The following is a 57671-nucleotide window of genomic DNA, read 5'->3' on the forward strand; positions in this document are numbered from 1 at the left end:
CACCGGATAGACATCCACGCTCGCGAACGAGGTCTGGCGCCGCGCGTTCGAATCGAACGGCGAGATGCGCACGAGACGATGTACGCCCGCCTCGGTCTTCAGCCAGCCATAGGCATTATGGCCCTTCACCTGGATGGTGGCGGACTTCAGCCCGGCCTGCTCGCCCTGCGATTCATCCATCAGCTCCACCTTGAAGCCGTGCCGCTCGCACCAGCGCCGATACATGCGCAGCAGCATTTCCGCCCAGTCTTGGCTATCGGTGCCGCCGGCGCCCGCATGGACTTCCAGATAGCTGTCGTTGGAATCCGCTTCGCCCGAAAGCAGCGCGTCGAGCTCGCGGCGCGCGAGTTCTTTCTTCAGCCCGTCGAGGGCCGCGGCGGCTTCGGAAATCACGCCCTCGTCGCCCTCGGCCTCGCCGAGCTCGATCAGCTCGATATTGTCGGCAAGGTCGCGATTGACCCGGTCGATGGCGCCGAGCGCATCTTCCAGGCCCGTGCGCTCCTGCATGATCTTCTGGGCCCGCTCGGGATCGTTCCAGAGGTTCGGGTCCTCGGCGATGGCGTTCAATTCGGCGAGGCGCCGGCGCGAGCGGTCCACATTGAGATGCTGACGCAGCAGATCAACGGACTGATTGATCTCGTCGACTTTCGCGGCGAGCTCCGCACGCATGGCAAACCTTTCTGATCCGAGGGCCGCGGAAAATAGCGGCGGGGCGCCGGCCTGTAAACGGGCACCGGGCGACGCCGCGCCGCAGGGCCGTGGCGGCAGGAATGAAAAAGGCGGAGCCGGCTGGTTCAGGCCGGCTCCGCCCGATGGCGAAAGCAGAACGAGAAGGGTCAGTACAGCCCGCCGGTTCCGGCGCGCACCGCGCGGTCGGCCTCGGGCGTCACGGTGAGCGGGGCATCGCTCGCGCCGATCACCGAATAGCTATCCGGCGGCGCGGTGCCCGGCTTGAAGGCTTCCAGGATCGCGTTTTCGCCCGTGCCCGCGCGCAATCCGCTCTTGGGATTGATACGCACCAGCTTGATGCCCGGCGGCACGCGGAACGGAATGGCGGGCCGGTCGGCCAGGGCGGTCTTCATGAAATCGCGCACGATCGGCGCGGAAAGCACGCCGCCGGTGGATCCCTTGCCCATGGGCTTGGGCTTGTCGTAGCCAAGATAGACGCCCACCACCACTTCCGGCGTGAAGGCCACGAACCAGGCGTCCTTCTCGTCATTGGTGGTGCCGCTCTTGCCGGCCACCGGCCGTCCGAGATCCTTCAGCGCGGTGCCGGTGCCGCGCTGGACCACACCCTCCATCATGGAGGTGATCTGATAGGCGGTCATGGGGTCGAGCACCACCGGGCGGCGGTCGATCAGGGTCGGCTCAGGCTGGTTATGCCAACTGTCCGCGTCGCAACCACGGCACTCGCGCTCGTCGTGGCGATAGATGGTGTGGCCGTAGCGGTCTTGGATGCGGTCGATGAGCGAGGGGGTCACCTTGCGCCCGCCATTGGCCATGATGGCATAGGCGCCGACCATGCGCATGAGCGTGGTCTCGCCCGCGCCGAGGGCCATGGAGAGCACCGGCAGCATGTCGTCATAGACGCCGAACTTCTTGGCGTATTCCGCCACCAGCGGCATGCCGATGTCCTGGGCGAGGCGCACGGTCATCACGTTACGCGACTGTTCCAGGCCGAAGCGCAGGGTCTGCGGGCCATAGAATTTCTTGGCGTAGTTTTCCGGCGCCCACACCCCGAGGCCCGGCCCCTGGTCGATCTCGATAGGCGCATCCAGCACCACCGTGGAGGGCGTATAGCCATTGTCGAGCGCGGCGGAATAGACGATCGGCTTGAACGACGAGCCGGGCTGGCGCAGCGCCTGGGTTGCCCGGTTGAACTGGCTTTCGTCATAGGAGAAGCCGCCGGAGAGCGCGAGCACGCGACCGGTCAGCGGCTCCATCACCACCATGGCGCCTTCCACGTCCGGGATCTGGTGCAGGCGATATTGCCCGTCCTTCCCGGCGATCGGCTCCACATAGATCACGTCGCCGGGCTTGAGCACCTGCGCGACCGAGCTGACCGCCTTGTAGGCGTCCGGCCCCTTGGTCCAGCGGGCCCATTTCACGCCGTCGAGATTGATCAGGCCGAGGTCGCGCTGGGAGGAGATGCCGCCCGCCTTCTCGCGCGGCGGCTGCAAGCCGATGCGCGCCGTCTCCTTGCCCGAATCGAGCACCACCGCGAGCTTCCACGGGATGTCGTAATAGGCCTTCAGCTCGGAGAGCTTCTGTCCCCAGTCGCCGCTGATGTCGATATGATTGACCGGACCGCGCCATCCGCGCTGCTCGTCGAACCGCACCAGGCCGTCGGAGAGCGCCTTCTTGGCGATCATCTGCATCTTCGGATTGAGCGCCGTGCGCACCGAGAGGCCGCCCTCGTAGAGCTTGGTTTCGCCGTAGCGCTCATAGATCTGCCGGCGCACTTCCTCGGCATAATATTCCGCGGCGAAGATCTGCGCGCCGGTGGGACGCGGGGTCACGTCGATGGCGGACTTCTTCGCGGCCTCCGCCTGGGCGGCGGTGATGTAGCCGTTCTCCGCCATGCGGTCGATGACCCAGTTGCGGCGGTCGGTCGCGCGCTCACGCTCGCGGAAGGGATTGTAGGACGAGGGCGCCTTGGGCAAAGCGGCGAGATAGGCCGCTTCCTGGATGTTCAGGTCCTCGACCGATTTGTCGAAATACACCAAAGCGGCGGCGGCGATGCCGTAGGCGCCCATGCCGAGATAGATCTCGTTGAGATAGAGCTCGAGGATGCGGTCCTTGGAATAGGCGCGCTCGATGCGCAGCGCCAGGAGCGCTTCCTTGATCTTGCGGTCGAAGGACACCTCATTGGTCAGCAGGAAGTTCTTCGCCACTTGCTGGGTGATGGTGGAGGCGCCCTGCGGCCGGCGGTTCGAGCCGAAATTCTGAAGATAGAGCATGCCGGCACGGAAAATGCCGGACGGATCAATGCCGCCGTGCTCGTAGAAATTCTTGTCCTCGGCGGACAGGAACGCCTCGATCACCAGCTTGGGCACCGACTGGATGGGAATATAGAGGCGGCGCTGACGCGCCCATTCGGCCACCAGAGATCCGTCGTCCGCATGGACGCGCGTCATCACCGGCGGCTCGTAATTCTGCAATTGGGTGTAGTCGGGCAGGTCCTGGGAATATTTCCAGACGAAATAGGTCGCCCCCGCCGCTCCGGCGAGTAACACCAGCGTGCCGAAGGCGAACAGAAATCCGAAGAACCTCAACAGCAGCCGCATTTCGCCGGCTCTCCCTCCACGACACCCGCAACGGCGGCTTTCCTGCCCGATCGGGCAAGCCTGTTCAAAAGCCGCATTCGCCCCTTTTGTGCAAGGGTCGCGGCACGAGAAGATCGCAATTCGATGCCGCTGAGACGGCTATGTTGGCCAAAAGTGGCTGCTTCACGACGGAGCGTCAAAAAGGACGCCGCTGACCTTGCGGCAGGTCTCGCCGCCGCGAATGCCGTAACGGCACACGCCGACGCGGAGCCAAGGTCGCGCGAGACCGGGATCAGCGCGGCACGCTTCCCGTGGCGAGCGGCGCGGGGGCAGCGATGCCGCCGGCGACGCGAGTCGCGAAGAAGTCGGCGATGGCGCTCTGCATGGCGTCCGTGACCTTGTCGCGCCAAGCGTCCGAGGTCATCAGCTTGAGATCTTCGCGGCTCGACATATAGCCGAGCTCCACCAGCACCGACGGCACGTCGTGCGCCTTCAGCACGCGGAAGCCGGCGGATTTGAGCGGCTTCTTGTGGATTCGCCCCGCCCCCTTCATAGCGCCCACGAGGGTGCGAGCGAACAAAGCGGAAAAGTTCTTGGTCTCGCGCTGGGCGAGGTCGAACAGGATGCCGGCGACCTCGTTGCTCTCCTCGGAAAGATCGACGCCGGCGATCAGGTCGGCCTTGTTCTCCATTTCCGCCACCTGCGCCGCCTCGGCGTCGCTGGCGGTCTCGGACAGGGTATAGACGCTGGCGCCGCGCGCCTGCCCGTCATTGCGGGCGAGCGCATCGGCATGGATCGAGACGAACAGCGCGGCGCGATTGGCGCGGGCGATTCGCACCCGCTCACCTAGGGGAATGAAGGTGTCGGTGGAGCGCGTCATGACGACGCGATATTTCCCGCTCGCCTCCAGCTTGTCCCGGAGCGCCAGCGCCACGTCCAGCACGATGTTCTTTTCCGCGAAGGCGCTCGCCCCGGTGGTGCCCGAATCAATCCCGCCATGGCCGGGATCGAGGCAGATCACCGGCCGGGTATCGCCATCGGCAGGGGTCTCCACATGCGCGATGTCCGGCGGAGCGCCGCGCGCTTCGGCTGCGGTGGCCACGGTGGAGGTGAAATTGGCCGCATCGGTCTTGACGAGATCGAGCACGAGGCGCGCCGGCTGGTTGTCCACCGCTTCCAGCACGAACGCCTTGTCGATGGTGACCGGCTCCGCGAGATCGACCACCACGCGCGCCTTGCCGGGGGCGAAATCGCCATAGCGATAGGCATTCACCAAGCCGCGCTTGGTCTGCCCCTTGGAGGCATCGAAGGCGAAGCGCACTTCCGGCAGGTCGAGAATGACCCGGTAGGGATTGGCCAGGGTGAAGGCCCTGAACTCCACCGGCCGGCTGAGATCTATCACGAGGCGCGTGCGCTGGGCATCGCCGGCGAGGCGCGCGTCGGTAGCCACGGCAGGACCGGGCGCGACCGCACGGCCCGCGTCCTCGCTCGGAGCGGATGCCGACGGGGCGGCGGTGGGGGCGGCGTCGGGGCGGGCCGCGATCTGCACCGCCAACGGTTCACCGGCACGGGCCGGCGCGCCGCAGGCGAGCACGAGGCCCATGGCGCCCACAAGGGCAAGACCCAGCGCCTGCCCGAAGACACGCATCGCGCCACGCTGCGGCCGCGCGGCGGCAGCGCAGGACACGGGCGGACGGTCTGCGGTGCGCTCCGAGGACGCGGCACGACGCGGCTGGCGCGATGCCGGCGCCGCTTGTGTCCATCCGGCGCGCTGTGTGCGGGCCCACATGTCCAGGAACCTTCCCTGTCCGCCTCCGGAGACGGCAAGACTTGCCATTTGTACCGGATAGGGGCGCTTTCGTTAATCCAAGGTTGACGCCGCGCACACTTATCGCGGGCCTGTGGTCGGTCCGACACAGGCCAGGATGACATTGTTGCCGCTGGAACAGGCATGAACCTTGCCAAGAGGCGAGCGGGACGAGTAAGAAGGAGATGTATACGGTTCGCGTTCCGGAACAGGCTCTTCGGCCCCCGGCTGCCGCGGCTGCCGCTGATGGCGTCCTGCTTGGGAACTTCCACTTTCCTGAAGCTGGTCCGGCATCTCCCGTCGCAGGCTGCTCAAGGATTTGAGTGTGCCACCCTGCGGCGCGCGCGCCCAAAGCGCGCGACTGGACGGCCGCTCGCGTCGCTCATGCCGCCGAGGAAGCTGTCTGTCGGGGGGAATCGGGCTGCCGTATGCCGGGGCCGGGCACTCGCCTGGTCTGATGCTTCGCTGAGGAACGAGTAGCCGAGGGCATGACTTTCAACCGCACGAACAGCGCGCACCATGTGCGCCCGTGTGTCTCGATGCGGAGGGTGTCGAAATGACCCCCGCGCGCTACAGCTCCTCTGTCTCCTCCCGCTTCAATTTCAGGCGTATCGGCGGTTCGCAGGCTTTGCCGCGCCGACCGTCGCGGAGCTGTGTCTCCGACGCCGCGCAGAGAGATTTCCATGCCCAACAAAATGCTCATAGATGCGACCCACCCGGAGGAGACCCGGGTCGTGGTCGTGCGCGGCAACCGGGTCGAAGAATTCGACTATGAGTCCGCATCCCGCAAGCAATTGCGGGGCAATATCTATCTGGCCAAGGTGACGCGGGTCGAGCCCTCGCTTCAGGCCGCCTTCATCGAATATGGCGGCAATCGCCACGGCTTCCTCGCCTTCAGCGAGATCCATCCCGACTATTACCAGATCCCGGTCGCCGACCGCCTGGCGCTGATCGAGGAAGAAGAGCGCGCCGCGCGCGCCGCCGACGAGGAAGACGAGCGCCGCGAGCGCCGCCGCGAGCGGCCGAAGTCACGCCGCCCGTCGTCGGACGAAAGCGTCTCCAGCAATGTCGAGGAGATCGACGAGTCCGACGTGGTGGAAACCATCGAGGACGGTCAGATTTCCGGTGGTTCGGCCTCGGACGACGATGACGAAGCGCCCGCCGAGCGGCGCGTCGATTATGCCGAGACCGACACCGGCGAGGAAATCCCGGTCGATCCGCGCGACCTGCCCGCGTCCACCGACGTTGCCGACATCATCGCCCACGAGGCAGGCGCGAGCCACGAGCGCGACAGCGAGCTGCCCGCCCCCCAGGAGCAGGCCGGCCTTAACGCCCGCGCCGCCTTCGAGGACGAAGCGCGCGCGGAAGCCCCCCTCGCCGACCGCGAGGACAGCCCGATCCTGCCGCCCGAAGATGGCGCTTCCGCCGCCGAAGGCACGGGCGAGGCATCTGACGGCGAATCGGCTGAGCGCGACACGGGCGGCCGCGAGCCGCGCGAACGCGGCTCGCGCGGCCGCCGCGGTTCGGAGAAGTCCCGCCGCTCGGCCGAGGACGACGAGGACGAGGACGGCGAGGAAGAAGACGAAGGCGTGGAGCAGATGGGCTCCGACGACGCCATGGAAGAGGTGCCCGAGCGCTCGCACCAGCGCCGCGCCCGCTCCTACAAGATCCAGGAAGTCATCCGCCGCCGCCAGGTGATGCTGGTGCAGGTGGTCAAGGAGGAGCGCGGCAACAAGGGCGCGGCCCTTACCACCTATCTCTCGCTTGCCGGCCGCTATTCCGTGCTGATGCCCAATACCGCGCGGGGCGGCGGCATCTCGCGCAAGATCACCAATGCGGTGGACCGCAAGCGCCTGAAGGAAGTGGTGCAGGACCTGGAGGTGCCGGAAGGGATGGGCATCATCCTGCGCACCGCCGGCGCCAACCGCACCAAGGTCGAGATCAAGCGCGACTTCGAATATCTGCTGCGCCTGTGGGAGACGGTGCGCGAGCTGACCCTCACCTCCAGCGCCCCGAGCCTGGTGTATGAGGAAGGCTCGCTGATCAAGCGCGCCATCCGCGACCTGTTCAACAAGGACATCGACGACATCCACGTCGCCGGCGACGAGGGCTTCCGCGAGGCCCGCGACTTCATGCGCATGCTCATGCCGAGCCATGTGAAGAACGTTGTCGCCTATAACGACCACCAGCCGATCTTCGCCAAGCACGGCGTGGAACATCAGCTCGATGCGATGTTCTCCCCCGTGGTCCAGCTCAAGAGCGGCGGCTATATCGTCATCAACCCGACCGAGGCCCTGGTCTCCATCGACGTGAACTCGGGCCGCTCCACGCGTGAGCACCATATCGAGGACACCGCGCTCAAGACGAATCTGGAAGCCTCCGAGGAAATCGCGCGCCAGCTGCGTCTGCGCGATCTCGCCGGCCTGATCGTCATCGACTTCATCGACATGGAGGAGAAGCGCAACAACCGGGCGGTGGAGCGCAAGCTCAAGGATTGCCTGAAGAACGACCGCGCGCGCATCCAGGTCGGCCGCATCTCGCATTTCGGCCTGATGGAAATGTCGCGCCAGCGCATCCGCACCGGCGTGCTGGAAAGCTCCATCGAGGTGTGCCCCACCTGCGGCGGCACCGGCCATGTGCGCTCTGCGGCCTCGGTGGCGCTGCAATTGCTGCGCGCGTTCGAGGAACAATTGGTGCGCGGCGCCACCCACAATCTGATCGCCCGCACCCGCTCGGAAGTGGCGCTCTATGTGCTGAACCAGAAGCGCGCCCACTTGCGCGAGCTGGAAGAGCGCTTCTCCGTCACGCTGCTCATCACGGCGGACGAGAGCGTCACCGGCCACCAGCCGTTCCTGATCGAGAAGGGCGACCTTGCCGTGCCGCCGCCGGCAGCGCCGCGCCTCTCCAAGGCCGTGCATCCCGATTCGATCCTCCCCGAGGAGGATTATGAGGAGGAGGATGAGGACACCGGCGAGGAGGCAGAGGTCGGCGAGAGCGAAAGTGAAGCCGAGGCGGACGGCGAAGGCGGTGCCGAGCGCGTGGACGAGAACGGCAATCGCCGCCGCCGTCGGCGTCGGCGCCGGCGCGGCGAGCGCGACGGCGAGCCGCGCACCCTGCCTGCCGAAGGCGAAGGCGAAGCCGCCGAAGGTGACGACCTCGCCGCAGCCGCCGATGGCGAAAGCGAAGGCGAAGAGTCCGACGACGAAGACCGCGCGGAAGGCGAAGCCCGTGGCGAGACCGAGGGCGAGCGCCGCCGGCGCCGGCGCGGTCGCCGTGGCGGCCGCCGCAATCGCCGTGAAGGCGAAGAGGGCGCGCCGCGCTCCGGCGAGGACGAGGATGGCGCCGAAGGCCCGCTTGCCGAAGGCGCCCTTGCCGAAAGCGAAGGCGAAGGCGAGGCAGATGGCGCCGAGACGACGCTGAGCGCCGAGGTCCCGGTCGCCCTCACCGAAGCCGCCTTCGAGGCGGAGCCGGTGCGCGCGCCCGCCGACATCGAGGGGCCCGCCGCCCACGCGGTGGACGAAGCACCCACCACCCAGGCCGCGCCTGTGTCGGAAACGGCCCCGCGTGCGGAAGCCGCGCCCGTTGCCCCCGCACCGTCGCACGAGCCGGTCTCCCAAGCGGTCGCCGAGACGGCTGCGGAACCCGAACCCGAACCCGCCCCCGCCCCGCGCCGCCGCTCCACCGTGCGCGAGAAGGCGCCCGTCATCGTGACCGAGGACGGCACCCTCGCCCCGGCGGACTCCGCGCCAGCCAGCGATTCCGCGCCGGCTGCGGAATCTGCGGCATCCAACCAGGAAAGCGCCAGCGTTCCGATCGCCGACGCCGATATCGTCGCCGCCGAGCCGGGTGCGAGCGCCGAGGCGGAAGCCCCGCTCGCCCAGCCCGCGCCGGTTGAAGCCAGCGAGAGCCAGGAAGCCGCGCCCGCCGCCAAGCCGCGCTCGGGCTGGTGGCAGCGCAAGCTGTTCGGCGGCTCCTGAGGCGCGCCGAACCCAAATGCGAAAGGGCGGCCCCGTGCCGCCCTTTTTACGTCCGCCGCGCCCTTGGCCTGCGGAGCAAGTGTGGACAAAGACCGGAGCCTCTGATATGAGAGCGCTCCTTCCGGCAGAGACTGGTCCGGCGTGAAAGCGCCCCTCCTGCTTCCGGATATGTTTTTCAGACCAGTGCAAGTTCGCTCGGCGCAACAGCTCGAAGAGGCAACACGTGCAAGTTCTCGTCCGCGATAATAATGTCGATCAGGCCCTCAAGGCGCTCAAGAAGAAGATGCAGCGTGAGGGGATCTTCCGCGAGATGAAGCTGCGTGGTCACTACGAGAAGCCGTCCGAGAAGCGCGCCCGCGAAGAGGCGGAAGCCGTTCGTCGCGCCCGCAAGCTGGCCCGCAAGCGCGCCCAGCGCGAAGGCCTGATCCCCAGCAAGCCCCGCCCCACCCGCTGAGCGGGTCTCCAGCCGCAAAGCGGCTGGTGAGGCATTGAGCTGAAGCGACACCTGCGTGGCCCCTGCCGCGCGGGTTTTTTGCGTTGTGCCCGTCCGCTCGTGTCCGGCGCCGCGAGAGCGGCAAACGAAAACGCCGGCCACGAGGGCCGGCGTTCCTGCTGAAGGATCAGCGATTCGGGTCAGCGCGGCTCGGACAGGCCGATCAGACCGGCGATGACGGAGAACCCGGCGATCAGCGCGCAGACGCCGAGCCAGCCGCCGCTCGCATAGGCAACCCCGCTGAGGGATGCGCCGATGGCCCCGCCAATAAAGAAGATGCCGGAGAACAGGCCGTTCATGCGCCCGCGTGCCGCCGGGCGGATCATGTTGATCGCCCGCCGCCCCAGCGTCTGGTCGCCGACGCAGCCCATGTCGAGCACCAGCCCCGCCACCACCAACAAGGCCAGCGGCACGCCGAACGCACCATCCTGCGCCAGCCATCCGGCGAGCGCGGCAATCCCCACGCCGGCCAGCATGGCGATGTGGGCCACATGCGTGCCGCCCTTGGTCCAGCCCCGATCTCCCGCACGCCCAGCGAGCGGCGCGATCAGGATCGTGCCGCAGCCGGCGAGCGCGAACACCGCGATCTGGCTCGCCGACAAGGAGAACGGCGCTTCCGCGAGCCGCAGCGCGATCATGGTCCAAAACGAACTGAAGGCCGCCATGCCGAGCGCGGCGGTCAGGGACCGGCGGCGCAACACCGGCTCTTCCCGCACCAAGGTCGCGAGCGACGCCAGCAGGGCGCGATAGCTCTCCTGCGAGCGCGGGGGATGATCCGGCAGGCGAAGGGCCAGCACCACCGAAAGCAGCGTGGTTGCCCCTGCCGTCATGAGGAAGAAGGCGCGCCAGCCGGCGAAATCCGCAATCAACCCGGCGAGCGGACGGGAGAGCAGAATGCCCGCCATCACCCCGGCCATGATATTGCCCACCACCTTGCCGCGCTCATGCTCCGGCGCCATGGAGGCGGCGAGCGGCACCAGCACCTGGACGGCGCTGGACCCGATGCCGACGGCAAAAGCGGCGCCGAAGGCGGCGATGGAACTTGGCGCGCCGGCGAGCGCGAGCCGCGCAGCGATGCCGAGCGCCAGCATCAGCAGCGCCAGCTTTCGCGCCTCCATGCGGTCGGCCAGCGGCACGATGAACAGAAGGCCGGCGGCATAGCCAAGCAGGGCCAGCGTCGCCACCAGGCTGGCGAGCCCTTCCGATATGGCGAGGCTGTCCCGCATGGCGCCCACCAGCGGCTGGGTTGCCGTGATGTCCGAGATCAGAAGGCCCGCGGCGATCGCGAACAGCAAGGTGGGTGGGGCGCTCGACGCCGCTTCGAGAGGCACGAGAGGGGGCGTTGCGCAGAGGGGCGCGCGGTCTGCGGCCGGAACGTCGGTCATGGGAAATCCCGCGAATTGAGTTGGCGGGACTGTATGGGCGCTCGCCTTTATGCGACAATTGAATTATGATGATTTTCAATATGCGCAATTCGCATTAGGCAACATCTCCATGAACATCCGCGATCTGGAAGCCTTCCTGGCGGTGGTGGAAACCGGCTCCATCGTCGCCGCCTCGGGCCGGCTGAACCTGACCCAGCCCGGCGTCACCCGGCGCGTGCAGGCGCTGGAAGACGCGCTCGGCGCGGTGCTGCTGGATCGGCAGGCGAAGCCCCTGAAGCCGACGCGCGCCGGGCGCGACGCCTATGAGATGGGGCGCCACGTGGTGGGCGCCGTCGCCGATCTCAAGGCCCGCCTTGCCCCGACCGGCGTGGTGGAGGGCGAGTTCCGCTTCGGCGTCACCCCCTTCCTGTCGGAAATGGCCCTCGCCGAACCGTTGGATCAGCTGCGCGCCGCCTTCCCCCGCCTCATCCCCCGCGTCTCCAGCGACTGGAGCGCCAATCTGATCGAGCAGGTGCATTCCAGCGTCCTGGACGTCGCCTGCCTTTCGCTCGCCGCGCATGCGGCCCCACCGGACGCGTTGGCGGCCATTCCGCTCGGCAGCTTGCCGGTGGAGGTGGTGGCGAGCCGGCACTTCACCTTTTCCGCCTCCACGCGCCTGGTCGATCTTTCCGCCTATCCCTGGGTCCTGAGCCAGCAGGGATGCGATTTCCGCCGCACCCTCAAGCGCACGTTCGAGAATGCCCGCCTGCCGTTCGAGGTGGCGGCGGAGGCGGTGTCCTCAGAATTGCGGCTGTCGCTGGTGGCGCGTGGCGTCGGCATCGGCTTCGCCACGCAGGCCATGCTGGCGGAGAGCCGGCATCGCGACGAAGTGCAGAGCGTGCGGCTGGTGGATTTCGCGCCGCACATGGACGCGTGGCTGGTGCATGCGCCGCATCTGCGCCGGCTCGCGCCGGCCGTGGAGCATCTGGCGCAGCACCTCACAAAGGCGATATCAACATCAGCCCCTCGCAGTCGCAACACAGACGCGAAGGATTTGGTAGAAGACGATTATCGTCTCGCGTGACGGCGCCCCTGGCCCGTCGACTGGAGGTCCCCATGGTTGCTCGCGTCATCACGGTCGAACCGTTCGACATCGTCGTGTTCGGAGCGACCGGCGACCTCGCGAAACGCAAGCTTCTCCCCGCTTTGTATGAACGCGACCTAGCCGGCCAATTGCCAGACGACGCGCGCATCATCGGCGTCTCGCGCCGCCCCATGACCCGTGCGGCCTTCCAGGACTTCGCCCGCGATTCGGTGGAGGACCGCGACGGCATCGACCAGATCGAGCGCAAGCAGCTGGAGCGCTTCCTGGCGCGGGTCGATTATGTCGAGGTCGACGCGGTGTCCGACGAGGGCTGGGACGCGCTCGCCGCGCTGCTCGCCCCCGGCGCCGACAAGGTGCGCGTGTTCTATCTGGCGGTCGGGCCCGATCTGTTCGACGACATCTGCGCCCGCATCGGCGCGCACCATCTCGTCACGCCGCAGACGCGCGTGGTGGTGGAAAAGCCGGTGGGCAAGGATCTCGCCTCGGCCCATGCGGTGAATGAGGCGGTCGGCCGGGTGTTCCGCGAGGAAGCGGTGTTCCGCATCGACCATTATCTCGGCAAGGAGACGGTGCAGAACCTGATGGCGCTGCGCTTCGCCAACGCCCTGTTCGAGCCGGTGTGGAACCATGCCCATATCGACCATGTGCAGATCACGGTGGCCGAAAGCCTCGGGGTCGCTGGCCGGGCGGGCTATTACGACACCGCCGGCGCGCTGCGCGACATGGTGCAGAACCACATGCTCCAATTGCTCTGCCTGGTGGCCATGGAGCCGCCGGTCAACATGGACGCGGACGCGGTGCGCGACGAAAAGCTGAAGGTGCTCAAAGCCCTGGAGCCGATCGACGAGAGCAATGTGGCCGCCCTCACAGTGCGCGGCCAGTATCGCGCCGGCGCGTCCTCCGGCGGCGCGGTGCCGGGCTATCTGGACGAACTCGGATCCAACACCAGCCAGACCGAGACCTTCGTCGCCCTAAAGGCGGAAATCGGCAATTGGCGCTGGGCCGGCGTGCCGTTCTATCTGCGCACCGGCAAGCGGCTGGCGAGCCGGGTGTCGGAAATCGTGGTGGCCTTCCGGCCGATCCCGCATTCGGTGTTCGACGAGCAGGCCGGCCCGATCGTGGCGAACCATCTGGTGATCCGCCTTCAGCCCGACGAGGGCGTGAAGCTGTGGCTGATGATCAAGGATCCCGGCCCCGGCGGCATGCGCCTTCAGCATGTGCCGCTCGACATGAGCTTCGCCGAGGCGTTCGGCGTGCGGAACCCGGATGCCTATGAGCGGCTTCTCATGGATGTGGTGCGGGGCAACCAGACCCTGTTCATGCGCCGCGACGAAGTGGAAGCCGCATGGAAATGGATAGATCCCATCCTGGATGCCTGGCGCAACCTGCGCGAGGCGCCCAAGTCCTATACCTCCGGGACCTGGGGCCCCTCCGCCGCGATCGCCCTGATCGAGCGGGACGGCCGCACCTGGATGGACGATGCCTGAGGGACCATCGCCCCTCGACCGATATGCTTCGCCCGCCCCGTCCCGAAATCCGTGAGCGCCCATGAGTGCGAGCCCCACCCCGGTCGCCTTCACCGCCTATGACGGGCCGGATGCGCTGGCACGCGCGCTCGCGGCCCATGTGGCGGAAGCATTGCGCGCGCGCATCGCCGCGACGGGCGCGGCGAGCCTTGCGGTTTCCGGCGGGCGCACCCCCACGCGCTTTTTCGAGACGCTCGCCGGAGCGCCGCTCGACTGGGGCCGCGTCAGCGTCACCCTGGTCGACGAGCGCTGGGTGGACGAGGCCTCGCCCCGCTCCAATGCCGCTTTGGTGCGGGCGCATCTGTTGCGCGGACCCGCCGCCCAGGCGCGATTCCTGCCGCTCTACACCGGCGCGGCAACGCCCGAGGAGGGCCTCGCGGCGGCGCAGGCCAGCCTTGCCGGCCTGCCCCTGCCCTTCGCGGCGGTCGTCCTCGGCATGGGCGACGACGGGCACACCGCCTCTTTCTTCCCCGGAGCTTCCGCCTTGCCCGCGGCGCTCGACCCCCAAGGCACCGCCCCCCTGATCGCGATCCGCGCGGAGGCGGCGGGGGAGCCGCGCATCACCTTCACCTTGCCGCCGCTGCTGGCGGCACAGACCTTGCTGCTGCACATCGAGGGCGCCGGCAAGCGCGCGGTGCTGGAGGCGGCACGCGCGGAGGGCCCGGCCGAGGCCCTGCCGATCCGCGCCGTGCTGCGGGCCCGCGCCCCACTCGACGTGCTCTGGTGCCCCTGACGGAGATCCGACCATGACCGATGTCCACGCGCCGCAGCCCGGCGCCGAAGTCGACACCCTCTGGCAGGCGCTGAACGCGGCAAGGGACCGCGCCGCTGGCGCGCCCCTGGCCGATCTGTTCGCCGATCCAGACCGTTTCGCCCGCTTTTCCGCCAGCGCCGGCGACCTGCTTCTGGATATTTCCAAGACCGCACTGACCGGTGAGACCCTCGGCCTGCTGTTCCAGCTTGCCCGCGCCACCGGCGTCGAAGAGCGGCGCGCGGCCATGTTCGCCGGCGCGCGCATCAATTCCACGGAACAGCGCTCGGTGCTCCACGTGGCGCTGCGGGATACCGGCCCCGAACCGCTGGACATCGACGGCACGGATGTGAAGGCGCAGGTGCGCGAAACCCTCGACCGGCTGTTCACCTTCGCTGACGCGGTGCGCGCCGGCACCATTGCCGGGCATCGCGGGCAAACCTTCACCGATGTCGTGAACATCGGCATCGGCGGCTCGGACCTGGGGCCGGTGATGGCGACGCTCGCGCTCGCGCCTTATCACGACGGGCCGCGCCTGCATTTCGTCTCCAATGTGGACGGCGCGCATCTGAGCGACGTGCTGAAGCCGCTTATGCCCGCCACGACCTTGTTCATCATCGCCTCGAAGACCTTCACCACCATCGAGACCATGACCAATGCCGCCTCCGCCCGCGCCTGGATCGCGGCGGCCTTGGGCGAGGACGCGGTGGGGCACCATTTCGCGGCGGTCTCCACCGCCCTCGACAAAGTGGGCGCCTTCGGCATCGCGGCGGAGCGCACCTTCGGTTTCTGGGATTGGGTGGGCGGGCGCTATTCCCTGTGGTCGGCCATCGGCCTGCCGGTGATGATCGCCATCGGCTCGGCTGCGTTCGGCGACTTCCTCGCCGGCGGCGCCGCCATGGACGATCATTTCCGCCATGCGCCGCTGGAACAGAACCTGCCGGTGCTGCTCGCGCTCGTGGGCGTGTGGCATCGCGATGTCTGCGGCTATGCGAGCCGGGCGATCATTCCCTACGACCAGCGCCTCGCGCGCTTTCCGGCCTATCTCCAGCAATTGGACATGGAGAGCAACGGCAAGAGCGTGACACGCGACGGCGCCCCGGTCGCGCGGCCGACCGGGCCGATCGTGTGGGGCGAGCCCGGCACCAACGGCCAGCATGCCTTCTTCCAGCTTCTCCACCAAGGCACCGATGTGGTGCCGGTGGAATTCCTCATCGCCGCCCAGGGGCACGAACCGGCACTCCAGGCCCACCACGATCTGCTGATCGCCAACTGCCTTGCCCAATCGGAAGCCCTGCTGCGTGGCCGCTCGCTGGCGCAGGTGGAAGCGCAGTTGCGCGCCGGCGGCATGGACGAGGCCCGGGTGGCCGATCTTGCGCCGCACAAGGTGTTCCCCGGAAACCGGCCCTCGGCGACACTGGCTTATACGCTGCTCGACCCGTTCACGCTGGGCCGGCTGATCGCGCTTTATGAGCATCGCGTGTTCACGGAAGCCGCGATCTGGGGAATCAACGCGTTCGATCAATGGGGCGTGGAGCTCGGGAAGGAAATGGCCACCGCCTTGCTGCCGGCGGTGAAGGGGGGCGCCGCTCCGCAGGGAACCTCGGGGTCGACGGCCGGGTTGATCTCGCACTTGCGAAATCTTTCAGCCAGCTAAGGCAGATCAAGGGGGTGTCGATGCTGCTATGCAGCAATGAGAGGCACCCCTGCGTATTATGTATACCACAGACGCGATGAATTAGGTCAGTATGGCATCCGGAAATGAGGACAGGGGCCGTCAGCACGGCGACCCCGGTGCTCGCAACGGGTGGCGTGCAACGGCACGCCTGGAGGCTAAAATGACCGCATTCGATTTCGTCGCCCTCGCCATCCTCGGTGTCGCCCTGACCGGCGCCGTGATCGGCTTCAGCAATCCCAAGAGCTTCATGGCTGCGGCCGGTGGCGCCAGCATGCCTGCCGACCTCGCGCTGATGGGCCAGGACGAGACACGCTCTGCCGGCACCCTGTTCGGTGGCGACAAGGACAACCAGGGCAGCGAGCCCGCCGTCGCGTCCTTCCCCCGCGGCTTCTGATCGCCTGCATCGCAGGCAACGAAAAAGGCAGGCGCGAACGCCTGCCTTCGGATCCTTCGATCCATCTCCCCGCCCGACGCCCCGCGAGGGACGCCGGACATGGAAAGCGGTGGCTCAGTGAGCGGCCTGGGCGGCTTTGGCTTCGGCCGCCGTCGCCAGCTTGGCATCGGCAACGAAGCGGGCGCGCATGGGCTTGAGCACGAACAGCGCCATCAGCGCCGCCAGGGCATTCACGCCGGCGGTGATAAGGAACACCAGATCCCAATTGCCGAGCTGCGCCACGGCGACGCTCGCGATCGGGACCACCAGCGAGGCGGTGCCCTTGGCGGTGTAGAGGAAGCCGGCATTGGTGGTGGCGAACTTGGAGCCGAATGTATCGCCGCAGGTCGCCGGGAACAGCGAGTAGATCTCGCCCCAGGCGAAGAAGACGAGGCCGGTCAGCAGCACGAAGGCGAGCGGGTTCGAGCCGAAATGGCCGAGGGCGAGCACGCCGACCGCTTCAAGCGAGAACGCGATGAACATGGTGTTCTCGCGGCCGATATTGTCGGACACCCAGCCGAAGAACGGACGGGTGAGGCCGTTCAGCACGCGATCGATGGAGAGCGCGAAGGTCAACGCCGGAAGGGTGATGCCCATCAGGCTCACCGGAACGCCGGCGATGTTGAAGTCCTTGGCGATGGAGCCGAGCTGCGCCGTCGCCATCAAGCCGCCGGCGGCAACCAGCACGAACATCGCATACATGACCCAGAACACCGGGGCCTTGAGCATCTGGCCCGGGCCGTAATCGCGGCGGCTCTGCGTGGCGGCCTTATTGGTGACCGGCGGGAGCTGGCCGGGCTTGGGCGCCTGAAGGAAGATCGACAGCGCCATCACCACCGCGCCCTGGAACAGGCCGAACACGAGGAAGGTCTGCTGATAGCCCTGCGAGGCGATCATCGCGGCAATCGGGATGATGGTGATGGCCGAACCCGCGCCGAAGCCCGCAGCGGTGATGCCGGCGGCAAGGCCACGGCGATCAGGGAACCACTTCAGCGCCGAACCCACGCACGTGCCATAGACCGCGCCGGCGCCAATGCCGCCGATGGCCGCTGCCACATAGAGCACGGCCAGCGTATCGGCCATGGAATTGAGGACCCAGCCGAGGCCGCACAGGAAGCCGCCGATCAGCACGACGATGCGCGGGCCGTACTTGTCCACGAACCAACCTTCGATCGGGACCAGCCAGGTCTCGGTGAGAACGAAGATGGTGAAGGCGACCTGAATGGCCGCGCGGCCCCACTGGTGCTTGTCATTGATGGGCTCGACGAACAGCGTCCAGCCATATTGCAGGTTGGCGATCATCGACATGCAGATCACGCCGATAACCAGCTGCATCCAGCGCCCGCCGATGGGCCCCTTCTGCACAGACTCAACAGACGGCATTTCCTACCCTTCCCTATTGGGGTCATCGAATTCGAGTCGATGAACGGCCCGTGACAGTCGCCATTCTTGATGGTGGCGGGCTCGTTTCGAGCGGCCCGCTGCGAACCAGGCTCGAATGTTCGATGCAAAATACGGTATGCAACATGCAATTTGCGGTAATGTAACAGCTACCGCGCCCCTGAAATTACAGGTTTTTCAGCGTGCGACTGAGAAATGGGGCGAAGGGGGTTCAATATTTTCAACTTTAGATAAAGTGAAATATTCGTAAATACATTTGATTACGTGTTTTTCGACGACGCATCGCGTCGTTTTCACCTTCGCAATACCAGTATGCGCAAGGACATTACATTTACAATTAAAATCCATTCTGACAGTCGAGGACCGGCTCCGAGCGCCGAGAGCCAAAAAAAAGGCCCTGGCGGAGCCAGGGCCTCAAGGGGCCGCCCGAAGGCGGCAGAGGGCCGTTGGATCAGGCGCCGACCGGGGCCTGAAGCGTTGCGCGGGCGGCCGCATCCGCATTCATCTGGTGATGCTTTTTCAGCATCGGCCGCAGAACGAAGAGGGCCATGAAGGCGGCGGTCAGATCCATGATCGCAACGGTATAGAGCACCGTGGACCAGCTTCCCGTCGCTTCCATCAAAATATTTGCAAACGGCACGAGAAGGGCGGCCACACCTTTGGCGCAATAAAGAACGCCATAGATTTTGCCGACGTGTGCACTGCCGAATGTATCCGCGGCGGTCGCCGAGAACAGAGAGTAGACTTCACCCCAGGCGAGAAACACGACGCCCGAAAGGAAAATGAAGGCCCACGGATTGTGACCGAACGCGCCGAGCGCTACGATTCCGATGCCTTCCATCGCAAAAGCGAAAAACATCGTCTTTTCGCGGCCGATATGGTCCGAAACCCAGCCAAACAGCGGCCTGGACACGCCATTCAGGATCCGGTCGAGCATCAGGGCGAACGGCAAGGCCGCCATGGCAAAGAAGTAGAGATTGACCTCGACTTTCTTGACCCCGAGATCTTCCGCGATCACGCCCAGCTGCGCCACCGCCATCAAACCGCCGGTGACGGTGCAGATGAACATGGTGAGCATGACGTAAAACACCGGCGTGCGAAGCGCTTCGCCGAGCGTATAGTCGCGACGACTCTGCGCTACGCTGGACGAGAACGTCACTTCACCCTTCTTCGGCGCGCGCAGGAAGCCGGCCGCAAGCAGAATGATGGCGCCCTGGATCAGGCCGAACAGGAAGAAAGTCTCCGAATAGCCGGAGGTCTTCAGCATGTTGGCGATCGGGATGATGGTGAGCACCGTACCCGAGCCATAGCCCGCCGCCGTCAGGCCGACCGCGAGGCCGCGCTTGTCCGGGAACCATTTCAGCGCGCTGTTGATGCAGGTGGCATACACGCAGCCGACACCGATGCCGCCGATGGCCGCGCCGATATAAAAGCCGGTCAGCGAGGTGGCATAGGAATTCACGATCCAGGACAGACCGGTGAAGAAGCCGCCGACGAACACCACGGTCCGCGGGCCGTACTTGTCGATGAAATACCCTTCGATTGGGGTCAGCCAGGTCTGGACAACCACGAACACCGTGAAGGCAACCTGAATCGACGCCCGGCTCCAGCCGTGCGCGTTTTGAATTTCCGGGACGAACAATGTCCAAGAATACTGAATATTAGCCGCAGCAACCATGCAGACGACGCCGGCAATCAATTGCAGCCAGCGGTTTGTCGTCACAATGGCGGTGCCACCTGACTCCGACGATGCCATTTTCCTACCCTTTTCACGTCAAGCTCTTCTTGTTTTATGAGATGAACCGCCCCACCCTTGGGTCCCTCTTGGGGCGGCGTGTTGACGGATTACACGACGCCGGTGGCGCGCATAGTCGCGATATCTTCGGCACTGAAGCCGACCCAGGAGAGCACCTCTTCCGTGTGCTCGCCAAGCAGAGGCGCCCGCTCCACCGGCACGTCGTTTTCCGACAGGCGGATGGGGGAGGCGACAGTCACATAGGTCCCACGCTCAGGATGGGGGACCTCCACGAGAAAGCCGCGGTCGTAGAGCGCGCGGTCTTCCATGATGTCCTTGGTGGAGAGGATGGGGCCGCAGGGCACGTCGATGGCCTGCAGGGCCTTCATCACCTCGAATTTCGTGCGCTGGCGCGTCCAGGCCTCGATCAGCTCGAAGCACGCTTCGAGCCGCTGCGCCCGCGCCTCATGGCTGGCGAAGCGCTGGTCGTCGATCAGGTCCTTGCGGCCGATCAGGCGCATCAGCGGCGCCCAGCCCTGGGGCTGGATGATCACGTAGCAATAATCGTTCTCGCCGCCGGGCGCACAGCGCAGCGCCGCGCCGGGCTGGCCGCCGCCGGAGGCATTGCCGGCGCGCGGCACGCTCTCGGTCGCCGGGGCGCCGGGATATTCGCTGAGCGGGCCGCTGGCGAGACGCTGCTGATCGCGCAGCTTCACCCGCAGCAGGTTCATGACGCAATCCTGCATGGCGACATCCACCCGCTGGCCGCGCCCGGTGACGGTGCGCTGGAACAACGCGGCGAGAATACCGGCTACGCAATGGATGCCGGTGCCGGTATCGCCCACCTGGACGCTGGCAGCGGTCGGCGGGCCGGAGCGCCAGCCGGTGGTGCTCATGGCGCCGCCCATGGCCTGGGCGATGGTCTCATAGGCCTTCGCCTCCAGCCCGCTTTCTTCCGCGAAGCCCTTGATGGAGGCGTAGATGATGCGCGGGTTGATGGCTTCGATGCGCTCCCAGGAAAAACCCTGGCGCTCCAGCACGCCGGCGCCGAAATTCTCCACCATCACGTCGCACCGCTCGATCAGGCGGACCAGGGCGTCCTGCCCCTGTTGCGACTTGATGTTGAGGGTGACGCTGCGCTTATTGGCGTTGAGCATCGTGAAATAGAGGCTGTCGACGTTGGATTTGTCGCGCAGCTGGGTGCGGGTGATGTCGCCACGGCGCGGCATCTCGACCTTGATCACGTCCGCGCCAAGCCAAGCCAGCAACTGGGTTGCCGACGGACCGGACTGCACGTGCGTCATGTCGAGCACGCGCACACCATCAAGTGCCTTGCTCATGCCAAACCCCTGGAACCGTCCCCAACCACTTTGCGATGCCGATCTGTGCCGGCTTGCAACAGCACATCACCATGCGTCATGATTGATATGCCGTCTATTGAATTTCGTATGCCAAATACAGAAATATCATTGTCACCCTGACGTCGCAAACGGTTTGCGGCGGTCACATCGAAAAACTGTAGGAACGCCCGCCTACACCCACGGCCAATCTGCAGCGCGGAGCCTTACGCAAGCGGGAAACAGCGTCAGCGCAGCGCAGCGAGCCCCGCCGTCAGGCCCATATCGGCCTGCTCGGCATGGGTGTGCACTTCTTCTTCATGGAGATAGTGCCGCATCAAATCGGTGGCGCTGATCACGCCCACCAGGGCATGATCCACCATCACCGGCAGATGGCGCACCTGATGCTCGTTCATGAGGCGCAGCACGGTCGCGATGGAATCGCCAAGCTCGCACGAGATCACAGCGCGCTTCAGCAGCGTCGCCACCGTGATATTCGGCGTGTTGGCGCCATGCGCGACCAATGCGCGGGTCACATCGCGCTCGGAAAAGACGCCGACCACCGTATTGCCCTCGGTCCGGCAGACGTCCTTGACGACGACGCTGGAGATATTCTCCCGCTTCATCACCATGGCGGCGGTCGCGACGGTCTCGTTCATCCGCACGGTGACGATGCGGGTATCGCGCTTCTCGCGCAGGATGTCGTCCACGGTAATCATCAGCTGTTCCTCACCTTGTGCGCCCACGGTTTGCCCGTGGTTGTCGAAGGCTCCGGCCACCGCCCTTCCCCGAGGGAAAACTGCGGCCGCATCATTGATCCCATGCTGGTATGCAAAATACCCGGTGTCAATAAGCGATGCGGAATCACTCCAAACTGCGTGCGCTGCACTGCAACAGAACAGAGTGCGACTCTTGGCTTTGCCGGCATTACTTGCCGAAAGCTATATTCGATGCCATCACAGTATGATGTATTTCGCCCGCCGGGCGGGCGGGGCGTGGCGGGCCGCGCGCAGCGCAGTCGGGGCAAGGGGTGAGATGACGTACCAGGACATCAACGTGAAGCCGATCGAGACCGAATCGAGCTTCCGCATGAAGGCATACAAGGCGCTTAAGGCGGCCATCATGGAGATGGACATCTATAGCCACGCCGAGGAGATCCGGCTGGAGGAACGCCAGCTCTCCGAAAAGCTCGGCGTCTCGCGCACCCCCATCCGCGAAGCCATGACCCTGCTGGAGCAGGAAGGCTATGTGCGCTCGGTGCCCCGCCGCGGCATCTTCGTGGTGCGCAAGACCAAGCAGGAAATCCTGGAGATGATCACGGTGTGGGCCGCGCTCGAAGGCATGGCCGCCCGCCTCGCCTGCCAGCAGGCCTCGGACGCGGAAATCCGCATGCTGCGCGAGAATGTGCGCGCCTTCGCCGATCGCAATCCGGAAGAGTTCGTCTCCGAATATTCCGCCGCCAACCTCGCCTTCCACCGCCAGATCATCCGCATGTCCGGCTGCCAGCTGATCGCGGACACCACCGACAGCCTGTTCCCCCACATGCGCGGCGTGCGCAAGGTGACGATCGCGCAGGACCATCGCGCCCAGCGTTCCATCGTCGATCACACCCGCATCGTCGAGGCGATCGAGAAGCGCGACGGCGACCTGGCCGAACGCCTCGTGCGCGAGCACACGCTCGGCATCGCCAAGCATGTGGAAGCGCACGGGGACTTTCTGGACTGAGGTTTTGACGCACTGAGGGCATCAATGGCGCTCCCCCTCGGGAGGAGCGCCAGGAGGCTCAAGCCGCCTTGTTCTTCGCCATCAGCGCGACGAAGCGATCGAACAGATAATGGCTGTCCTGCGGGCCCGGGCTGGCCTCGGGGTGATACTGCACCGAGAACACCGGCTTGTCGGCGAGCGAGAGCCCGGCATTGGAGCCGTCGAACAGCGAGACGTGGGTTTCCACCGCGTTGTCGGGCAGGCTCTCGCGATCCACGGCGAAGCCGTGGTTCATGGAGGTGATTTCGACCTTGCCGGTGGTCAGGTCCTTCACCGGGTGGTTCGCCCCATGATGGCCCTGGTGCATTTTCACCGTGCGGCCGCCCACGGCGAGCCCGATCATCTGGTGGCCGAGGCAGATGCCGAAGGTCGGCACGTCGCGCGCAATCAGCTCGCGGATCACCGGCACCGCATATTCCCCGGTCGCCGCCGGATCACCCGGGCCGTTGGAAAGGAACACGCCGTCGGGCTTCAGCGCCATGACTTCGTCCGCCGAGGTGGTGGCCGGCACCACCGTCACCAGGCAGCCGGCGCGGGCGAGCAGGCGCAGGATGTTGCGCTTCACGCCATAATCAATGGCCACCACATGGAACTTGCCCTCGGTGCGGGTGCCGAAGCCGGCATTCCACTGCCAGGGCGTCTCGTCCCATTCGAAGCGCTGCACGGAGGTGACGCCGGGCACCAGGTCCATGCCTTCCAGGCCGGGCCATGCGCGCGCCTTCTCCTTCAGTGCCGGAATGTCGAACACGCCGTCGGGCGAATGGGCGATCACGCCGTTGGGCATGCCGGTGTCGCGGATCAGCGCGGTCAGCGCGCGGGTATCAATGCCGCTGATGCCGGCGATGCCGCGCGCCTTCAGCCACTGGTCGAGGCCGCGGGTGGCGCGGTAATTGGACGGATCGCTCACCGCCGTGCGCAGCACCACGCCGCGCACCCCGGAGGCCGAGGCCATGGACACCGTCTCGATGTCCTCCTCATTGGTCCCCACATTGCCGATATGCGGAAAGGTGAAGGTGATGATCTGGCCGGAATAGGAAGGGTCCGTGAGGATTTCCTCATAGCCGGTGATGGCGGTGTTGAAGCACACCTCGCCAACACCCTCTCCCACTGCGCCGAGGCCGAAGCCTTCGAGCACGGTGCCATCGGCGAGCACGAGAAGCGCGGTCGGCTTCGGCTCGGCCCAGCCTTCGGCCGGGACGTTTGCGTGATCTTGTTCCTGCGTCATGGCTCGCCTAGATAATGAGTCACGCGCCGCACTTCCAGTGCTTCGCGCACGATGCCCGCCATTCCGCTCGGGATTTTTCCAGTTTCGGGGTATATGCGGGGTCGAGGGTGCGCTTTTGGCCCGCTGGCCGCGTTCGGCCGGCATGAGCACCTCGGGTGTGGCGAATGCATCGCCGATCTGGGGACGCGGGCCTGGCGCCAGACGGCTCGAACTTTGGCCGCAACAGCTTCAAGAGGACAGACATTGCTTCGCGACGATATCAACACCGCCCTTAAGGATGCGATGAAGGCCCATGACAAGGTGCGCCTTTCCACGTTGCGCCTCGTCAACGCCGCGCTGAAGGATCGCGATATCGAAGCGCGCGGCCTCGGCAAGGACCCGCTGAGCGATGATGATCTGCGCGCCCTGCTGGCCAAGATGGTCAAGCAGCGCGAGGAAAGCGCGCGTATCTATACCGAGAACGCCCGTCCCGAGCTTGCCGAGCAAGAGCGCGCGGAAATCTCCGTGATCCAGGATTTCCTGCCGCGCCAGCTCGGCGAAGCGGAAACCCGCGCCATCATCGCCGCCGTGGTCGCCGAGATCGAGGCCAAGGGCATCAAGGACATGGGCCGCACCATGGCGGTGCTCAAGGAGCGCCACGCCGGCGCGATCGACTTCGGCAAGGCCTCCGCCTGGGTGAAGGATGCGCTGACGGCCGCGTGAGCGATCCCGCCCGCAGCGTTATCCACTGTGGATAGAGGGGATAGCGGGGGCGTTCCCGCTTTCCCGCGCCAGCTGCGCGCCGTCACCGGGGGCGACGGGCGCATCGCCACATTGGCGCTTTATTATACGGTCCCCGCGCTATGATGCGTGCCTCCTGCAAAGAGCAATCTGACGTCGCATGCGCTTTCCGCCCTCATTCCTCGATGAGATCCGCGCACGGCTTCCCGTGTCGGAGGTGGTGGGCCGGCGCGTCAAGCTGAAGAAGCAGGGGCGCGAGTTCGCCGGCCTCTCGCCCTTCAACGCCGAGAAGACGCCCTCCTTTTTCGTCAATGACCAGAAGGGCTTCTACCATTGCTTCTCATCCGGGAAGCATGGGGACGTGTTCGATTTCCTGATGGAGACCGAGGGACTGCCGTTCGCCGAGGCGGTCGAGCGCCTAGCCTCCATGGCCGGCCTCGCCCTGCCGCAGGTGACGCCGGAAGCCGCCGCAAAGGAAGAGCGCCGCCGCTCCCTGCACGAAGTGATGGCGCTCGCCGCCCGATATTTCGAGGAGAATCTCCAGGCCCGGGCCGGCGCGAAGGCGCGCGGCTATCTGGCGGACCGAGATCTCGGGCCCACCATCCAGAAGCGCTTCCACCTCGGCTATGCCGCGCCCGAGCGCTATGCGCTGAAGGAAGCGCTCGGCAAGGCGGGGGTAAGTGTCGCCGACATGGTGGAAACCGGCCTCTTGATCTCCGGCGACGACATTCCCGTGCCGTACGACCGGTTTCGCGACCGGGTGATGTTTCCCATCACCGATCTCAAGGGCCGGGTGGTGGCGTTCGGCGGGCGGGCGCTGGAAAAGGACGTGGCGGCGAAATATCTGAACTCGCCGGAAACCGTTCTCTTCCATAAGGGGTCTTTGCTTTACAACGGTTTTTCCGCGCGCGCCGCCGTCCATAAAGGGGCGCGGGTGATCGCCGTGGAAGGCTATGTGGACGTGATCGCCATGGTGGAGGCGGGGTTCGAGGGCGCCGTCGCGCCGCTCGGCACCGCGCTCACCGAGGAGCAGTTGCAATTGCTCTGGCGCATGGCCGAGGAACCGGTGCTGCTGTTCGACGGCGACAAGGCCGGTCGGCGCGCGGCCTTCCGCGCCATTGATCTTGCCCTGCCCCATCTCAAGCCCGGCCGCAGTCTCTCCTTCGGCATGCTGCCGGAAGGCCAGGATCCGGACGATCTGATCCGCCGCAGCGGCCGCGAAGCCATGGAAGCCGTGCTTGCCCGCGCCGAGCCGCTCGCCGCCATGCTTTGGGCGCGCGAGTTGGAAGGCGCCAATCTAGAAACGCCCGAGCGCCGCGCGGCGCTGGAGGCGCGGATCGGCGAAGTGGTCTCAACCATCGCCGACGACAATGTGCGCCGCCATTATCGCCAGGATTTGAACGAACGGCTCAAACGCCTGCTCTCCCCGCCGCGGGAAGCACGAGGCTTCGTGGCGGCAGGCCGTGCGCGCAACCCGGATATGCGCGGGGGGCGGTTCAAGCCGCGCGAAGAGCCGCTGGCGGTGCGCGGCGGGGGAGAATTGTCCCGCACCTCGCTCATTCGCGGACCCCTGTCGTCCCTGCCGCGCGGCGAGGCGCTGCTTTTGTTCTGCCTGCTCAACCATCCCTGGCTGATGGATGAGAATGGCGAGGAAATCGCCGAATTGCCGTTTGCCAACGCCGATGCCGACACCCTGCGGCGCGCGTTGCTGGATGCCCATATGGAAGGCAAGGCGAGTGATTCGCTCAGCTTGGCCCAGCAATTGGAAAAAATGGGCGTAGAGGCGCTTTCGCGGCGCGCGCGGGCGGTCGCAAACCCCAGAATGGACTGGCCAGCCTACCCTGATACCGGGCACGAGGATGTGAGACTCTGGTGGAGCCAGTGTACGGCCTTGCATCGCAAGGCTTACGCGTTATCTAGAGAATTGAGGGAGGCTGAACGCTCTCTGGGAGATGACCCGAGCGAAGCCAATTTCGCATGGCTGCGCGATGTGCGGGAACGCCTCTCGGCCGTGGAGGGGACCGAAGCCCTGGTTGAGGGGTTCGGCGCGTCGTCCGGACGCGGCTCTGCACGGTCGGTGTGAATCACCAAGCGTGGCCCTTTCTTGCCGCAGTGTGGTGCGCTGCGCAAATGGAACCTTCCGCTTTCACAGGCGGTCCGGTTCAGGCTGATTTAACGGGACGGCCCTAGGGTCGCCCACGCGATTAAGGGAAGGCGGCGAAATCCTGTGGGGTTGCGTCGCCATTTCGCCGTGGAACACACGCGGCGACTTGTCAGGAGATGTCCATGGCGAAGCAGGCGACCGAAGCGACCGAAGCGCCGGAGAAGGAGAACGACAGCCCCGACGGGCCGTTGCTCGACCTGTCGGACGCGGCCGTTCGGAAAATGATCAAGAATGCCAAGCGCCGCGGCTATGTGACCTATGAGCAGCTCAACGAAGTGATGCCCTCCGAGGAAGTGACCTCCGAGCAGATCGAGGACACCCTCGCCATGCTCAACGACATGGGCATCAATGTCGTTGAGGCCGAAGAGGCCGCCGAGGAAGAGCAGACCGAGGAAGCGGAAGCCGCCGACGAGCCGGAAGAGGTCGAGGGCGGCGAGCTGACCGAGGCCGCACCGCGCGCCGTCGCGCGCTCCGAGAGCAAGTCGGAGCCGGCCGAGCGCACCGACGATCCCGTGCGCATGTATCTGCGCGAAATGGGCACGGTGGAGCTGCTCTCCCGCGAGGGCGAAATCGCCATCGCCAAGCGCATCGAGGCCGGACGCGAGGCGATGATCGCCGGCCTGTGCGAGAGCCCGCTGACCTTCCAGGCCATCATCATCTGGCGCGATGAGCTGACCGAAGGCCGCGTGCTGCTGCGCGACATCATCGATCTCGAAGCCACCTATGCCGGCCCGGAAGGCAAGAACGTGCCGCCGGCGGTCATGGAAGGCGAGACCGCGCTGGCCCCGGAAGCCGGTGAAGACGGCCTGCTGGGCGACGGCGCCTCGCCCGGCGACGACGAGGACGACATGGAGAATTCCCTGTCGCTCGCCGCCATGGAAACCGAGATCAAGCCGAAGGTCGTGGAGACTTTCGACCGCATCGCCGACAGCTACAAGAAGCTGCGGCGCCTGCAGGACCAGAACGTCGAATCCCGGCTCAACAACGAGACCTTGTCCCCGGCGCAGGAGCGCAAGGCCAAGAAACTCAAGGAAGACCTGGTCCTCGACGTGAAGTCGCTGTCCCTCAACCAGGCGCGCATCGACGCCCTGGTGGAGCAGCTCTACGAGATCAACAAGCGCCTCGTGGGCCTGGAAGGCCGCCTGCTGCGCCTCGCCGAGAGCTATGGCGTGCAGCGCGAGGACTTCCTCAAGCAGTACCAGGGCTATGAGCTGGACCCGAAATGGGTGCTGCGGGTCTCCAAGCTCGGCTCCAAGGGCTGGAAGGGCTTCGTCGCCCACGAGAAGGACGGCATCAAGGACCTGCGCGGGGAAATCCACGCGCTCGCCACTGAGACGGCGCTCGAGATCGCGGAATTCCGCAAGATCGTCCAGATGGTCCAGAAGGGCGAGAAGGAAGCCCGTCAGGCCAAGAAGGAAATGGTCGAGGCCAATCTGCGTCTCGTTATCTCCATCGCCAAGAAATACACGAACCGCGGCCTCCAGTTCCTGGACCTGATCCAGGAAGGCAACATCGGCCTCATGAAGGCGGTCGATAAGTTCGAGTATCGGCGCGGCTATAAGTTCTCGACCTATGCCACTTGGTGGATTCGCCAGGCGATCACCCGCTCGATCGCCGACCAGGCCCGCACCATCCGCATCCCGGTGCACATGATCGAGACGATCAACAAGATCGTGCGCACCTCGCGCCAGATGCTGCATGAGATCGGCCGCGAGCCGACCCCGGAAGAGCTGGCCGAGAAGCTCGGCATGCCGCTGGAAAAGGTGCGCAAGGTCTTGAAGATCGCCAAGGAGCCGATCTCCCTCGAAACGCCCATCGGCGACGAGGAAGACAGCCATCTCGGCGACTTCATCGAGGACAAGAACGCGATCCTGCCGATCGACGCGGCGATCCAGTCGAACCTGCGGGAAACCACCACCCGCGTGCTCGCTTCGCTCACCCCGCGCGAGGAGCGCGTGCTGCGCATGCGCTTCGGCATCGGCATGAACACCGATCACACCTTGGAAGAGGTGGGCCAGCAGTTCAGCGTCACGCGCGAACGCATCCGGCAGATCGAGGCCAAGGCCCTGCGCAAGCTCAAGCACCCGAGCCGCTCGCGCAAGCTGCGCTCGTTCTTGGACAATTGAGCCCGGGCGCGTCTGCATCCCAAATGAAAAAGGCCCGGCATGCGCCGGGCCTTTTTCATGTCCGCCATCCGGTGTCTCAGCGCTTCGCCGAGCCGGTGTAATGATCGGTCCAGGCGAGAACCGCGGCAAAGGCGACGAAAGCCAGAACGATTGCGGTGATGGTGATTGCGACGTCTGCAGGCATGGCACGTTTCCCTTCCTGCAACGGAAGCTAAGCCGTCCCCTTCCCCGCGCTTTGATCTGCCGCAAACAAAATCACCCTGCGCCCACGCGTCGCGTCCCGCCTCGAAGAACGGGAACGGCGAGGCTAGAAGCGCCAGGTGAAGTTCCCCTTCACCGCATTTTCCGTGATGTTCGAGCCGAGTTGGCCGTTGTAGAAGATGCCGAGGTCCACCGCCTCGCCCAGCTTGGCGCTGAGACCGGCGCCGACCACCAGGGCATCTTCCGCGAGCGGCGCGCCTGTCACGGTGAAGGGTATGGGCGCTCCGGCGAACGCCATGGTGGTGGTGGGCGCCAGATCGCCGAACGCATGCTGCCAGCCGAGCGTCCCCGACAAGGTCAGGGGCGGCGCGGCTCCGAGCCGCAGCTCGCTCGACCCACGCAGGCCGAGGACCGTGCTCAGCGTATCGAAATCGCTCGCCCGGCCGGACAGCATGGCCGCGCCCAGGCTTTCCGTGAAACCGTCGGTCGACTGGGCGACGTAGGAGAAGCCGGCAAACGGCTCCAGCACCGACGCCTTCCCCAGGGACGGCAGTGCAAAGTCGTAGCCAAGTTCGCCGAACAGCTGGCCCGTACGCCCGGCATAGCCGGCGCCGTAGCCCTGGGCGAAGCCCGGCAGCACCACCGAGCGGCTGGTGGAAATGTCATGCCAGGAATAGGCGGCGCCGAGGCGCACCGCCCATGCCCCCATCGCGCTCGCCCCGAAGCTGCGGCCGGCATAGAGCGCGAGGTCGTAAGTGTCGCTGGACCCGTTGGACGGCACGGTGTCGAGGTCGAACGTGCTCTGTCCGAAGCCCGCCGCGAGGCCGACGCGCCAGTCCGCCCAGGCGGTATCGAGCCCGATCAGGAAGCCGCCGATGGAACTGGAATAGCCTGAGGCGTTGGCATTGCCGTTATTATCGCCCCAGCCGCCATAGGCCTGGACCCATAAGGTGGCGCCGAGCGAACCGAGCGTGGCCGTGGTGGGCGCATCGCCGACAATAGTGCCGGATGTCGCCTGCCGCAGGCGGCCGGAAATCGCATCCCGCACATAGGTCGACTGGGTCTGGAGCACGCTCTGGGCCGTGGCGTGCACTTCGCCGGAAAGCGCGTCGAAGGCGGCGGGCGCTGCCCCGGCGGTCAGAATGGCCAGTGCGGGAATGAGGGAAGAGGAGACCGGCAGGCTGTCGGCCGCGAAAGCGGTGGCCGCCTGGTTGGGCGTCTGCGCCAACGCGGCAAAGGGCACCGCGCTGCGCCCGAGGGTTGCCACGAGATCGCCGTTCGATACCGAGAAGCCCGAACCGAGGAAGGGATAGAGCGCGCCCGCCGTTCCGATCTCGGAATCTGCGGCGAAGACGAAACTGCCGGAAATGCTCGCGGCACTGATGAGCGTATAGCTGGCGCCATATTGCGGCACGAAACCGGCGCCCGGCTTGAGGTGGATCTGCGCACCATCCGAAATCACGGCCCCGCCCACCAGGATCTGGTCGGAGGTGCCGTTGGCGCCGAGTTCCATCAGCAGCGTGGAGCCGGACGCGAATGCGGCGTTGTTGGCTACCAGGATCTTGCCGATGGAATTGCCGGGCGAGACGGTGGACCCACTCTGGGCGAGCAGGTTCGTCACCGTTCCGCTGCCGGACTGGGTTCCAGTCACAATCACGGTGCCATTCAGCGTGCCGTTGTTTTTGAAGGTGCCGTTATTGACGATGTCGGCATTGATGATGCCGGTATTGATGATGGTGCCGTCGTTCACCAGAAGGCCCTGCTGGCCTGTGGGGGTGGCGCTGCTCGGCGATACTGATGCGAATGTCTGCGGGACGGGCCCAGCGCCGCCGGAGATCTGCGCCCCACCAGCGACGCCCGTGATCTGGACACCACCAAAAGTGCCGGTGATCTGGACACCACCATAGGGGACTGAGAGCTGGCCCGCACCAGAGGAGCCGCTTAAATAGATTGCGGAAAAACCTCCCGAAGAGACGCTGGTGTTCGACAACACCGTCGTTGCCGTGAACGTGCCGGCATTGGTGAGCGTGGCGCCGCTGCCGACACTATAGCCGCCGGTCGCGTTGCCGCCAGTATCGACCACAGTATAGGACTGGAACGCGGCGCCTTTCGCGATATTCAGCGCGCCGGAATAGACCGCGCCAGTCGCGGCATTGTTCAGCACCGTGGTGCCGCCGGTCACCGCCACTGATCCCAGGTGCGTGATGCTGCCGTTCAGATAAATGGTGCCGCTGGCGAGGGTGAGAACTTCGCTGCCCGTGAAGCCGGAAATGGGGCTGTTGAAAGTGGCCGCGCCGGTGGAGGAGACGGTGCTTGCCCCCATCAGCAGCACCGGAAGGTCGGTCGCGAAATCCTGGGTGAGATCGAGATTGCCCTGGGCGGCGATGATCTGTTTCACGCTCGCATTGGTCTGCGAACTGAAATTGTTCGGGGCAATCCCGATGAACCCGCCATCCCCGTCATAGAGGACATCGAAGCCGGCATAGGTGTGCAGGCTCGAATTCACGAACTGACTGGCGGGATTGTAGAGATTGATCACGCCGGGGACCTGGGGATTGCCCGTGTCGCCCGCGGTTATGGTGTAGGTGGCGCTGCCCCCGACAAAGGAGATTCCCACCGTGGTGTTGACCGGCGCGACGCCGTCCGGCGCGCCGGGCACTTCAATGAAGGCGTCGGTCACGCCGGTATCCATGAGCAGCGTGCCGGTGCCGGACACGACATTGCTGCCTGGCACCTGAATCGTCACCTGCGCCTGGACCGCCTGCCAATTGTTGGGGCCGCCGGCCGCAGAGGGGTTCGCCAAGGCCAGCTGGCCGTAGGTGAAGGCCGCAGCGGAGGTGTTGGCGGTCGTCAATCCGAGCTCGACCTGGGTGGGCGTGATGATGTAGCCGCGGCGGACAGTGCCCTCGTTCATGCCGGTGATGTTGAGGAACGGATTGTAGATCGAGGATGTGGTGGGCTTGCCGTTCAGAACTTTGATGGCCTCTGTCGTGTTCGACACATCGACGGTGCCCGCGCCCATCGTATTGCGATCGAAGCCAACCCCCATCATCAGCGCGCCGGCGCAGTTCACGCCAGTGGTGCAATTCGGCGTGGCGGTGACGGAATTGGGGTTGGCGGTCGTCACACTCCCTGGAGGACAGCCATTCGCGCTGTCCGGATTGAGGCATTGGCTGTGGGTCACGACCAGAATGGGCATCGTGTCCGTGGTGACTGCCACGCCCGTCTGGGTGGTCGTGCCGTCCACCTTGCTGCCGCTGAATGAAACCGTAGCGTTGGTGAAATAGCCGGTCAGCAGCACGTCGGTGCTGTTGTAGAACACCCAGCCCACGGTGCCGTTCGAAGTTGGAATGGCTTGGTTCTTGTTGATGAAATCCTGGGTTCCCACGGCGATGCCGGTCGAGCCGGTATCGAGTGTGGGATAGAAGGCCGGGCCACCGTTGATGGACATGGCAATTGTGAGAGATTGTCCCGGCCTTCCAGCCGCCGCGTTGGCCAGGGCCTGGCTCAGATCGGTCGCATAGGGGACGGTGTAGGACGTATTGTAATTGTCATACATGTTCCAGCTTTGCGCGGCGGCAAAACCGGTGCTCGCGACAAGAATAGCAATCGTCAGGCGAACAGAGGCGAACAGGCCCCTCCACCGCACGTCCGGAAATTGCACGAGACGCTCCCCAGGCCCAGCGTATCCGCGATGGACGCTAGGCGGGGAACACGGCATCGTCAATAGCTACCAAAATACCGGATAAAGGGACACCGCTTATAGATAAGTGTCATATTCCAGCGGTAGGATGACCCGCGTAAAAGCGTCCAGCTCGGCTTGCTTCATCACCGCATAAACCCGGCGATATTCCGCCCCGAACGCACGCGCGATGAAATCGGAAGCGGCGAACCGCTGGACCGCCTCGGCCATGGAAGGGGAAAGGCGCGGCACGTCGTAATCATAAGCGTTGCCGATGAGCGGCTCCGGCGGCTCGATCCGCGCTTCGATGCCCTCCAGGATGCCAGCGAGAATGCCCGCCAGAACAAGATGCGGATGCGCCTCGGCCCCGGCAATGCGATGCTCCAGGCGCCGTGCCTGGGGCGGACCGTTGGGGACGCGCACCGCCACCGAGCGGTTGTCATATCCCCAGGTGATACCGGTGGGCGCGTAGGAGCCCGGCACGAGGCGGCGATAGCCATTATAGCTCGGCACGAACAGCAGCGTCGCGTCGGCCATGGTGGCGAGCAGCCCGCCGGCGCCGTGCCGCAGCAGGGTGTCCCCCTCCCCGCCCTCGCGCGCGAACACGTTGCGGCCGTCGCCATCTTGCAGGCTCACATGCACATGCATGCCGTTGCCGGCAAAATCGGCGAGCGGCTTGGCCATGAAGGTGGCGCGCAGCCCGTGCTTGCGGGCCACGCCCTCGATGGCGCGGCGCAGCAGAATGGCGTCGTCCGCCGCCTTGAGCGCATCGGCGCGGTGGTAGAGATTGACCTCGAACTGCCCCGGCGCCGCCTCCGAGATCACCGTGTCGGTCGGCAGCCCCTGGGCTTCCGCCGCCGCGCGCATGTCGTGCAGCACCGGGGCGAAAGCGTCGAGATCGGACATGGCATACATGTTCTGCCGCGCCTGGCCGGTGGCGGGAAACACCGGCTCCGGCGGTGCGCCCTCGGCGCCGGGCTTGAGCAGATAGAATTCCAGCTCGAAGGCGACGCAGGGCGTCAGGCCAAGCGCGGCGAGCCGGTCCACCAGCCTCGCCAATTGCTGGCGCGGATCGAGAACCCAGGGCGTACCGTCGGGCTCGTGCATGGTGATGAGCACCTGGGCAGCGGCGCGGGGTGACCAGGGCACCGGCTTGAGTGTGCCGGGCACGGGCCAGCACAACCCATCCTTGTCGCCGGTTTCCAGATGAATGCCGGTCTCCGCGACTTCGCACCCCCACACGTCCAGTCCGAAGATGGACAGCGGAATCGGCACCCCACTGTCCCACACCTTGGACAGCGCTTGGCCGGGAAGCCATTTGCCGCGCAGCACGCCGCTGGTGTCCGGCAGGAGCACTTCTACGATGTCGGGCACCCCGTGGGCCTCGACATAAGCGTCGGCCTCCCCGCGCATGGCGGCCCCGGTGGCATCTTGAGCAAAGGGGCCGGCTCCTGGACGCTGCATGATACTCCTACTTGCAATGAGATCGCGGGCTTATCCAAGCGCGTCGGCGCGGAACCTACAAGCTGGGGCTCGGCTTTTATTTTCCTCCTCCCTGCAACTTCCTTGGCCGAAAGTTGTTTCGACAGGGGAAACTGCGCTATTCTTGGACTCCAGCCCGGGGCCGGGAGGTGTACCCTCGCAATCGTGTGTGCACACGCCGCCGTGTGTGACGGCGGCCCCTTGCACGGAGACCCGGTCTTTGACGTCCCTGCCCCTTCTTGAACCTTTGCGCCGATCCCGTGGTTTGAGCCAATCGGCCGTTCTGGCCCTCGGCTTCGTGGTTCTCATCGCGATCAGTGCCGCCTCGATCTGGCTGGTGAACCGGGCCAAGGATGATTCCTCCCAGGTCAGCCATACGCTCCGGGTGGAAAACACGCTCTCCCAGGTGCAGATCATGGTGCGACGCGCGGAGAGCGCGCAGCGCGGCTATTTGCTGACCGGCGACGCCAGTTATCTGGATTTCTTCGAGGAGACCCTGGCGCAGGTCGTGCCCACCCTGCTGAAGACCCGCGCCACCACGGCCGACAATCCGGATCGCCAGCGGGCGCTCGCGGCCCTGGAGCCGAACGTCACCCAGAAGCTGGAGGAACTGCGCCAGACCGTGGACCTCTACAAGTCCGGCGATGTCGCCGGCGCCCTCAAGGTCGTGCGCACCGATCGTGGCGAGGCGCTCATGCGCGAGATCACCGCCCAGATCGACGCCATGAGGGACCAGGAAGAGCGGTTGCTCGCCCAGCGCACCACCTCGTCCAACCAGACCAGCCTGTGGCTTCTTCTGGTGAATCTCGTCGGCGTCGTGGCGATCATAGGCCTTGCGGGCCTCTCCATGCATCTGGTCCAACGCAACACCGCCGCTTTGCGGGACGCGCACAAAGAAGTCGCCCATGCGAATCAGAGCCTGGAACGGCGCGTGCTGGAGCGCACCGCCGATCTGCAGGAAGCCAATAATGAGATTCAGAGCTTCGCTTATATCGTGAGCCACGACCTGCGCTCGCCGCTGGTGAACATCATGGGCTTCACCAGCGAGCTGGAGGCCCTGCGGACCGACCTGTTCGATCGCATCGCCACCTTGCGCGAAAAGGCGAACGATACGGACGTGGCGCGCGATGCCGAGCTGGGGCGCGATTTCGAAGAGGCGTTCGGCTTCATCAAGGCGTCCATCACGAAGATGGACCGGCTCATCAAGGCGATCCTCGATTTGTCCCGCCAGGGGCGCGCGGAGTTTCATCCCGTGCCTGTGGAGGTGGCGCCGCTGGTGGAGAATATCGCCGCCACCATGGCGCACCAATTGCTGGAGCGCGATGCGTCCCTCACGGTCGGCCGCCTGCCGCCGATCGTCAGCGACCGCTTGGCGCTGGAGCAAATTTTCACCAATCTGATCGACAATGCGGTAAAGTATTTGCGTGCCGACGTGCCAGGCCGTATCGAGATTTCCGCCAGCGAGAGCCGCGGGTACATCACCTATCTGGTCAGCGACAATGGGCGCGGCATAGATCCGCGCGACAAGGTCCGGGTGTTTGAATTGTTCCGCCGCTCGGGCCCGCAGGACCGGCCGGGGGAAGGCATTGGTCTTGCCCATGTGCGCACCTTGGTGCGACGAATGGGCGGAGCGATTATCATGGATTCGGAACTGGGACGGGGCACCACCTTCAAGGTCACGTTGCCGCGGCGCCTGGTACAGAATGCCGAAGAGGAAAAGCATGACTGAACACGTCACCATCATCATGATCGAGGATGACGAAGGCCATGCCCGTCTGATCGAGAAGAATATCCGCCGCGCCGGCGTGCTGAATGAGATTCTTCCCTTTACCGACGGCACGACCGCGGTCGATTTCCTGTTCGGGCCCGACGGCACCGCCGCCAAGAATGCCGGCCGCGCGCTGCTGGTGCTGCTGGATCTCAACCTGCCGGACATGACCGGGGTGGATATTCTCAAGCGCATCAAGGAGAACGAGCATCTGCGGCTGTCGCCCGTGGTCGTGCTCACCACCACCGACGACAAGGTGGAAATCCAGCGGTGCTATGATCTCGGCGCCAATGTCTATGTGACGAAGCCGGTCAATTACGAGAACTTCGCCAACGCGATCCGCCAGTTGGGCCTGTTCTTTTCCGTCATCCAGGTGCCGAAGGCCAAGTGATGCCCGAAGCGGCGCAGCCCGATGCGGTCTCACAGCATGCGCGCGACGCCGCCACCGAGGTGGACGCTGCGCAGGCGGAGGCCGTACGGGTTCTCTATGTCGACGACGATCCCGGGCTCGGCCGCCTCGTGCAGCGCCAGCTGGGGCGGCTCGGCTATGTCGTGGAAACAGCGACCTCAGGCACCGATGGCCTCGCCCGGCTGGCCGAGGGCGGCATCCATGTGGTCGCGCTCGACCATTACATGCCCGGACAGGACGGCCTTGAGACCCTCGCCGCCATCCGCGCGCTGCCCGATCCTCCCCCGGTGGTCTATGTCACCGGCACCCAGGAGAGCCGCATCGCCGTCGCTGCGCTGAAGGCGGGCGCCACCGATTATGTGGTGAAGGAGATCCAGGGCGACTTCATCGAACTTCTGCGCTCGGCTATCGCGGCCGCACTCGACGCAGTCAAGATGCGCAAGGCGCATGAGGCGGCCGAGGCGGAAATCCGCGCCGCGCGCGACCGCTTCGAAGCCCTCGCCGCCGAACGCGCACTGCTGCTGCGGGAGATGAATCATCGGGTCGGCAATTCCTTGCAGATCATCGTCTCGCTGCTCCATGTCCAGGCCGGCGCCACGGAGAACGTGGAAGTTCAGGAGGCGCTGAACGCGGCCCGCGGGCGGGTCGCGGCGGTCGCCCAGGTGCATCGGCGCCTCTACACCTCGGACCAGGTCACCACGGTTGCGGCGGACCAATATCTCTCCGCCCTGCTGGACGATCTCCAGGTTTCCGCGAAGCACGCCGAATTCGGCGTGACCCTCTCCATCGAGGCGGACCCGATCGAGATCGACCCCGATCGCGCCGTCGCCATCGGTGTGATCGTGACCGAACTAGTGATCAACGCCTCGAAATATGCCTATCCCGGCGGATCGGGTCCGGTGCGGGTGGAATTGCGCAGCGCGGCAGACCAGATCCTGCTCGCGGTGGAGGATGACGGAGCGGGCATTTCGCCCGACATCGCGGCCCAGTCGAATGGCCTTGGCAACCGCATCGTGCGTGCCATGTCCAACAAGCTCGGCGCGGAGCTCGCCTTCGAGCCGCGCGAGCGCGGGGCGCGCGTCTCTCTTCGCTTTGCCAGCGCCCAGCCCGCGATCGGCGGGTTCTGACGCGGCGCCGCCGGTCCGGAGGGTCCGAGGGCGCCGCTTGCGCGCTCAGCCCTGCGCCGTGGGGAAGCCCGCCTGCTTCCAGCCGAGAATCCCGCCCTGCATATGCTCTTCCAGCGGTGAGCCGGAGGCCTGAACGATGGCCGCCGCGCGCTGCGACCGCTGGCCGGAGCGGCAGGAGAAGACGATTCTCTTGCCCTGCGCGTCCGGCAGGGCCGCGGGATCGAAGGCGGAAAGCGGCATCAGCGCGGCACCCGGGATGCTTTCGGCGCGCGTTTCGTCAGGTTCGCGCACATCCACCAGGAGGATGCTGCCATCCTCCATGCCGGCCTTGACCTCGGCGGGGGTGAGATGGGTGATGCGGCCGCCGAAGGGATTGGTTTCGCTCATGAGATCGGTCCTGGAAAAACATGAAAGTGGCGAAGCGCGGGGCTGCGCGCAAGGCCCCGATTGAGGCGGAGCATTCCGGCACTCTGCTTTAAAGCACGAGGGCGCCGCCCGCCGCTGCGAACGCCACCACAGCCCAAGCCGGCATCCGCCACACGGCCAGCCCGAGATAGCACGCCACAGCCAGGGCAAAGGCATAGGGGCCGGTGACGCCCTCCGGCAGCACCACGGTCCACAAAGCCGCCCCCAACAGGCCGACCACTGCGGCGTTCACCCCCGCCAGCAGGCGCCGGGCCGCCGGCGCGGCGCGCAGCCGCTCCCAGAACGGCACCGCGCCCACCACCAGCAAGGCGGACGGCGCAAAAATGGCGAGCAGGGCGATGCTTGCGCCCGCAATGCCCGAGGGTGGGCGCTGCGCCACAGCGCCCAGAAAGGCGGCGAAGGTGAACAGCGGGCCGGGCATCGCCTGCGCCGCGCCATAGCCGGCAAGGAACGCGTCCTTGGACACGAGCCCGGTGCCCACCGTCTCCGCATCCAGCAGTGGCAGCACCACATGGCCGCCGCCAAACACCAGCGATCCGGCGCGAAAGAAGCGCTCCGCCAGATCCCAACCGCCCGATTGCGAGAGCTGCGCAACGACCGGCAGCAGCAGCAGGCCGGCGGCGAACAGGACCAGGGCGCCGAGCGCCATGCGCCGCGAGATGCCGAGGGGGGGAAAGGGATCGCCGGACGCGCCGGTGACCGCATGGAGCAGGAAAGACCCGGCGAGCGCCCCGAGCGCGATGGCGAGCAATTGCCCTCCGCTCCCCGGCAGGCAAACCGCCAGGATGGCGGCGCAGAGGGCGATGGAGGTGGTGCGCTTTTCCGGGCACAGGGCGCGCGCCATGCCGAGCACCGCATGGCACACGACCGCGACCGCCGCCGCCTTCAGGCCCGCCACCCAGCCGGCGCCGCCAAGCCCGCCCACGCGATCCAGCATCAGGGCGAAGGCCACCATGAGCACGGCGGACGGCAAGGTGAAGCCGATGAAGGCGAGGCACAGGCCCGGCAAGCCGGCGCGCATGAGCCCCACGGCCATGCTGACCTGGCTCGAGGCCGGGCCGGGCAGGAACTGGCAGAGCGCAACCAGATCGGCATAGGCACTGTCGGTGAGCCAGGCCCGGCGCACCACGAATTCCTCACGAAAATAGCCGAGATGGGCGATCGGACCGCCGAAGCAGGTCATGCCGAGGCGCAAAAAAATGCCGAATAAATTCAACAGGCCAGACATGTTTAATACCCGCTCAGATTGTAGGGAGAATCCAACCATCCCATGAAGCGGCGCACGCGAGCGGCGCTCCTCCCTCCGGTTCCGAAAGGGGAGGAAGCGCCCCTTCCTTGAATGAAAACAAGGGGGTGACGCAAGGCACGCGACGTCGCATGCCGCATTTCAAAGTCAAACTCTACATCACTACCTCTAATGAACTCGATCTGAGCAGGCCGCTCATCTCTCGTTCATGTTGAGCTTGGTATGAAAGACTCAACAAATCCCGTCGCTTGCTGCAGCCTTGCGTTGCAAGACAATTGGCGGGACAGGTCCTGAGGTTGCCGGTGCATCGTCTCCCGCCTTGGCCGTGACAGAGCTATTGATCGGGTCGTTCCCCCGCACGTGTCCGATCAGTGGAAAGGCGTCGGCGCAAGCCGGCGCCTTTTTATTTGGGCGCCCGTTTCTGCCGGACGGGAGCATGCTTTAGACTTCCCGCCATGTCTGCACATCGTCCCCAGATTCCCGAATTGGAAACCCTGCGCATCGGCGGAAAGCGGGCGATGGCGATGGCCCTCGCGGCGGTGGAAACCGCGCGCGGCAAGCCCCCTCTGGTGGCCTTGCTGGACCGGGCCGCCCGCGAGCCGAAGGCGCTCGTCCTCGGCTTGACCGGACCGCCGGGGGTGGGAAAATCCACGCTCACCAACGCGCTCGTGCGCCGGGCCCGCGCGGAGGGACGCACGGTCGCGGTGCTGGCGGTGGATCCATCCTCGCGCCGCACCGGCGGCGCGCTGCTGGGGGATCGGGCGCGCATCCAGACCGACCCCGAGGATCGCGGCGTGTTCGTTCGCTCCATGGCGGCGCGGGACCGGCTGGGCGGCCTTTCGGACGATGCGGTGGCGGCGGTGGTGCTGATGCGCGCCGTGTTCGATCTCGTGATCGTCGAGACCGTCGGCGTCGGCCAGTCCGAAGCCGACATCGGGCTGGTGGCGGACAGCGTGGTGCTGTGCATTCAGCCGGCCTCCGGCGACAGCCTTCAGTTCATGAAGGCGGGGGTGATGGAACTGCCCGACATCATCGTCGTCACCAAGGCCGACATGGCCGATATCGCCCGGCGCGCGGCGGCCGATGTCAGCGGCGCGCTCTCGCTGGGCGGCTTGCCGACGCAATGGACGGTGCCGGTCATCCGCCTGTCCGCCGCCAGCGGCGAGGGGCTGGAGGCGTTCGACGCGGCGCTCACCGCCCATCAGGCACATCTCGCCCTGGACGGGCGACTCGCGGCGCAGCGGGCGGAGCAGGAACAGCGCTGGGTGGACGAGGCGATCCGCCTGCGATTCGGCACCGAGGGACTCGCCCTTGCCCGCAAGATGGCGGTTGCGGAGGGCGGCCCGTTCAGCCGCGAGGCGGCATTTGCGGCGCGCTTAACCCGCTCGTAAGGTTGATAAGTGATTTTTCTCTCCAGGCGCCGGCGTTCGTTCGCTGGCTTCCTGTGAGGGCGATCCCATGGTTCGGTATTTCGGCGTGCGCCTGCCGGCGTGCATTCTGGCTGTGGCCGGATGCCTTTTTGCAACCGCCGCGCGCCCGCAGATGCTGCCATCCGACATCTTCCTGTCCCGCGCGGCGGCAGAGCGCGCCCAAGGCGGCTTGCTCTCGGCCCCGGTGCGGGCCCTGCGCGTGGCGACGCTGGATTGGGAACCGCTTCTCGGCCCCTCCGCGCCGGACCCGGGCGCACCCCAGGCGAGCGTGCAGATCGCGGCGGCCTCCACCGCCTCTGTCCCCGCGAATGCCGACAGCACCTATGCCTATCCCCCGCCGCTGGTGCTCGGGGGCGCACTTCCGCCCAGCAATCCCGCCGTCCTGCTCGCCGACCGGGACGAGGAAGCCGACACCCCCGCCGTCTTCGGCCCCTCGCCCAATGCCGACAACGCCTATCTCGAACTCGCGCTGGACCAGGTGCTGACCCTGCCGGGGCTGGACGAGGAAAGCATCGCCGCGGAAGAGGATGTCCCCTCCACCTTCGGCCCCGACATGAGCGCGTACGACACCTCCAGCGAGGCTCCGCAGGCGCTGATCTTCGGCGAACCGCCGCCGCCGGGCAGCGCGCAGGACGACGCCGAGCTGGAAGCCCCAGATGCAGCCGGCCTCTCGCTCGACGCCAGCGAGGGGACCGCGCAAGGCATGCATTCGTCCCAGGACACGCCGATCGTGCACGACATGCGGGTGGTGTTCGGACAGAGTGGCGGGCTCTTTCCGCCGCTTCCCTTCGAATATGCCGCGCTGCCGCCGAGCGCTTCCACCCTGCCGCCCATGCCACCGGTGCCCCCGCCGGACGAAGAGGCCAGCGGCCTCATGAGCGGCGATGCCAGCCCGGCGACCCGCCTCGCCCTCGCCGGCCCGGCCCGCGCCCGCGCGGAAAAGTGCCTCGCCGAGGCCGTCTATTTCGAGAGCCGGGGCGAACCCAAGCGCGGCCAGATCGCGGTCGCCCAGGTGGTGATGAACCGGGTGTTCTCGGGCTATTACCCCAACGACGTCTGCAAGACCGTCTATCAGAACGCCCACCGCCATCTCGCCTGCCAGTTCACCTTCGCCTGCGACGATGTGAAGGACGTGATCCGCGAGCCCGATATGTGGGTTCAGGCCAAGCAGATCGCCTCCGACATGCTGGACGGCAAGCTCTGGCTTTCAAGCGTCGGCCGGGCGACGCACTACCATGCCTATTGGGTGCGGCCGAGCTGGGTGCGCGAGATGCGCAAGCTGGATCGCATCGGGGTTCATACCTTCTATCGCCCGCGTCGCTGGGACGGCTGAGGGTTCAGGCCCGGCGCGGGGCGCACACGCAACGACAACCGCAACGAAAAAGGCCCGGGAGATGCTCCCGGGCCTTTTCATTTCCAATCGACGAGGTGGAAAGCTCAGAGCGCGCCCTGGGCTTCCACCACGGCCACCGCCGTCATGTTGACGATGCCGCGCGCCGTCACCGACGGGCCGAGAATGTGCGCGGGCTTGGCCGTGCCCATCAGGATCGGGCCCACGGGCAGCGCATCGCCCAGCACCTTGATCATGTTGTAGGCGATGTCGGCGGCGTCGAGGTCCGGCATCACCAGCACATTGGCTGCGCCCGACAGACGCGATCCGGGGAACACGTGCTCGCGCACATCCTCCAGCAGCGCCGCGTCGGCCTGCATCTCGCCATCCACTTCCAGCGAGGGGTCCCGCTGCAGGATCAGTTCGAGCGCACCGCGCACGCGCTTGGCGCATGAGGTTTCGTGCGAACCGAAATTGGAATGGGACAACAGCGCGATGCGCGGCTCGAGCCCGAACCGCCGCACGTGGGCGGCGGCGAGGATGGTCATCTCCGCGAGATCGGCGGCCGTGGGCTCGTTCTGGATCTGCGTGTCGCAGATGAAGAAATTGCCCTTGGGCGTGATCAGCAGCGAGAGCGCGGCAAGTTCGTGCACGCCGGGCGCAAGACCGATGATGTCCCGCACGTGACGCAGCCGGCGATTGAAGCGTCCCTCAATGCCGCAGAGCATGGCATCCGCCTCGCCCCGCTGCACTGCGAGGGCGGCGATCACCGTATTGTCGGTCCGCACCAGGGTGCGGGCGGCATCGGGGGTCACGCCCTTGCGGCCGGCGATCTCCACATAGGTGCGCACATAGTCGCGATAGCGCGGATCATCCTCGGGATTGATCAGGTCGAAATCGGTGCCCGGGCGGATCGACAGCCCGAAGCGCTGAAGACGGGTTTCGAGCACGCTCGGCCGCGCCACCAGGATCGGCCGGGCGATGCCTTCTTCCACCACCGCCTGGGCGGCGCGCAGCACGCGTTCGTCCTCGCCCTCGGCATAGATCACGCGCTTCTTGTCCAGCTTCGCGCGGGTGAAGAGCGGGCGCATGATGAAGCCGGAGCGGAACACGAACTGATCCAGCTTGTCGGCATAGACCTCGAAATCCGTGATCGGCCGGGTGGCGATTCCGGTTTCCATGGCCGCGCGCGCCACCGCCGGCGCGATGCGCAGGATGAGGCGGGGATCGAACGGCGAGGGAATGATCGAATCCGGCCCGAAAGAGCGGGTTTCCCCGCCATAGGCACGGGCCACCACGTCGGACGGCGTCTCGCGGGCGAGCGCCGCGATGGCCTCCACCGCCGCCATCTTCATTTCGGCGTTGATGTCGGTGGCGCCGACATCAAGCGCGCCGCGGAAGATATAGGGGAAGCACAGGACGTTGTTGACCTGGTTCGGGAAGTCCGAGCGGCCGGTGCAGATCATCGCATCGGGGCGGGCGGCGCGCGCCTCTTCCGGCATGATCTCGGGGTTGGGATTGGCGAGCGCGAGGATCAGCGGACGATCCGCCATGCGCTTGACCATGTCCTGGGTCAGCACGCCGCCGGCGGAGAGGCCGAGGAAGATGTGCGCGCCGTCGATGACATCACCCAGCGAGCGAGCCTCGGTCTTCTGCGCATAGACCGCTTTGTAGGGATCCATGAGGGTTTCGCGGCCTTCATAGACCACGCCCTCGATGTCGCAGACCCAGATGTTCTCGCGCTTGGCGCCGAGCGTCACCAGCAGGTTGAGGCAGGCGATGGCCGCCGCGCCCGCGCCAGAGGTGACGATCTTGAGATCCTCGATCTTCCGGTTGCCGATTTCCAAAGCATTGCGCACCGCCGCGCCGACGATGATGGCGGTGCCGTGCTGGTCGTCATGAAAGACCGGGATCTTCATGCGCTCGCGCAGGCGCTTCTCGACCTCGAAGCACTCCGGCGCCTTGATGTCCTCAAGATTGATGCCGCCGAAGGTGGGCTCCAGGGCCGCCACGGTCTCGACGATATGGTCCACCTCGTTCGCGGCGATTTCGATGTCGAACACATCAATGCCGGCGAACTTCTTGAACAGAACCGCCTTGCCTTCCATCACCGGCTTGGAGGCCAGCGGGCCGATATTGCCGAGCCCGAGCACGGCGGTGCCGTTCGAGACCACTGCCACCAGATTCTGGCGAATGGTCAGCTCGGCGGCCTGGAGCGGGTCGGCCTTGATGGCCATGCAGGCGGCGGCGACGCCAGGCGAATAGGCGAGCGCGAGATCGCGCTGGTTGCCCAAGGGCTTGGTGGCCTGGATTTCGAGTTTTCCCGGCCGGGGCAGGCGATGATAAATCAGAGCTCCCGAGCGCAGATCATCTGAGATGTTGGACGCCATTCCCTTCCCGACCCTTCTTAAACATACCTTGTTTCAAAACCGGCGGCACGGTAGCCCTCGGCAGCAGGGATGTCACGGGTAAGCGCTACGTTTTTCGGCAGCGCACGAAGTCGCCGCGCCGCTCCGGACGCAACCGCAGACTGAAAAGGGTGCCCCCCATGAAGAAGGCCCTCCTGGCCGCCCTGGCGTTGGCCGTTCTCGGCATTGGCGGCTATTTCGGATTGAACTTCTGGAGCAAGGAAAAGGTACGCGGGGAAGTTGAGCAAGCTTTCACAAGCCTGCGGGCTTCCGGAACGCAGGCCAGCCATGGCGAGATTGCGTTTGACCTTCCAAACCGAACCTTGAGCGTTGCCGACATCGCCATTACCGCCGGCGACGGCAGCAGCACCGTCAAAATCGCCCGCCTCACCGCCACCGGCATCGCCCCGCCCTCCGGCGGGCGAATCACCGCCGATTCGGTGACGCTGCACGGCGTGGAGGTGCGCAACACGGACGCGACCCGCGACACCACCTATGAGACCCCGCTGGTGGAGATCGCCGGCTATTCCGGCCCGGCGGCCTTCATCCTGCCGCCGATCGCGGCCACGAGTGCGGCGACGCTGCGCGCTGGGCTCCAGCATTTCGCCGCCATGCGGGCCGCCAGCATCCGCCTGCCGCACGCGACGGCACGTGTACGGCTCGCCGCCATGGCCGCAACGCCGCGGACGCCCGGAACGGACGCACGAAGCTTCAACGTGGATTATGGTGCCTTGCTCGCCGAGGGCATCGGCCAGGGCCGCATCGCGCATCTCAGCCTCGACCGCGTGGGTGTGCGTGAGCAGGGCGGTGCCCAGGCCGCTCAGGGCTTCGTGGGTACGCTGGAGCAGATAGACGTCACCGCCATCGACACCGCGCCCCTGCTGGCGCTGACACAGGCTTCCACGCAGGGACAACCAGCCCCCACCGGCTATATGCCGCTCTACGGCCGCCTTTCGGCGGGCAGCTATTCGCTGACCCAGGACGGTGGCGCGACCGTGATGATGAGCAACATCCTCGCCGAGGGCATCGCCCTCGATCCCGGCCTGCTCAACCTGGCCCGGCTCGAAGCTCTGGACGCCCTGTCGAAGCCCGACCACGCGCTCACAGCGGCGGAAGTGGAACAGCTCACTCACCTCACCTCCGACGTGCTCAAGGGGATCGGCTTCGCCCGCATTTCCACGAGCAATGCATCCCTCTCCTCACCCGGCGGCAAGATGGAGCTCGCCAATCTCGCACTGACCGGCTACGCGGCCGGGAAGCTGGAGCGCATGCAGGTGGATGGGTTCATCGGCCATAGCGGCGATGCCTCCGTGGTCGCTCTCGGCAGCGGCACCGTGAACGGTCTCTCGCTGGTGGCGATGATGGATCTGGCCCCGAAGACGGCGCGCCAGGGCGCCGACCCCACGGCGGACACCGTGCTCGCTTTGTTCAAAGTCCTGGATGGATTCGAGTTCGCGGATCTCACGGTGCCGGAACCGGAGCTGGGCGGCACCGTCTCCGTCGGACATTTCGCGGTCGCCTGGGACCAGTTTATCGGCGCCGTCCCCACCCGCTTCAAGCTGCGGGCGCGGGACATCACCGGGCCGATCTCGGAAGCCGATGGTGCCCCGTTCAACCTTCTGGTCGCGGCGGGAATGACCAGCGCGACGCTGAGCTTCACGCTCGACACGACCTATGACCAGGGCGCGCAGGCGATCGTGATCGGCCCGGTGAGCGCCCAGGTGGACGATGCCCTGAAGGTGTCGCTCGACGCCCGCCTCACCCGTATCCCCCCAGCCGCCTTTGAAAACGCCGGCGCTGCCCTCGGCGCCCTGGATCAGGCGGGGCTGGGCCCGGTGAAGCTTGAGCTGGTGGACCTCGGGGCGGCGGAACTGGCGCTGCGCGCTTATGTCGACCTGACCAATGGCGATATCGAGCAGATGCGCACCGCGCTGATCGCGGTGGTCCAGGAGCAGGCGCGGGCCGCCAGCGCGGACTTTCCCAATGCCGAGCGCATCGGCGCGGCACTGGTGCAATTCCTCAAGACGCCGAAGACGCTCACCCTCACGCTGAACCCCACCGGCGACGTCAAGCTGCTCGATCTCGCCCAAACCGACGATCCCCTCGCCACCGCGCGGCAACTCTCGCTGGACCTCGTCGCTGGCCCCTGAAACGCGAACGCCCTCCGCAAGGAGGGCGTACACTTGGATCTCGGGGTCCGGTAGCCGCGCTTATTTCCGCGGCAGGTTGAGGCGGATGTGTAGGTCCTTCAGCTGCTTGGGCGTCACCTCGGCGGGCGAGCCCATCAGCAGGTCCTCGGCGCGCTGGTTCATGGGGAACAGCGAAATCTCGCGCAGGTTCGAGGCGCCGCACAGCAGCATCACGATGCGGTCGATGCCCGCCGCCATGCCGCCATGGGGCGGCGCGCCATATTGGAACGCGCGGTACATGCCGCCGAACCGCTCCACCACCGTCGCCTCGTCATAGCCGGCAATCTCGAACGCCTTCAGCATCGCTTCGGGGCGATGGTTGCGGATGCCGCCGGAGGCGATTTCATAGCCGTTGCACGCGATGTCGTATTGGAACGCCTTGATGGTCAGCGGGTCCTGGCCCTGCAGCGCCTCGAGGCCACCTTGCGGCATGGAGAAGGGATTGTGGGAGAAGTCGATCTTCTTCTCCTCGTCCGACCATTCGTAGAACGGGAAGTCGACGATCCAGGCGAGCTCGAACCGCTCGGTATCCACGAGGTTTAGTTCCTCGCCTGCCTTGGTGCGGGCAAGGCCGGCGAACTTGTAGAATTTCGAGGGGTCGCCGGCGACGAAGAAGGCAGCATCGCCCGCCTTGAGGCCGAGCGCCTCGCGGATCGCCTCGGTACGTTCCGGGCCGATATTGTTGGCGAGCGGGCCACGTCCGACGGGATGTTCGATTGGCTCCCGTTCCTCAGAACCCGGGCGCTTGTCGACTTCGGATCTAACAATATTGTCGATAGCGGGCTCGCTCCACATGATATAGCCGAGCCCCGGCTGGCCCTCGCCCTGGGCCCAGCTGTTCATGCGGTCGCAGAAGGCGCGCGAGCCGCCGGTCGGGCCGGGGATCGCCCACACCTGGTTCTTCGGGTCCTCGAGCATGCGCGCGAACACCTTGAAGTTCGAGCCGCGGAAATGCTCGGAGACATCCTGCATCACCAAAGGATTGCGCAAATCGGGCTTGTCGGTGCCGTATTTGCGCAGGGCCTCGGCATAGGGAATGCGCGGCCAAACCTTGGTCACCGGCTTGCCGCCGCCAAACTCCTCGAACACGCTGGTGATCACCGGCTCCATCGCCGCGAACACGTCTTCCTGTTCGATGAAGCTCATCTCCAGGTCGAGCTGATAGAACTCGCCTGGCAGCCGGTCCGCGCGCGGATCCTCATCGCGGAAGCAGGGCGCGATCTGGAAATAGCGGTCGAAGCCGCTCATCATGATCAGCTGCTTGTACTGCTGCGGCGCCTGCGGCAGCGCGTAGAACTTGCCGGGATGGATGCGCGAAGGCACCAGGAAGTCGCGCGCACCCTCGGGCGAGGAGGCGGTGAGGATCGGCGTCTGGAATTCGAAGAAGCCGCCCTGCTTCATCCGCTGGCGCAGGCCATCAATGACCCGACCACGCAACATAATATTATTGTGAAGTTTTTCGCGCCGCAAATCGAGAAAGCGATACTTAAGTCGAATATCTTCCGGGTAGTCCTGGTCGCCGAACACGGGCAGCGGCAATTCTGCTGCGGCGCCCAGCACTTCCAGCCCCACCGCATAGACTTCCACCTTGCCGGTGGGCAGGTCCGCATTCTCGGTCCCCTCGGGGCGCAGGCGCACCTTGCCGTCGATGCGCACGACCCATTCCGCCCGCACCTTTTCCGCCGCCTGGAAGGCCGGGCTGTCGGGGTCGATCACAACTTGGGTCAGGCCGTAATGGTCTCGCAAATCAATGAAAAGCACGCCACCATGGTCACGGATGCGGTGACACCAGCCGGAAAGCCGGACGCTTTCGCCCACCAGGGCGTCGGTGAGCGCGCCGCAAGTGTGCGTGCGGTAGCGATGCATGGCGGGGGACATGGCGAGCGGCCTTTCGGACAACCTGGGGACAAACGCGCTGCCGCAAAGGATGGGCGAAGCGGGCCGCCGGAAGGTGCATGGGCGCCCCTGCTTGTCAAGGCTGCCTCGAAATCCCATGGGAAACCAATGGGATTTGCTGCTGCGCAACACAGACAGCCCCTGTCGGTGCCCAACCAAGGCGTATATCGTGAAATGTGGCGTGCAATGCGTCGCGATTGAGACATGATGGAAGCAACCACCAGTCTACCAGAGATAGCAAACCCGAACGGCACCACGGAACGCGTGCGCTCGTGGGATGCCGCGCGCTGGGCGGTGGGATTGGGCGGTGCATTTATCGTCACGGTCCTTGTCGCAACCATCGTGCTGACTGTGTATCTGCGGGATCGCGCCCTGGGCGATCGCCATCGCGAGCTGGAGAACCTCGCCCTTACCCTGGCGGAGCAGACCGACCGTGCCTTCCAGGGCGCCGAACAAATTCAGCGCAGCCTCATCGAGCGTCTCAACGTGCTCGGGGCGAACGACCCGGAAAGCCTGGTCCGCGCCGCCTCCACCTATGAAATGCACGAGATCATCCGCCAGCGCGTCCACGGCCTGCCGCAGATAGATGCCATCACCATCATCGGCACCAAGGGCAAGCTGCTGAACTTTTCGCGCTATTGGCCCATCCCCGATGTGAATGTGTCGGACCGCGATTATTTCAACGCCCTCACCACCGGTCTTTCCACCACCCAGTTCGTCAGTACGCCGGTGCTCAACCGGGGCACGGGAACGCCCACCATCTACCTCGCCCAGCGCTTTTCCGCGCCGGACGGCAATTTTCTCGGCCTCATTCTGGCCGCCATGCGGCAAAGCTATTTCGAGAAATTTTACGGCGGCATTGATCTGGGATCCGGCGGGTTCATCGCCCTGTGCCGGCAGGATGGCGTGGTGCTCGCCAGTTATCCGCCCGTAGCGGACAATATTGATCCGGCGGCGCAGCGCGCGCTATTGCGCCACCTGATCGCGACAGCAAACATGGCCGGCGCGCAGGAGCGGCAGATCCCGCCAGGCCTCGTGGATCGGCAAGAGCGGCTTGCCGCGTTCCAGGACCTCGCGCACTTCCCGCTGGCCATCATGGTCAGCGACACCTCCGACGACGTCTCGCGCTCGGTGCGGGCGCAGATCCTACCGATCCTGGTGGCATCCGGGCTGATCTGCCTTGCCATTACGGTGGCCGTCATCACGGCTGTGCGCCATCTGCGGGCGCAGCAGGAATTCGCCCAGAACGCATATCGCACCGCGCGGCAGGACGAACTGACCGCCCTGCCGAACCGCCTGCATTTCCTGGAGCAGCTCGACGCGCTCCTCGGCGAGGACATGGACACACATGGCTTTGCGCTGCTGTTCCTGGATCTCGACTATTTCAAGTCCGTCAACGACACGCTCGGCCACGCCATCGGCGACGATCTGCTGTGCGCGGTCGCCCGGCGGATGGAAGACTATCTCGCGCCGGGCGACATGCTGGCCCGGATCGGCGGTGATGAATTCGGTATCCTCCAGCGGGGCGGCGGCGCGGTCGACGCGCGCACCCTCGCCGAGCAGATCATCGCCGCCATTCGCGAGCCGTTCACGTTGAACCACCACCGGGTCATCGCCGGCGGCAGCATCGGCGTCGCGCTGGCGCCGCAGGATGCGCGCTTGGGTATGGAGCTGCTGAAAAACGCGGATCTCGCGCTTTATCGCGCCAAGAACGACGGCCGCGGCCTCTGCCGATTGTTCGAGCGCGAAATGGAGCATGCCGCGATCGCCCGCCGCACGCTCCAGCTCGATCTGGACGAAGCCTGGCGCGAGCAGCAGTTTTTCCTGTGCTACCAGCCCATCTTCGTCTGCCAGAGCGGTGCCCTCGTCGGGTTTGAGGCGCTCTTGCGCTGGCGCCATCCGACCCGGGGCATCGTCGCGCCCTCCACCTTCATTCCCGCCGCGGAGGATACCGGGCTCATCGTGCCCATCGGCGCCTGGGTGCTCGAACAGGCCTGCCTCGTGGCCGCCACATGGCCGGCACCGCTGTCCGTTTCGGTCAATCTCTCGCCGATCCAGTTCCGCGCCGGGGAGGTGGAGGCACAAGTAAACGGCGCCCTGCGGCGCTCGGGCCTTGCTCCGCGCCGGCTGGAGCTGGAGCTTACCGAAACGACGCTGCTCCAGGAAGGCGCGAGCGTGCGGGAGATCCTCCAGAACTTCCGCAACCGCGGCATCCGGGTCGCCATCGACGATTTCGGAACCGGCTATTCCTCGCTCGGCTATCTGCGCACGCTGCCCATTGATCGAATCAAAATCGACCGGACCTTCGTCAACGGATTGGGCCACGATACCCATTCCCTGCCCATTATCCGCGCCATGCAAGGCTTGGCCGACGCGATATCGGTCTCCACCATCGTGGAGGGCGTGGAGCGGGCGGAGCAGCTGGAAATCCTGCGGGCAGAACGCTGCACCTATGTTCAGGGCTATTTTCTAGGCCATCCGGGAACGGCCGAGAACGCCATGCGCATGGCAAAAGAGGCAAAGGTTTGACCTCTCTGCACGCGAGGGTCTTTCGCCGCCCACATGCCTTCCGTTATGGTTTGTCACATGGATCCGATCACCTCCACCGAGGCGCTCGCAGCGGCCTGTGAGCGCCTGGCCCGTCACGATTTCGTCACCGTCGACACCGAGTTTCTGCGCGAGACGACGTTCTGGCCGAAATTGTGCGTCATCCAGGCTGCCACGCCGGACGAGGCCATCATCATCGACGCCCTCGCCGATGGCATCGACCTGTCGCCCTTCTTCGCGCTGATGGCGAACGAACGGGTGATGAAGGTGTTTCACGCGGGGCGCCAGGATATCGAAATCGTCTGGCACCTCGCCGGCATCATCCCGCATCCTGTGTTCGACACCCAAGTGGCGGCCATGGTGCTGGGCTACGGCGACAGCATTTCATACGACCAGCTGGTGCAACGCCTGTGCGGTCACGCCATCGACAAATCCTCGCGCTTCACGGACTGGTCGCGCCGCCCCCTCAGTCAGGCGCAACTGGTCTATGCCATCGCCGATGTCACCCATCTGCGCGACATTTACCTCAAGCTCCTGCAAGACCTGCAGGCGCGCGGGCGCAGCGAATGGGTGGGCGAGGAGATGAAGGTGCTCACCTCGCCGGCAACCTATCGCCAGGAGCCGGAGAATGCGTGGGAGCGCCTGAAATCGCGCGTGCGCAAGCCGCGCGAACTGGCGGTGCTGGTGGAACTTGCGGCGTGGCGCGAGCGCGAAGCGCAGGCCCGCGACCAGCCGCGCGGCCGCATCATCAAGGACGATGTGATCGGCGAGATCGCGCTTCAGCAGCCGCAGACGCCCGAAAAGCTGGCGGAGCTGCGCTCCTTGCCCAAGGGCTTCGAGCGCTCGCGCTATGGGGAGGCCGTCCTGGAGGCCGTACGCAAGGGGCTTGCTCGCGATCCCAAGACGCTGCCGCGCATCGAACGCGACAAGCCCTTGCCCAATGGCGCCTCGGCGACGGTCGAACTGCTGAAAGTGCTGCTGCGCATGACCGCCGAACAGCACGCGGTGGCGGCCAAGGTGATCGCCACGACCGACGATCTGGAGCGGATCGCGGTGAGCGACGAGGCCGATGTGCCGGCAATGAGCGGTTGGCGCCGCGAATTGTTCGGCAATCGGGCCCTGGCTTTGAAAGCCGGCCAGCTTGCGCTGGCGGTGGATCGCGGTCGCGTGGTGGCCGTTGAGCGCGCCGGCGCCGAGGTCACGGGCTGAACCGAGCCGCTGTCGCACGGCCGCGCGGGGATGTTCCCGCGCCCGACTTTCGTTGCATAGCTTTCGCTGCCAATGGCTTTCGCTGCGACTAGCTTTTGCTGCGCTTGAGAGAGCCCAGACTAGGCTGGCGCAGCCGTGCGCCGCTCAGCGCGCCGGCTTCTGCCCGACGACGAGGAATTGCTTGCCGAAAAAACGCCAGGCAAACGGCATTTTCAGATAGGCGGAAACCAGAAACCCCGCCGTCGGCAAGCTGGATTTCATCGTATAAGGCAAAAAGCGGGGAATGTTGCGCACCACCTCGAACCCGCTCTTCTTCAATCCCTCTTCCAGTGAGAGATGAGATAAGGGAAGATAGTGGTCGTAGAAGTCCCAATATTCGCGATAGGCATAGCGAATGTTCGGCCCCATGATCACGAACCGTCCACCAGGACGAAGGACGCGCAGGATTTCGCCGATCACCTGATCGCAGCATTCCTTATTGGGCAAGTGTTCGAGAAAATTCGACGTAAAGGCAACATCGAGACTGTTGCTTTCGATCGGGGCAAGCTCGGTCGCCGGCGTCATGACGAAGCGCACGTCTGGATTGAGATATTTCGGCGCGTCGGGATTGATATCAATCGCCGTTTTGGAACGAGCAGATACGTTATTTATAAATTCGCCATATCCGCAGGCGAGGTCCAGGACATCTTTCTGCTCGCCAATCAACGGGTTGAAGAATTCACGGCAAAGAATACGCCACACTTCTGAACGCTTTTTCAGACCGGTCTCAAGAAATCTCGCCCGATAAATTTCTTGAACATCGACCATTCGACCCCCGCACGCAGGTAAGAGTAAAAACAAGCTCTCTCCGCAGCCGCACCGCGTACGGATGCAATTACACGGTTTAGAAATGTAGCGAAACGATAAATTCGCCATACACCGGGCGCAGCGGCAGGTCCCGCGTCAGAGGCCGGCGACACACGGGCCTTCCCGGTCCCTGGACCCCACGGTCGCGGGCACCACGACGGTGCCCTTGCCTCAGACCGTCACCACCACGGGTTCGCGGCCGATGAGTTTGCTGAGCTGCCGCAGGCGGCTGTGGACACGATCATTGATCAGGTCGGCGAGATCCTGCGGCACGTGGAGCACCACGGTTTCGCCCCGGACCTCCAGTTCCGTGCGTGGCAGAATGCCCGGCATGGCGGCGGAGAGCAGATAGGCGACCCGCATGCAGGCCCCGAGGATGCGGGCGCGGTCGAGCATTCCGGTGGAGACCAGTTCCAGGATGCGCGGGGCGTATTCGTCCTCGGAGAGGCCCATGTGCCGGAAATAGACCGCGAGCGCGATATAGGCCCGGCCGGGATGGTCCAGGCCCACGAACGCCGCATGGGCGATGATGTTGAGGCTCTGCTCGCCGCGATAATCGGGATGCGCCCGCCAGCCGATATCCGCCAGCAGACAGGCCGCCTGCCGCAGGCGCCGTTCATCGGCGCTTTCTTCCAGCGCGCGGGAGGATTCAAAGAAGGAATCCGTCCACTGCACCAGTTCCTCGCCGTGCTGCGGGGAACGCGACCGCAATTCGTTCAGTTCGCGGGCAGCGGCAAGGAGCGGATCTTCCTTGCGCTGCTCGGCATCGAGCAGCGAATACAGCAAGCCTTCGCGCACGCCGAGGGCGGAGATCACGACCTCCGACGGCCGCCCCTCACGCACCACGTTTTCCAGCACCAGCGCGCCATAGGCGAGCAGGGAGCGGCGCGCATCCGAGATCGCGTCGATATGGGACAGAGCTTCTGCGTCCGCGCGATGAACGATGCGGGTGAAGTCGATGGCTTCCTTCGCGGGCAGCACATAGCCGTGCATCACGTGCAGCGGATAGCCCTTCTGGAACATGTGCAAGCGGGCCAGCGCCCGCCACGTGCCGCCCACGGCATAAAAAGTGCGTCCGGCAAGACCCGCGAGCACGGGAACCTCGCGCATGGCATCGCGGATGATCTTCTCGGACTTGCGCAGCGACTTGCCGGAGCGATCCTGCAGCGCCAGCACGCCGAGCGGCAAGGTGATGCCAGCGCCGACCTTCTGGCGCTTCACGTCCACCAGTTCGAGCGAGCCGCCGCCGAGATCGCCCACCACCCCGTCCGGGCCGTGGACGCCGGAGACGATGCCGAACGCCGCCAGTTCCGCCTCGCGGCGACCGGAGAGAATTTCCACATCCGTCCGGCAGATCGCTTCGCACTCGCCGATGAAGGCGGGGCCGTTCTCCGCGTCGCGCGCGGCGGCGGTGGCGAGGGCATAGACCACCCCCACCCCCATGGCGTCGCACAAGGCGCGGAAGCGCTTCAACGCGGAAAGGGCGCGCTCCACCGCGTCCTGGGCGAGCCGCCCCGTGGACAGCACTTCCCGGCCGAGACCGCAGAGCGCCTTCTCGTTGAAGATCGGGGTCGGCGCGCGATTCAGAGCCTCATACACCACGAGCCGCACGGAGTTGGACCCGATGTCGATGACGGCAACAGGTGCCGCCACCGTCATGTGGTCGCTCGTGTGCGACGCGGGCCCCCCGCCCTTAGCGGCGGACGTAGAGGCTGCGCGGCGAAGAATCTTTGAGAGACTTTCCACGGCCGGACAAACTCGGATTGGTCATGAAATAACGATGGGCGTTGAACGATTCTTCACCCGGCGCCGGGACTATGCGTTCCGAAGAGCCGTTGGGCAACACCCGCCAGCTCTGTTCGTTGTCGATAAGATTGGCCACCATGATCTGATCCAGCACCTGCTCATGCACGGTGGGGTTCGTGATCGGACACAGTGTCTCAACACGGCGGTCGAGGTTGCGGGTCATCAGATCGGCCGAGGAAATATAGACCAGCGCGTGCGGGTGCGGCAGCGCATGGCCATTGCCGAAGCAATAGATGCGGCTGTGTTCCAGGAACCGCCCGACGATGGACTTGACCTGGATGTTCTCCGAAAGTCCGGGAATGCCCGGCCGCAGGCAGCAGATGCCGCGGATGATGCAGTCCACTTTCACGCCGGCATTGCTGGCGGCATAAAGCGCGTCGATGATTTCCGGGTCGACCAGCGAATTGCACTTCAGCCAGATCGCGGCCGGGCGGCCGGACCGGGCGTGCTCGATCTCCTCGGCGATGTTCTGGAGGATGCGCGGCTTCAGTGTGGTGGGCGACACCGCCATCACGTCCAGCTCGCCCGGCGTCGCATAGCCGGTGATGAAGTTGAAGATGCGCGCCACGTCCTGCGCGATCACCGGATCGGCGGTGAAGAACGACAGGTCGGTATAGATGCGGGCGGTGATGGGGTGATAATTGCCGGTGCCCACATGGCAATAGGTGGCGAGCGCACCGCCCTCGCGGCGCACCACCATGGACAACTTGCCATGGGTCTTCAGGTCGATGAAGCCGAACACCACCTGCACGCCGGCGCGCTCCAGGTCACGCGCCCAGCGGATATTGGCTTCCTCGTCGAAGCGGGCCTTCAGCTCCACCAGCGCGGTCACCGACTTGCCGGCCTCGGCCGCTTCCGCCAGCGCCTTCACGATCGGGCTGTCGGAGGAGGTGCGGTAGAGGGTCTGCTTGATGGCGACGACGTTGGGGTCGCGGGCGGCCTGTCGAAGGAACTGAACCACCACGTCAAAGGATTCATAAGGGTGGTGAACCAGAATGTCCTTCTCGCGAATTGCCAGAAAGCAGTCTCCGCCATGGTCGCGGATGCGCTCGGGAAATCGCGCATTGTAGGGCGGAAACTTCAGGTCCGGCCGGTCCACGGAGACCAGCTGGGAGAATTCATTCAGCGCCAGCACGCCGGTGACGACGAAGATCTCCTCGTCCTTCACGTTCAGCTCGCGGGCGACGAAATTGCGCAGTTCGTCGGGCATGGCCGAATCCGCTTCCATGCGGATCACCGAGCCGTAGCGGCGCTGCTTGAGGGCGCTCTCGAACAGGCGCACCAGATCCTCGGCCTCTTCCTCGATGTCGAGGTCGCTGTCGCGGATGACCCGGAACACGCCCTGGCCCTTCACCGCATAGCCGGGGAACAAGCGGGCGATGAACAGCCCGATCATCTGCTCCAGCGTGATGAAACGCAGGCTTCCGCTCTCGCCGTCGGCGAGGCGGATGAAGCGCTCGACCTTGGCGGGAATGCGGATCAGCGCATTCATGCCGCGCCCGTCGCTCTGCCGCACCAGTTGCAGCGCCAGCGAGAAGCCGAGATTGGGAATGAAGGGGAAGGGATGGGCCGGATCAATGGCGAGCGGCGTCAGCACCGGGAAGACATGGTGCAGGAAATGGGCTTCCAGGCGCTCGATGTCGGCGGCGGTGACGTCCGAGCCGTCCACCAGGACGATCCCGACGCCGGCCAGCTCGACGCGCAGTTCACGCCAGCGGGCCTGCTGGTCGAAAATCAGATTGCCGGCGCCGTCCATGATGGTGGCGAGCTGCTCGGCGGGGGTGAGGCCATCGGGGCTGAGGGCGGTCACGCCTTCGCGGATCTGCTCCTTCAGGCCGGCCACGCGCACCATGAAGAATTCGTCGAGATTGTTCGCCGAGATGGAAAGGAAGCGCAATTGCTCGAGCAGGGGATGGTTCTTGTTGGAGGCTTCTTCCAGCACGCGACGGTTGAAGTGAAGCCAGGAGACCTCCCGGTTGATGAAGCGCTGCGGGGATCCCGCAAGCTCGAGAACGGTATCCACACTGGCCTCCGGTTCAAAATCCTCGACCAAGGCCAAGGCGACGGTGTCATTCGCGTTCATCGATAGACCCCCATTTTCCGGCGGAACATGGCCGTCTTGCATGACCACTCTATGACGGTGGCGCCTCCGCGTCGTCCTCGTCGCTGAAATCGCTTGTACTTTCTCCCCGCAAGTCTTTTTCCGCGCGCAGCACCTGCGCGGCGAGCGCCCGCGTCACCGGCCGCCGCGCCGCCAGAGCTGCCCGGTCGATGGCGGCGACCAGGGCCTGCGCCCCCTCCACCGTGCGCTCCATGCGCAGCAGCAGATATTGCACGGTCGCCTCATCCACGGCGATCTGCCGGTCCGCGAACAGCTTCACCAGCACCGCACCCAGCAGCGCGTCGTCCGCTGGGGCGATTTCCACGCCCGGCACCGCGCGCAGCCGCGAGACGAGATCGGCGGTGGCGAGCGTGAAGGCCGACGGTGGCGTGCGCGCGGTCATCAGCACGAAGGCGTTCTGCTCGCGCGCGAGATTCAGCAGATGGAACAACGCCGCCTCGTCGAAGCCTCCGGCCGCCAGGTCCTCCAGCAGCAGGGCGCCCTGGGCGAGTGCCTGCGGCACCCCGGCGCTGGAAAGCTCGGCCGCCGAAAGGGTCATCGCGCCGGCCTTGCGGGCGAAGATCGCCCCGAGATGGCTCTTTCCCGCACCGGCGGGGCCAACCAGCGTCACCACGCGCGCCGGCCAGTCGGGAAAGGAATCCACCAGCGCCAGCGCGGCGGCATTGCCCGGCGCGG

General features: G+C 65.7%; 38 protein-coding genes (2 of these 38 cut by a window edge). 19 read left to right on the forward strand and 19 right to left on the reverse strand.

All coding sequences use genetic code 11. The features are described 5' to 3' along the window. From prfB to V5F78_RS15045, 3 genes are all read right to left on the reverse strand, one after another. Nucleotides 1–669: the 5' portion of a peptide chain release factor 2 gene (prfB, locus tag V5F78_RS15035; RefSeq protein ID WP_394071260.1), read on the reverse strand. It extends 462 nt beyond the left edge of the window; the window shows 669 of its 1131 coding nt (coding positions 1–669); the start codon lies at nt 667–669; the stop codon falls past the left edge of the window. A 167-nt stretch (nt 670–836) separates the two neighbouring features. Further along, complete coding sequence (locus V5F78_RS15040) at nt 837–3287, reverse strand: penicillin-binding protein 1A (RefSeq protein ID WP_394071259.1); 2451 nt, start codon at nt 3285–3287, stop codon at nt 837–839. 271 nt (nt 3288–3558) lie between these two features. Beyond that, nucleotides 3559–4914, reverse strand: a complete 1356-nt coding sequence (locus tag V5F78_RS15045) for an N-acetylmuramoyl-L-alanine amidase (RefSeq protein WP_394071258.1) — start codon at nt 4912–4914, stop codon at nt 3559–3561. A gap of 842 nt (nt 4915–5756) precedes the next feature. On the opposite strand from V5F78_RS15045, the gene V5F78_RS15050 reads away from it, so the two are divergent. Continuing rightward, the gene (locus V5F78_RS15050) at nt 5757–9050 is read left to right on the forward strand and encodes an Rne/Rng family ribonuclease (RefSeq protein ID WP_394071257.1); all 3294 of its coding nucleotides are present in this window, start codon (nt 5757–5759) and stop codon (nt 9048–9050) included. A gap of 223 nt (nt 9051–9273) precedes the next feature. Next, a complete protein-coding gene (gene rpsU / locus V5F78_RS15055) occupies nt 9274–9504 on the forward strand; it encodes a 30S ribosomal protein S21 (RefSeq protein ID WP_348847404.1) in 231 nt (76 codons plus the stop codon). A gap of 179 nt (nt 9505–9683) precedes the next feature. Here the strand turns inward: rpsU and V5F78_RS15060 are convergent, their stop codons facing one another. Beyond that, nucleotides 9684–10928, reverse strand: coding sequence for an MFS transporter (locus V5F78_RS15060; RefSeq protein ID WP_394071256.1), 1245 nt, complete (start codon nt 10926–10928; stop codon nt 9684–9686). Between the two features lie 109 nt (nt 10929–11037). On the opposite strand from V5F78_RS15060, the gene V5F78_RS15065 reads away from it, so the two are divergent. The 5 genes from V5F78_RS15065 (at nt 11038) to V5F78_RS15085 (ending at nt 16361) form a co-directional block, all read left to right on the forward strand. After that, entirely contained in the window at nt 11038–11991 is a 954-nt protein-coding gene (locus V5F78_RS15065) for a LysR family transcriptional regulator (protein WP_394071255.1), read from the forward strand. A 32-nt stretch (nt 11992–12023) separates the two neighbouring features. Beyond that, nucleotides 12024–13499 carry a glucose-6-phosphate dehydrogenase gene (zwf, locus tag V5F78_RS15070; protein ID WP_394071254.1) on the forward strand — a complete coding sequence of 492 codons (1476 nt, stop codon included), beginning with the start codon at nt 12024–12026 and terminating at the stop codon, nt 13497–13499. 61 nt (nt 13500–13560) lie between these two features. Further along, the gene (pgl, locus tag V5F78_RS15075) at nt 13561–14271 is read left to right on the forward strand and encodes a 6-phosphogluconolactonase (protein ID WP_394071253.1); all 711 of its coding nucleotides are present in this window, start codon (nt 13561–13563) and stop codon (nt 14269–14271) included. Between the two features lie 13 nt (nt 14272–14284). Further along, nucleotides 14285–15946, forward strand: a complete 1662-nt coding sequence (pgi, locus tag V5F78_RS15080; RefSeq protein ID WP_394071252.1) for a glucose-6-phosphate isomerase — start codon at nt 14285–14287, stop codon at nt 15944–15946. A gap of 181 nt (nt 15947–16127) precedes the next feature. Next, entirely contained in the window at nt 16128–16361 is a 234-nt protein-coding gene (locus tag V5F78_RS15085) for a hypothetical protein (RefSeq protein WP_394071251.1), read from the forward strand. A gap of 114 nt (nt 16362–16475) precedes the next feature. Here V5F78_RS15085 and oxlT (V5F78_RS15090) read toward each other — a convergent pair whose 3' ends face one another. From oxlT (V5F78_RS15090) to V5F78_RS15105, 4 genes are all read right to left on the reverse strand, one after another. Beyond that, nucleotides 16476–17783: an oxalate/formate MFS antiporter gene (oxlT, locus tag V5F78_RS15090; protein ID WP_394071250.1), complete on the reverse strand. Its 1308-nt coding sequence runs from the start codon at nt 17781–17783 to the stop codon at nt 16476–16478. A gap of 469 nt (nt 17784–18252) precedes the next feature. Next, nucleotides 18253–19557 (reverse strand): oxalate/formate MFS antiporter, encoded by a 1305-nt coding sequence (gene oxlT / locus V5F78_RS15095; RefSeq protein ID WP_394071249.1) that lies wholly within the window; start codon nt 19555–19557, stop codon nt 18253–18255. An 89-nt stretch (nt 19558–19646) separates the two neighbouring features. Next, a complete protein-coding gene (gene frc / locus V5F78_RS15100) occupies nt 19647–20876 on the reverse strand; it encodes a formyl-CoA transferase (protein WP_394071248.1) in 1230 nt (409 codons plus the stop codon). 245 nt (nt 20877–21121) lie between these two features. Further along, the gene (locus V5F78_RS15105) at nt 21122–21589 is read right to left on the reverse strand and encodes a CBS domain-containing protein (RefSeq protein WP_394071393.1); all 468 of its coding nucleotides are present in this window, start codon (nt 21587–21589) and stop codon (nt 21122–21124) included. Between the two features lie 319 nt (nt 21590–21908). Between V5F78_RS15105 and V5F78_RS15110 the strand changes: the two genes are divergently transcribed. Next, entirely contained in the window at nt 21909–22598 is a 690-nt protein-coding gene (locus V5F78_RS15110; protein WP_394071247.1) for a GntR family transcriptional regulator, read from the forward strand. 58 nt (nt 22599–22656) lie between these two features. Here the strand turns inward: V5F78_RS15110 and carA are convergent, their stop codons facing one another. Continuing rightward, nucleotides 22657–23862 carry a glutamine-hydrolyzing carbamoyl-phosphate synthase small subunit gene (carA, locus tag V5F78_RS15115; protein ID WP_394071246.1) on the reverse strand — a complete coding sequence of 402 codons (1206 nt, stop codon included), beginning with the start codon at nt 23860–23862 and terminating at the stop codon, nt 22657–22659. Nucleotides 23863–24105: 243 nt separating this feature from the next. On the opposite strand from carA, the gene V5F78_RS15120 reads away from it, so the two are divergent. The 3 genes from V5F78_RS15120 to rpoD all read left to right on the forward strand — a co-directional run bounded on the left by V5F78_RS15120 (nt 24106) and on the right by rpoD (nt 28872). Further along, the gene (locus V5F78_RS15120; RefSeq protein WP_394013392.1) at nt 24106–24564 is read left to right on the forward strand and encodes a GatB/YqeY domain-containing protein; all 459 of its coding nucleotides are present in this window, start codon (nt 24106–24108) and stop codon (nt 24562–24564) included. A gap of 178 nt (nt 24565–24742) precedes the next feature. Then, nucleotides 24743–26665, forward strand: coding sequence for a DNA primase (gene dnaG / locus V5F78_RS15125; RefSeq protein WP_394071245.1), 1923 nt, complete (start codon nt 24743–24745; stop codon nt 26663–26665). Between the two features lie 203 nt (nt 26666–26868). After that, entirely contained in the window at nt 26869–28872 is a 2004-nt protein-coding gene (rpoD, locus tag V5F78_RS15130) for an RNA polymerase sigma factor RpoD (protein WP_348847420.1), read from the forward strand. A 307-nt stretch (nt 28873–29179) separates the two neighbouring features. Here rpoD and V5F78_RS15135 read toward each other — a convergent pair whose 3' ends face one another. Together V5F78_RS15135 and V5F78_RS15140 are read right to left on the reverse strand one after the other, a co-directional pair. Continuing rightward, on the reverse strand, nt 29180–32737 hold the full coding sequence (locus tag V5F78_RS15135) for an autotransporter outer membrane beta-barrel domain-containing protein (RefSeq protein WP_394071244.1): 3558 nt from the start codon (nt 32735–32737) through the stop codon (nt 29180–29182). 96 nt (nt 32738–32833) lie between these two features. Further along, nucleotides 32834–34219 carry a glutamine synthetase family protein gene (locus V5F78_RS15140; protein ID WP_394071243.1) on the reverse strand — a complete coding sequence of 462 codons (1386 nt, stop codon included), beginning with the start codon at nt 34217–34219 and terminating at the stop codon, nt 32834–32836. A 283-nt stretch (nt 34220–34502) separates the two neighbouring features. On the opposite strand from V5F78_RS15140, the gene V5F78_RS15145 reads away from it, so the two are divergent. Genes V5F78_RS15145 through V5F78_RS15155 form a run of 3 tightly spaced genes read left to right on the forward strand, consistent with a single transcriptional unit; the run spans nt 34503 to nt 37541 of the window. After that, entirely contained in the window at nt 34503–35966 is a 1464-nt protein-coding gene (locus V5F78_RS15145; RefSeq protein WP_394071242.1) for a sensor histidine kinase, read from the forward strand. Continuing rightward, nucleotides 35959–36396: a response regulator gene (locus V5F78_RS15150; protein ID WP_394071241.1), complete on the forward strand. Its 438-nt coding sequence runs from the start codon at nt 35959–35961 to the stop codon at nt 36394–36396. Before V5F78_RS15145 ends, V5F78_RS15150 begins: the two co-directional genes overlap by 8 nt. After that, complete coding sequence (locus V5F78_RS15155; protein ID WP_394071240.1) at nt 36396–37541, forward strand: response regulator; 1146 nt, start codon at nt 36396–36398, stop codon at nt 37539–37541. Before V5F78_RS15150 ends, V5F78_RS15155 begins: the two co-directional genes overlap by 1 nt. A 45-nt stretch (nt 37542–37586) precedes the next feature. On the opposite strand, the gene V5F78_RS15160 is transcribed toward V5F78_RS15155, so the two are convergent. Beyond that, on the reverse strand, nt 37587–37928 hold the full coding sequence (locus V5F78_RS15160) for a rhodanese-like domain-containing protein (protein WP_394071239.1): 342 nt from the start codon (nt 37926–37928) through the stop codon (nt 37587–37589). A gap of 88 nt (nt 37929–38016) precedes the next feature. Then, on the reverse strand, nt 38017–39195 hold the full coding sequence (gene chrA, locus V5F78_RS15165) for a chromate efflux transporter (RefSeq protein WP_394071238.1): 1179 nt from the start codon (nt 39193–39195) through the stop codon (nt 38017–38019). 473 nt (nt 39196–39668) lie between these two features. Between chrA and V5F78_RS15170 the strand changes: the two genes are divergently transcribed. Then, nucleotides 39669–40604 (forward strand): ArgK/MeaB family GTPase, encoded by a 936-nt coding sequence (locus tag V5F78_RS15170; RefSeq protein ID WP_394071237.1) that lies wholly within the window; start codon nt 39669–39671, stop codon nt 40602–40604. A 67-nt stretch (nt 40605–40671) separates the two neighbouring features. Next, nucleotides 40672–41976: a cell wall hydrolase gene (locus V5F78_RS15175; RefSeq protein WP_394071236.1), complete on the forward strand. Its 1305-nt coding sequence runs from the start codon at nt 40672–40674 to the stop codon at nt 41974–41976. Nucleotides 41977–42080: 104 nt separating this feature from the next. Here the strand turns inward: V5F78_RS15175 and V5F78_RS15180 are convergent, their stop codons facing one another. Next, nucleotides 42081–44363 (reverse strand): NADP-dependent malic enzyme, encoded by a 2283-nt coding sequence (locus V5F78_RS15180; RefSeq protein WP_394071235.1) that lies wholly within the window; start codon nt 44361–44363, stop codon nt 42081–42083. Nucleotides 44364–44521: 158 nt separating this feature from the next. Between V5F78_RS15180 and V5F78_RS15185 the strand changes: the two genes are divergently transcribed. Further along, the gene (locus V5F78_RS15185; RefSeq protein WP_394071234.1) at nt 44522–46531 is read left to right on the forward strand and encodes an aq_1923 C-terminal domain; all 2010 of its coding nucleotides are present in this window, start codon (nt 44522–44524) and stop codon (nt 46529–46531) included. 60 nt (nt 46532–46591) lie between these two features. On the opposite strand, the gene aspS is transcribed toward V5F78_RS15185, so the two are convergent. Continuing rightward, nucleotides 46592–48436 carry an aspartate--tRNA ligase gene (gene aspS / locus V5F78_RS15190; RefSeq protein ID WP_394071392.1) on the reverse strand — a complete coding sequence of 615 codons (1845 nt, stop codon included), beginning with the start codon at nt 48434–48436 and terminating at the stop codon, nt 46592–46594. Nucleotides 48437–48670: 234 nt separating this feature from the next. Between aspS and V5F78_RS15195 the strand changes: the two genes are divergently transcribed. Together V5F78_RS15195 and rnd are read left to right on the forward strand one after the other, a co-directional pair. Then, nucleotides 48671–50995 carry a bifunctional diguanylate cyclase/phosphodiesterase gene (locus V5F78_RS15195; RefSeq protein ID WP_394071233.1) on the forward strand — a complete coding sequence of 775 codons (2325 nt, stop codon included), beginning with the start codon at nt 48671–48673 and terminating at the stop codon, nt 50993–50995. A gap of 57 nt (nt 50996–51052) precedes the next feature. Next, the gene (rnd, locus tag V5F78_RS15200) at nt 51053–52222 is read left to right on the forward strand and encodes a ribonuclease D (protein WP_394071232.1); all 1170 of its coding nucleotides are present in this window, start codon (nt 51053–51055) and stop codon (nt 52220–52222) included. A 144-nt stretch (nt 52223–52366) separates the two neighbouring features. Here the strand turns inward: rnd and V5F78_RS15205 are convergent, their stop codons facing one another. The 4 genes from V5F78_RS15205 to V5F78_RS15220 all read right to left on the reverse strand — a co-directional run. Further along, nucleotides 52367–53029 carry a class I SAM-dependent methyltransferase gene (locus V5F78_RS15205; RefSeq protein WP_394071231.1) on the reverse strand — a complete coding sequence of 221 codons (663 nt, stop codon included), beginning with the start codon at nt 53027–53029 and terminating at the stop codon, nt 52367–52369. A 210-nt stretch (nt 53030–53239) separates the two neighbouring features. After that, on the reverse strand, nt 53240–54727 hold the full coding sequence (ppx, locus tag V5F78_RS15210; RefSeq protein ID WP_394071230.1) for an exopolyphosphatase: 1488 nt from the start codon (nt 54725–54727) through the stop codon (nt 53240–53242). A gap of 34 nt (nt 54728–54761) precedes the next feature. Further along, nucleotides 54762–56957, reverse strand: a complete 2196-nt coding sequence (locus V5F78_RS15215; RefSeq protein WP_394071229.1) for an RNA degradosome polyphosphate kinase — start codon at nt 56955–56957, stop codon at nt 54762–54764. Nucleotides 56958–57006: 49 nt separating this feature from the next. Further along, nucleotides 57007–57671 carry the 3' portion of a P-loop NTPase family protein gene (locus V5F78_RS15220; RefSeq protein WP_394071228.1) on the reverse strand. The gene runs 82 nt beyond the window's last position, so the window shows 665 of its 747 coding nt (coding positions 83–747); its start codon lies off the right edge, out of view — the gene reads right to left on this strand; it ends in the stop codon at nt 57007–57009.

Origin of the sequence: Roseixanthobacter glucoisosaccharinicivorans, assembly GCF_043195095.2 — a bacterium.
GTDB lineage: Bacteria > Pseudomonadota > Alphaproteobacteria > Rhizobiales > Xanthobacteraceae > NCEH01.

Bases quoted from the DNA above. Each gene is read 5' to 3' on its own strand.
- V5F78_RS15040 (WP_394071259.1), bottom strand. From the start codon at position 3,287: ATGCGGCTGCTGTTGAGGTTCTTCGGATTTCTGTTCGCCTTCGGCACG.
- V5F78_RS15045 (WP_394071258.1), bottom strand. From the start codon at position 4,914: ATGCGTGTCTTCGGGCAGGCGCTGGGTCTTGCCCTTGTGGGCGCCATG.
- V5F78_RS15050 (WP_394071257.1), top strand. From the start codon at position 5,757: ATGCCCAACAAAATGCTCATAGATGCGACCCACCCGGAGGAGACCCGG.
- V5F78_RS15060 (WP_394071256.1), bottom strand. From the start codon at position 10,928: ATGACCGACGTTCCGGCCGCAGACCGCGCGCCCCTCTGCGCAACGCCC.
- V5F78_RS15065 (WP_394071255.1), top strand. From the start codon at position 11,038: ATGAACATCCGCGATCTGGAAGCCTTCCTGGCGGTGGTGGAAACCGGC.
- zwf (WP_394071254.1), top strand. From the start codon at position 12,024: ATGGTTGCTCGCGTCATCACGGTCGAACCGTTCGACATCGTCGTGTTC.
- pgl (WP_394071253.1), top strand. From the start codon at position 13,561: ATGAGTGCGAGCCCCACCCCGGTCGCCTTCACCGCCTATGACGGGCCG.
- pgi (WP_394071252.1), top strand. From the start codon at position 14,285: ATGACCGATGTCCACGCGCCGCAGCCCGGCGCCGAAGTCGACACCCTC.
- V5F78_RS15085 (WP_394071251.1), top strand. From the start codon at position 16,128: ATGACCGCATTCGATTTCGTCGCCCTCGCCATCCTCGGTGTCGCCCTG.
- oxlT (WP_394071250.1), bottom strand. From the start codon at position 17,783: ATGCCGTCTGTTGAGTCTGTGCAGAAGGGGCCCATCGGCGGGCGCTGG.
- oxlT (WP_394071249.1), bottom strand. From the start codon at position 19,557: ATGGCATCGTCGGAGTCAGGTGGCACCGCCATTGTGACGACAAACCGC.
- frc (WP_394071248.1), bottom strand. From the start codon at position 20,876: ATGAGCAAGGCACTTGATGGTGTGCGCGTGCTCGACATGACGCACGTG.
- V5F78_RS15110 (WP_394071247.1), top strand. From the start codon at position 21,909: ATGACGTACCAGGACATCAACGTGAAGCCGATCGAGACCGAATCGAGC.
- carA (WP_394071246.1), bottom strand. From the start codon at position 23,862: ATGACGCAGGAACAAGATCACGCAAACGTCCCGGCCGAAGGCTGGGCC.
- dnaG (WP_394071245.1), top strand. From the start codon at position 24,743: ATGCGCTTTCCGCCCTCATTCCTCGATGAGATCCGCGCACGGCTTCCC.
- rpoD (WP_348847420.1), top strand. From the start codon at position 26,869: ATGGCGAAGCAGGCGACCGAAGCGACCGAAGCGCCGGAGAAGGAGAAC.
- V5F78_RS15140 (WP_394071243.1), bottom strand. From the start codon at position 34,219: ATGCAGCGTCCAGGAGCCGGCCCCTTTGCTCAAGATGCCACCGGGGCC.
- V5F78_RS15150 (WP_394071241.1), top strand. From the start codon at position 35,959: ATGACTGAACACGTCACCATCATCATGATCGAGGATGACGAAGGCCAT.
- V5F78_RS15155 (WP_394071240.1), top strand. From the start codon at position 36,396: ATGCCCGAAGCGGCGCAGCCCGATGCGGTCTCACAGCATGCGCGCGAC.
- V5F78_RS15160 (WP_394071239.1), bottom strand. From the start codon at position 37,928: ATGAGCGAAACCAATCCCTTCGGCGGCCGCATCACCCATCTCACCCCC.
- chrA (WP_394071238.1), bottom strand. From the start codon at position 39,195: ATGTCTGGCCTGTTGAATTTATTCGGCATTTTTTTGCGCCTCGGCATG.
- V5F78_RS15170 (WP_394071237.1), top strand. From the start codon at position 39,669: ATGTCTGCACATCGTCCCCAGATTCCCGAATTGGAAACCCTGCGCATC.
- V5F78_RS15175 (WP_394071236.1), top strand. From the start codon at position 40,672: ATGGTTCGGTATTTCGGCGTGCGCCTGCCGGCGTGCATTCTGGCTGTG.
- V5F78_RS15180 (WP_394071235.1), bottom strand. From the start codon at position 44,363: ATGGCGTCCAACATCTCAGATGATCTGCGCTCGGGAGCTCTGATTTAT.
- V5F78_RS15185 (WP_394071234.1), top strand. From the start codon at position 44,522: ATGAAGAAGGCCCTCCTGGCCGCCCTGGCGTTGGCCGTTCTCGGCATT.
- aspS (WP_394071392.1), bottom strand. From the start codon at position 48,436: ATGCATCGCTACCGCACGCACACTTGCGGCGCGCTCACCGACGCCCTG.
- V5F78_RS15195 (WP_394071233.1), top strand. From the start codon at position 48,671: ATGATGGAAGCAACCACCAGTCTACCAGAGATAGCAAACCCGAACGGC.
- rnd (WP_394071232.1), top strand. From the start codon at position 51,053: ATGGATCCGATCACCTCCACCGAGGCGCTCGCAGCGGCCTGTGAGCGC.
- V5F78_RS15205 (WP_394071231.1), bottom strand. From the start codon at position 53,029: ATGGTCGATGTTCAAGAAATTTATCGGGCGAGATTTCTTGAGACCGGT.
- ppx (WP_394071230.1), bottom strand. From the start codon at position 54,727: ATGACGGTGGCGGCACCTGTTGCCGTCATCGACATCGGGTCCAACTCC.
- V5F78_RS15215 (WP_394071229.1), bottom strand. From the start codon at position 56,957: ATGAACGCGAATGACACCGTCGCCTTGGCCTTGGTCGAGGATTTTGAA.